Source organism: Longimicrobium sp., assembly GCA_036377595.1.
In the GTDB taxonomy this organism is placed as follows: domain Bacteria; phylum Gemmatimonadota; class Gemmatimonadetes; order Longimicrobiales; family Longimicrobiaceae; genus Longimicrobium.
The window spans coordinates 1-57,047 of record DASUYB010000090.1 but is presented as its reverse complement, the minus strand read 5'-3'; the positions used below and the strand labels follow the sequence as shown (position 1 = coordinate 57,047).

The 57,047-nt window shown below is 71.5% G+C and carries 49 protein-coding genes and 1 riboswitch (1 of these 50 running past the window's edge); of the genes, 26 read left to right on the top strand and 23 right to left on the bottom strand.

The window, feature by feature from the left end; all coding sequences use genetic code 11:
- Positions 1–420, bottom strand: the 5' portion of a protein-coding gene (locus VF092_14250; protein ID HEX6748455.1) for a trypsin-like peptidase domain-containing protein. 1,044 nt of this gene lie to the left of the window's left edge; only the first 420 of its 1,464 coding nucleotides appear in the window; its start codon is at positions 418–420; its stop codon lies off the left edge, out of view.
- A gap of 197 nt (positions 421–617) precedes the next feature.
- Here VF092_14250 and VF092_14245 point away from each other — a divergent pair, with 197 nt between their 5' ends.
- Both VF092_14245 and VF092_14240 read left to right on the top strand, forming a co-directional pair.
- Entirely contained in the window at positions 618–845 is a 228-nt protein-coding gene (locus tag VF092_14245; GenBank protein HEX6748454.1) for a KTSC domain-containing protein, read from the top strand.
- A gap of 261 nt (positions 846–1,106) precedes the next feature.
- Positions 1,107–2,423, top strand: a complete 1,317-nt coding sequence (locus tag VF092_14240; protein ID HEX6748453.1) for an APC family permease — start codon at positions 1,107–1,109, stop codon at positions 2,421–2,423.
- Between the two features lie 148 nt (positions 2,424–2,571).
- On the opposite strand, the gene VF092_14235 is transcribed toward VF092_14240, so the two are convergent.
- From VF092_14235 to ligD, 9 genes are all read right to left on the bottom strand, one after another.
- Entirely contained in the window at positions 2,572–3,084 is a 513-nt protein-coding gene (locus VF092_14235; protein ID HEX6748452.1) for a hypothetical protein, read from the bottom strand.
- A gap of 83 nt (positions 3,085–3,167) precedes the next feature.
- Positions 3,168–3,662 carry a GNAT family N-acetyltransferase gene (locus VF092_14230; protein ID HEX6748451.1) on the bottom strand — a complete coding sequence of 165 codons (495 nt, stop codon included), beginning with the start codon at positions 3,660–3,662 and terminating at the stop codon, positions 3,168–3,170.
- Between the two features lie 107 nt (positions 3,663–3,769).
- Complete coding sequence (locus VF092_14225; GenBank protein ID HEX6748450.1) at positions 3,770–4,168, bottom strand: DUF2784 domain-containing protein; 399 nt, start codon at positions 4,166–4,168, stop codon at positions 3,770–3,772.
- A 49-nt stretch (positions 4,169–4,217) separates the two neighbouring features.
- Entirely contained in the window at positions 4,218–4,451 is a 234-nt protein-coding gene (locus VF092_14220) for a hypothetical protein (protein ID HEX6748449.1), read from the bottom strand.
- 21 nt (positions 4,452–4,472) lie between these two features.
- Positions 4,473–5,084 carry a hypothetical protein gene (locus VF092_14215; GenBank protein ID HEX6748448.1) on the bottom strand — a complete coding sequence of 204 codons (612 nt, stop codon included), beginning with the start codon at positions 5,082–5,084 and terminating at the stop codon, positions 4,473–4,475.
- Positions 5,081–5,683, bottom strand: coding sequence for a DUF1802 family protein (locus tag VF092_14210; GenBank protein HEX6748447.1), 603 nt, complete (start codon positions 5,681–5,683; stop codon positions 5,081–5,083). The genes VF092_14215 and VF092_14210 overlap by 4 nt, the downstream gene beginning before the upstream one ends.
- Positions 5,683–6,819, bottom strand: coding sequence for a glycine cleavage T C-terminal barrel domain-containing protein (locus VF092_14205; GenBank protein ID HEX6748446.1), 1,137 nt, complete (start codon positions 6,817–6,819; stop codon positions 5,683–5,685). Before VF092_14205 ends, VF092_14210 begins: the two co-directional genes overlap by 1 nt.
- 240 nt (positions 6,820–7,059) lie before the next feature.
- Entirely contained in the window at positions 7,060–8,088 is a 1,029-nt protein-coding gene (locus VF092_14200; protein ID HEX6748445.1) for an ATP-dependent DNA ligase, read from the bottom strand.
- A 255-nt stretch (positions 8,089–8,343) separates the two neighbouring features.
- Positions 8,344–9,330 (bottom strand): non-homologous end-joining DNA ligase, encoded by a 987-nt coding sequence (ligD, locus tag VF092_14195; protein ID HEX6748444.1) that lies wholly within the window; start codon positions 9,328–9,330, stop codon positions 8,344–8,346.
- A 452-nt stretch (positions 9,331–9,782) separates the two neighbouring features.
- Between ligD and VF092_14190 the strand changes: the two genes are divergently transcribed.
- The 7 genes from VF092_14190 (at position 9,783) to VF092_14160 (ending at position 18,010) form a co-directional block, all read left to right on the top strand.
- Positions 9,783–10,763, top strand: coding sequence for an NAD(P)H-quinone oxidoreductase (locus tag VF092_14190; GenBank protein HEX6748443.1), 981 nt, complete (start codon positions 9,783–9,785; stop codon positions 10,761–10,763).
- A gap of 135 nt (positions 10,764–10,898) precedes the next feature.
- Positions 10,899–11,053: riboswitch (cyclic di-AMP (ydaO/yuaA leader) on the top strand.
- Positions 11,054–11,207: 154 nt separating this feature from the next.
- Positions 11,208–13,190: an APC family permease gene (locus tag VF092_14185; GenBank protein HEX6748442.1), complete on the top strand. Its 1,983-nt coding sequence runs from the start codon at positions 11,208–11,210 to the stop codon at positions 13,188–13,190.
- A 165-nt stretch (positions 13,191–13,355) separates the two neighbouring features.
- Positions 13,356–14,207, top strand: a complete 852-nt coding sequence (locus VF092_14180) for a formyltransferase family protein (GenBank protein ID HEX6748441.1) — start codon at positions 13,356–13,358, stop codon at positions 14,205–14,207.
- Between the two features lie 166 nt (positions 14,208–14,373).
- Positions 14,374–15,741, top strand: coding sequence for an HD domain-containing protein (locus VF092_14175; GenBank protein ID HEX6748440.1), 1,368 nt, complete (start codon positions 14,374–14,376; stop codon positions 15,739–15,741).
- Positions 15,738–16,268, top strand: a complete 531-nt coding sequence (locus VF092_14170) for a hypothetical protein (GenBank protein ID HEX6748439.1) — start codon at positions 15,738–15,740, stop codon at positions 16,266–16,268. The genes VF092_14175 and VF092_14170 overlap by 4 nt, the downstream gene beginning before the upstream one ends.
- 90 nt (positions 16,269–16,358) lie before the next feature.
- Entirely contained in the window at positions 16,359–16,658 is a 300-nt protein-coding gene (locus tag VF092_14165) for a hypothetical protein (protein HEX6748438.1), read from the top strand.
- Positions 16,659–16,822: 164 nt separating this feature from the next.
- Positions 16,823–18,010: a response regulator gene (locus VF092_14160; GenBank protein ID HEX6748437.1), complete on the top strand. Its 1,188-nt coding sequence runs from the start codon at positions 16,823–16,825 to the stop codon at positions 18,008–18,010.
- Positions 18,011–18,180: 170 nt separating this feature from the next.
- Here VF092_14160 and VF092_14155 read toward each other — a convergent pair whose 3' ends face one another.
- The 4 genes from VF092_14155 to VF092_14140 all read right to left on the bottom strand — a co-directional run bounded on the left by VF092_14155 (position 18,181) and on the right by VF092_14140 (position 24,899).
- Entirely contained in the window at positions 18,181–18,582 is a 402-nt protein-coding gene (locus VF092_14155) for a hypothetical protein (GenBank protein ID HEX6748436.1), read from the bottom strand.
- Positions 18,583–18,852: 270 nt separating this feature from the next.
- Positions 18,853–22,059, bottom strand: coding sequence for an efflux RND transporter permease subunit (locus VF092_14150; protein ID HEX6748435.1), 3,207 nt, complete (start codon positions 22,057–22,059; stop codon positions 18,853–18,855).
- Positions 22,060–22,239: 180 nt separating this feature from the next.
- On the bottom strand, positions 22,240–23,406 hold the full coding sequence (locus VF092_14145) for an efflux RND transporter periplasmic adaptor subunit (GenBank protein HEX6748434.1): 1,167 nt from the start codon (positions 23,404–23,406) through the stop codon (positions 22,240–22,242).
- 29 nt (positions 23,407–23,435) lie between these two features.
- Positions 23,436–24,899 (bottom strand): TolC family protein, encoded by a 1,464-nt coding sequence (locus VF092_14140; GenBank protein HEX6748433.1) that lies wholly within the window; start codon positions 24,897–24,899, stop codon positions 23,436–23,438.
- A 233-nt stretch (positions 24,900–25,132) separates the two neighbouring features.
- Between VF092_14140 and VF092_14135 the strand changes: the two genes are divergently transcribed.
- The 4 genes from VF092_14135 (at position 25,133) to VF092_14120 (ending at position 29,338) form a co-directional block, all read left to right on the top strand.
- The gene (locus VF092_14135; protein HEX6748432.1) at positions 25,133–25,759 is read left to right on the top strand and encodes a TetR/AcrR family transcriptional regulator; all 627 of its coding nucleotides are present in this window, start codon (positions 25,133–25,135) and stop codon (positions 25,757–25,759) included.
- The gene (locus VF092_14130) at positions 25,756–27,330 is read left to right on the top strand and encodes a DHA2 family efflux MFS transporter permease subunit (protein HEX6748431.1); all 1,575 of its coding nucleotides are present in this window, start codon (positions 25,756–25,758) and stop codon (positions 27,328–27,330) included. The genes VF092_14135 and VF092_14130 overlap by 4 nt, the downstream gene beginning before the upstream one ends.
- A gap of 241 nt (positions 27,331–27,571) precedes the next feature.
- Complete coding sequence (locus tag VF092_14125; GenBank protein ID HEX6748430.1) at positions 27,572–28,072, top strand: MarR family transcriptional regulator; 501 nt, start codon at positions 27,572–27,574, stop codon at positions 28,070–28,072.
- Between the two features lie 195 nt (positions 28,073–28,267).
- Entirely contained in the window at positions 28,268–29,338 is a 1,071-nt protein-coding gene (locus VF092_14120; GenBank protein HEX6748429.1) for a VOC family protein, read from the top strand.
- Between the two features lie 129 nt (positions 29,339–29,467).
- Here the strand turns inward: VF092_14120 and VF092_14115 are convergent, their stop codons facing one another.
- From VF092_14115 to VF092_14105, 3 genes are read right to left on the bottom strand one after another with little or no spacing between them, the layout of a single operon-like run.
- Positions 29,468–30,292 (bottom strand): carboxypeptidase-like regulatory domain-containing protein, encoded by an 825-nt coding sequence (locus VF092_14115; protein HEX6748428.1) that lies wholly within the window; start codon positions 30,290–30,292, stop codon positions 29,468–29,470.
- A 10-nt stretch (positions 30,293–30,302) separates the two neighbouring features.
- A complete protein-coding gene (locus VF092_14110) occupies positions 30,303–31,145 on the bottom strand; it encodes a carboxypeptidase-like regulatory domain-containing protein (GenBank protein HEX6748427.1) in 843 nt (280 codons plus the stop codon).
- 10 nt (positions 31,146–31,155) lie between these two features.
- On the bottom strand, positions 31,156–31,998 hold the full coding sequence (locus VF092_14105) for a carboxypeptidase-like regulatory domain-containing protein (protein HEX6748426.1): 843 nt from the start codon (positions 31,996–31,998) through the stop codon (positions 31,156–31,158).
- Positions 31,999–32,409: 411 nt separating this feature from the next.
- On the opposite strand from VF092_14105, the gene VF092_14100 reads away from it, so the two are divergent.
- Positions 32,410–33,306 (top strand): c-type cytochrome, encoded by an 897-nt coding sequence (locus VF092_14100; GenBank protein HEX6748425.1) that lies wholly within the window; start codon positions 32,410–32,412, stop codon positions 33,304–33,306.
- A gap of 104 nt (positions 33,307–33,410) precedes the next feature.
- Here the strand turns inward: VF092_14100 and VF092_14095 are convergent, their stop codons facing one another.
- Entirely contained in the window at positions 33,411–34,460 is a 1,050-nt protein-coding gene (locus VF092_14095; GenBank protein ID HEX6748424.1) for an LLM class flavin-dependent oxidoreductase, read from the bottom strand.
- Positions 34,461–34,462: 2 nt separating this feature from the next.
- On the bottom strand, positions 34,463–35,422 hold the full coding sequence (locus tag VF092_14090; GenBank protein ID HEX6748423.1) for a hypothetical protein: 960 nt from the start codon (positions 35,420–35,422) through the stop codon (positions 34,463–34,465).
- A gap of 368 nt (positions 35,423–35,790) precedes the next feature.
- On the opposite strand from VF092_14090, the gene VF092_14085 reads away from it, so the two are divergent.
- Entirely contained in the window at positions 35,791–36,684 is an 894-nt protein-coding gene (locus tag VF092_14085) for a hypothetical protein (protein ID HEX6748422.1), read from the top strand.
- 256 nt (positions 36,685–36,940) lie between these two features.
- On the opposite strand, the gene VF092_14080 is transcribed toward VF092_14085, so the two are convergent.
- Positions 36,941–38,662 (bottom strand): diguanylate cyclase, encoded by a 1,722-nt coding sequence (locus VF092_14080; GenBank protein ID HEX6748421.1) that lies wholly within the window; start codon positions 38,660–38,662, stop codon positions 36,941–36,943.
- Between the two features lie 384 nt (positions 38,663–39,046).
- On the opposite strand from VF092_14080, the gene VF092_14075 reads away from it, so the two are divergent.
- The 8 genes from VF092_14075 (at position 39,047) to pdeM (ending at position 49,904) form a co-directional block, all read left to right on the top strand.
- Complete coding sequence (locus VF092_14075) at positions 39,047–39,601, top strand: FHA domain-containing protein (GenBank protein ID HEX6748420.1); 555 nt, start codon at positions 39,047–39,049, stop codon at positions 39,599–39,601.
- Complete coding sequence (locus VF092_14070; GenBank protein HEX6748419.1) at positions 39,598–40,347, top strand: PP2C family serine/threonine-protein phosphatase; 750 nt, start codon at positions 39,598–39,600, stop codon at positions 40,345–40,347. Before VF092_14075 ends, VF092_14070 begins: the two co-directional genes overlap by 4 nt.
- Before the next feature lie 344 nt (positions 40,348–40,691).
- Positions 40,692–43,229, top strand: coding sequence for a ligase-associated DNA damage response DEXH box helicase (locus VF092_14065; protein HEX6748418.1), 2,538 nt, complete (start codon positions 40,692–40,694; stop codon positions 43,227–43,229).
- Between the two features lie 647 nt (positions 43,230–43,876).
- On the top strand, positions 43,877–44,551 hold the full coding sequence (locus VF092_14060) for a VWA domain-containing protein (GenBank protein ID HEX6748417.1): 675 nt from the start codon (positions 43,877–43,879) through the stop codon (positions 44,549–44,551).
- On the top strand, positions 44,536–45,321 hold the full coding sequence (locus VF092_14055; protein HEX6748416.1) for a PP2C family serine/threonine-protein phosphatase: 786 nt from the start codon (positions 44,536–44,538) through the stop codon (positions 45,319–45,321). The genes VF092_14060 and VF092_14055 overlap by 16 nt, the downstream gene beginning before the upstream one ends.
- Complete coding sequence (locus VF092_14050; GenBank protein ID HEX6748415.1) at positions 45,314–47,254, top strand: TonB family protein; 1,941 nt, start codon at positions 45,314–45,316, stop codon at positions 47,252–47,254. Before VF092_14055 ends, VF092_14050 begins: the two co-directional genes overlap by 8 nt.
- Entirely contained in the window at positions 47,251–49,236 is a 1,986-nt protein-coding gene (locus VF092_14045; GenBank protein ID HEX6748414.1) for a hypothetical protein, read from the top strand. Before VF092_14050 ends, VF092_14045 begins: the two co-directional genes overlap by 4 nt.
- Positions 49,237–49,247: 11 nt before the next feature.
- Positions 49,248–49,904, top strand: coding sequence for a ligase-associated DNA damage response endonuclease PdeM (pdeM, locus tag VF092_14040; protein ID HEX6748413.1), 657 nt, complete (start codon positions 49,248–49,250; stop codon positions 49,902–49,904).
- 229 nt (positions 49,905–50,133) lie between these two features.
- On the opposite strand, the gene VF092_14035 is transcribed toward pdeM, so the two are convergent.
- A complete protein-coding gene (locus VF092_14035; protein ID HEX6748412.1) occupies positions 50,134–50,550 on the bottom strand; it encodes a hypothetical protein in 417 nt (138 codons plus the stop codon).
- A gap of 329 nt (positions 50,551–50,879) precedes the next feature.
- Here VF092_14035 and VF092_14030 point away from each other — a divergent pair, with 329 nt between their 5' ends.
- Together VF092_14030 and VF092_14025 are read left to right on the top strand one after the other, a co-directional pair.
- On the top strand, positions 50,880–52,604 hold the full coding sequence (locus VF092_14030; protein ID HEX6748411.1) for an alpha/beta fold hydrolase: 1,725 nt from the start codon (positions 50,880–50,882) through the stop codon (positions 52,602–52,604).
- 234 nt (positions 52,605–52,838) lie between these two features.
- Positions 52,839–53,723, top strand: coding sequence for a diacylglycerol kinase family protein (locus tag VF092_14025; GenBank protein HEX6748410.1), 885 nt, complete (start codon positions 52,839–52,841; stop codon positions 53,721–53,723).
- 92 nt (positions 53,724–53,815) lie between these two features.
- On the opposite strand, the gene VF092_14020 is transcribed toward VF092_14025, so the two are convergent.
- Together VF092_14020 and VF092_14015 are read right to left on the bottom strand one after the other, a co-directional pair.
- Positions 53,816–54,022, bottom strand: coding sequence for a hypothetical protein (locus VF092_14020; protein ID HEX6748409.1), 207 nt, complete (start codon positions 54,020–54,022; stop codon positions 53,816–53,818).
- A 198-nt stretch (positions 54,023–54,220) separates the two neighbouring features.
- Complete coding sequence (locus VF092_14015) at positions 54,221–54,712, bottom strand: hypothetical protein (protein HEX6748408.1); 492 nt, start codon at positions 54,710–54,712, stop codon at positions 54,221–54,223.
- Positions 54,713–55,265: 553 nt separating this feature from the next.
- Here VF092_14015 and VF092_14010 point away from each other — a divergent pair.
- Positions 55,266–56,810 carry an aminoacyl--tRNA ligase-related protein gene (locus tag VF092_14010; GenBank protein HEX6748407.1) on the top strand — a complete coding sequence of 515 codons (1,545 nt, stop codon included), beginning with the start codon at positions 55,266–55,268 and terminating at the stop codon, positions 56,808–56,810.
- The last annotated feature ends 237 nt before the right edge of the window (positions 56,811–57,047 follow it).

Genomic DNA, 57,047 nt, shown 5'->3' with positions numbered 1-57,047 from the left:
CAACGTCACCACCACCGCGCTGGCGTTGTGGACCACGTGCTCGTTGGTCACTACCAGCCCGTCGGCGCGGAGGACGAACCCCGAGCCGAGCCCCGCCACCTGCCGCGAGGCCCCGGGCGGGATCAGCATCTCCTCGAACATGGAGCGCGGCACCACGCGCTCGGTGGCCACCACGTTCACGCTGACCACCGCCGGCGCCACCCGCTCCGCCGCGGCCACGATGGCCGTCCGCCGCGACGAGTCGAGCTGCGCCAGCGCCTGGCGCCGGAACGCGGGGTCGGCCGGCGGGAGCCCGCGCCCGGCGGCCTGGTCGGCGGGCTGCGGGCCGGCGCGCTCGGCGGCGGGGGTGTCGCGGCAGCCGGCCAGGAGCGCCAGCGCCAGCGCGGCCGCAGGAAGCCGGGGGAAGGTGATGCGGGTCATCGGAGCGTCTGGAATCGCGCGTCTTCGAGGCCTGTGGGATCGATCCCGAACGATTCCGCCTCGCCCGCTCCCCGCGCAAGCCCGCGCCGCTCCATCCCCTTCCCCATCGCCATTAACCATGTTTACTTGGTGGCACGATTAGTGTACGCCGTAGACGGGACGAAATGCAAGGCGACACGGCGCGCGGGAGGGAGATGATGGAACGGCAGCGGGTGGATTCGAGCAGCGTGCGGAGCGTGGGCTACGACGGCGAGAGCCACACGCTGGAGGTGGAGTTCCGCAACGGCGGCGTGTACGACTACCTGGACGTGCCCGAGACCGAGGCGCGGCGGCTGCGCCAGGCCGATTCGCTGGGCCGCTACCTGAACATGCGCATCAAGCCGCGCTACCGCGTCCGCAAGGTGCGCCCGCCGAGCGCGGAGTGAGGGGCGTCCCGGGTGGGAGCCGGGGCCGATGAATCCGCGGCAACAACCACGCGAAGTCCGCCTGCGCGGACTACCGATGTCGGCGTAGACGACGCGGCGGTGCGCGCGGCCGGCTGAGAGGTAGGGAGATGAAGATGTGCCCCGGGCGGGATGATCCCGTCCGGGGCGCTCGCCTTTCGCGCCCTTCTTGCGGAGATGACGCAGCGGGCCGATCCTGTGCGATCTCCTTGATCTTCTTTCCTGCCCGATCCGGCGGCTCCGATGACCTCGATTGAGACACCCGTGGCCGAGAACCGCCTCCTGCGCGCGGTGGGCGTGCTGGGGCTGGCCGCCAGCATCGTCAACATCACGGTGGGTGGAGGGATCTTCCGGCTGCCGTCGTTCGTGGCGGCGCAGCTCGGCTCGCTCGCGCCCGTCGCTTACCTCGTCTGCGCGGTGGCGATGGGGCTGATCGTGCTCTGCTTCGCCGAGGCGGGGAGCCGCGTGGCGCTGACCGGCGGGCCGTACGCCTACGTGGAGGTCGCGTTCGGGCCGTTCGCGGGCTTCCTCACCGGCGTGCTGCTCTGGGTGGTGGGTACCTTCGCCTTCTCGGCCGTGGCGACGGTGTTCGCCGACACGGTCGGCGCGCTGGTGCCGGCGCTGGCCGGAAAGGGCGGACGCGCGGCGGTGCTGGCCGCCGCGCTGGCGATCGGGGCGGTGGTGAACGTGCGCGGCGTGCGGCAGGGGACGGGGATGAACGTGGCCTTCACCGTCGCCAAGCTCCTGCCGCTCCTCCTGCTCCTCGCCGCCGGCGCGTTCGCGGCGAAGGCGGGGCGCGCTCCGGCGGCGGCGACGGCGGTGGACGTGGGGCAGGTGGCGCGCACGTCGGTGCTGCTGATCTTCGCGTTCGCGGGGATCGAGACGGCGCTGGTGCCGAGCGGCGAGGTGCGCGACGTGGCCCGCACCATCCCGCGCGCCATCGCGCTGGCGATGGTGGCGGTGACGCTGCTCTATCTCGGCCTCCACTTCGTCGCGCAGGGCCTCCTGGGCGACGCGCTGGCGACGTCGGAGACGCCGCTGGCGGACGCGGCCGCCGTGGCGCTGGGGCCGTGGGGGCGCACGGTGATCCTGGTCGGCGCCGCGGTCTCCATGTTCGGCTACGTGGGGGGGATGACGCTGGCGGTGCCGCGCGCGCTGTTCGCCCTGGCGCGCGACGGCTTCCTGCCGCGCCCGCTGGCGGCCGTGCACGCGCGCTGGCAGACGCCGCACGTGGCCATCGCCGTGCAGGCGGCGATCGTGCTGGCGCTGGCCGTCACCAGCGGCTTCGCGAAGCTGGCGATCCTGGCGAACCTGTCGACGCTGCTGCTGTACGCGGGGTGCTGCGTGGCCGCATGGGAGCTGCGGCGGCGGGACGTGCGCGCGGGCGGCATCCCCTTCCGCGTGCCGGCGGCGGGCGTGGTGCCGTTCCTGGCGCTCGCGGCCATCGCCTACATCCTGACCTCCGTCACCGCGCGCGAGTGGCTGGTGGTGGCGGCCGTCCTCGCCGCCGCCGCGATCCTGTACGTCGTGACGATGGCGGCGCGGCGCGCGAGATCCTGAAACAGAAATCTCACGCAGAGGAGCAGAGGCAGCAGAGAACAAACCGCAGTTCCTCTGCTGCCTCTGCTCCTCTGCGTGAGCCCAAAAGAAAACCGCGGCCCCGCCGATGCTGATTGGCGGGGCCGCGGCTTCGTCGGGGCGATGGAGATCAGGCCGGCGCGCCGACGGGGAACGCGCGCGCGTGCCAGGCATCGCGGAAGCGCGTCTCCCAGCGCCCGCCGCGGACGTCGCTCACCGTGCCGACGGTGTTGTCGAAGACGACGGTGTCCTCGCCCACCTCGCCGGCCTGGGCCAGGCGCCGGAACTCGGGGCGCTCGGCGGACCGCACCTCGCCCGCGGTGTCGCGCCAGAAGACGAGGGAGGCGCCGCGGCGCAGGTCCGCGCCGATGGCGCCCTCCGCGTCGGCCAGCGCGTGCTGCAGCGAGTCGATGCTGCAGCCGGACACGCCCGTGGCGCGCTCGTCCGCGGCCACCAGCAGGAAGCGTCCGTCGCGGAAGTCGCGCGCGCCCAGCACCGGCGCGCCGTGGGCGGCCCAGCGCTCCAGGAACGCGTCCACGCGCCCGAGCAGCGCCGCCGCCTCGTCGTCGTTCAGCGGGCGCGGGGCGGCGAACACCCAGAGCCGGGCGTCGTCGGGCATGCGGTCGAAGGTCGTCGCGGGCATCGTCAATCTCTGCTGTGGTTCGTCATCACCATCTCCCTGACCCGGCTGATTACCCCCGCGTCAGCGCCCGGTTCGCGCCACCGTCACGCATCTCCCGAAGCGATCTCCCGCAGCTGCTCGTCAGTCAGCCGATACGTGTACCACTCCGACATCCGCCGCGCGCCCAGCTTGTCGTAGAAGTCGATGGCCAGCTGGTTCCAGTCCAGCACCACCCACTCCATCCGCCCGCAGCCACGCCGCACCGCCTCGCCCGCCAGGTAGCGGAACATCGCGCGGCCGACGCCGTGCCGCCGCGCGTCCGGGAGCACGAACAGGTCCTCGAGATAGAGCGTCGGGAGCGCCAGGAACGACGAGTACGTCTCGCAGGTGATGGCGTACGCCACCGCGCCGCCGTCCACCTCGGCCATGTACACCTGGATGCGATGCGGCTCGGGGCCGAACGCGTCGTTCAGCAGCCGTCCGCGCGCCTCGGGCGTGGGGCGGGCCAGCTTCTCGTAGTCGGCCAGCGCGTCGACCAGCGTCAGCCAGGTGTCGCCGTCCGCCGGCGTGGCGGGGCGGACGGTCACTGCGTGGGGCATGGGGATGATCTGCCGCTCGGGTGGACGATGGAGCGCGGCAACCTAGGCGGCGGATGGATCGGCCGCGAGAGCCATTGGCGGCTGCGATCGCTGCGCCATCGGCGGGATCAGGCGGATGCCGGCGCGGCGCGGCGGCGCTTCCTGCCGAACGCCAGCCAGTAGAAGAGCAGGTTGATGGCGATGACGAAGATGCCGATGCCGATCTGCATCCCGCGCGTGAGGCCGGCGGGGTACATCACGCGGGTGATGTAGTGCTCCACGAAGCCGCCCGTGTATCCCGGCTCGTGCCCCAGGTCGCGGAGATGGTGCTCCAGCGGCGTGAGCGGGCAGATCCACCCGCCGAACTCGATCAGCGCGCCCCAGACGGCGCAGGGGAGATGCACCCACGCCGCGCGCCGCCACCGCAGCACCACCGCGCCGCCCAGCACCACGAACAGCACGAAGCCGAAGTGGATCACCACCACGGCGTCGGCCAGCGTGCGGTAGGCTGCGGGGGAGAGCGTCATCGCCGTCTCCAGACTCGGAAGCCCTCTCCGGCTGCGGAGAGGGCTTCGCTCAGGGTCCCTTCTTCGTGCTCCGGCCGGCTCGCCACTCGCGCCAGCTCGGATGATCGACCTCGACGAACGGTCCCAGCGCGCCCCGCTCCGCCAGGAACGCGCGCTCGTCCGGGTCGCGCGCCGGCCGGGTCATCCCCGTGGGATTGATGCGCTTACGGAGATCCACGAGCGCAGCCCTGTGCCGCGCCCACATCTCGCGAAGCTCGGAAAAGTCGATGTCGTCGATGTCCATCATCCGCTCCATCGTGGTTGCTCAACGATAGTGAGCGTGCCACTTGGCCTCAAGCGTTTGCTCCGTCAGCGGCTCATCCGAATCCATGAGATCTAGAAGGAGGTCATATGCGTGCTCGGAGCCTTCCTTCCGCAGATAGTCACGGAGCGCGGCATCGTCGATCCGGCCCCCGAACCCACGAATCATCTCGATTGCCTCCACTCCGTACGCCCAGTACTTCCAGTGGCGATAGCCGACAATCCGGTCCGCGAGGACATACTCCCTCTGCACGACCCGCAGAGTCATTGGTCCCACGTCGAACGTCTCTGTCGGCTCTGCCATGTGGTTTCCGGGCACCTCGACGAAAAGATCGCCACGCATCCAATGGCGGCCTTGTCGCGTGAGTCCGAGCGCCGTGAAGACGTCGTGAATCGCGTCTCGTGTCTTCCGTTCAACGACGAGGTCGATGTCGGTCGTGGTGTAAGCGTCCGGGATGTAGAACTCGACCGCGCCACCGCCAACCAGCGTCGCTTCCATCCCCGCTTGGCGGAGCGCAGTCTGGAGCACGGCTGCCGCGAAGGTCAAACGCTCGACGTGCGACCGATCGCTATTCCAAGCTTTCTCAAGCGCTCGTCGCAGTTCCTCTATCGTCATCCACCCTCGCTGTGCGGGATGGTCGAAGCCGCGGCGGCGCCCAGCCGCGCCAAGACCACGCGGCGGACGGCGGCGAAGTCATCATCCGATATGGCGGGATGCGATCCTGCTGCGGAAACCGGCTCGTCGAGCTTGACCCACGAGACGCAGCCCTCGTACGCGGCGGTGTTGGCGATGGGGCGCGGCTCGGGGAGCACGTGCGCGCGGATCAGGATCACGTGCAGGTACGGCTTGCCGCGGTACTCGAAGCGCGACTTCAGCGTGTCGGCGGTGAACGGCTGCAGGTCGCCGAGGCGCTGGAGCGTGCCGAGGTCCTCCACGCGCCATGCCTCCTCCACCGCGCACCACACGCGCAGGGGGATGGTGTCGGGCGCGAAGCGCGGCGTCTCGCCCAGGTGGCCGCGGAAGGTGGGCGCCAGCTCGTGCTCGTTCTGGTGCCACCCCGTCGGGAAGATCCAGAAGCCGCGGTGCTCCACCTCGAACCCGCCGCGCTTCTCGTAGATGCCGCCTTTGCGGATGAGCACGGACACGCGGCCCGACGCGAGCGCGTCCTCGATGGCGGCCCACTCCTTCAGCGCCACGTCGCTCCGCGTTTCCATCACCCAGTCCTCTCGAACGGCAGCCTGACCACCGTCGCGGGGGCGCCGTCTGCGGTGCCGAGGCGGACGGCGGCGCCGGGCTCCACCTCGCGGCGCACGTAGCCGAGCGCCACCGCCTGCCCCAGCATCGGCGAGTGCGCGACGCTGGTCAGCCAGCCGACGTCCTTCCCCGTGTCCACGCTCACCAGCCGCGTTCCGGGCGATGGGGCGGGCGCGTCGCCCAGCAGGAGGCCGCGCAGGTGCTTGTTCACGTGGCCGCGGTGGGCGATGCGGACGATCACCTCCTGCCCCGTGTAGCACCCCTTGGAGAAGGAGATGGCGCGCTCCATCAGCCCCGACTCCTCGAACGCCTCGGTGGGGATCACGTCCTCGGTCAGGTCGGCGCCGAAGCGCGGGCGCCCGGCCTCGATGCGCAGCGTCTCGATGGCGCCGAAGCCCACCGGCCGCGCGCCCGCCGCCGCGAGCGCATCCCACAGCGCGCCGGCCGCCTCCGCGGCGACAAAGAGATCGTATCCGTCCTCCAGCCCCACGTACCGCGTCGCCGCGACGGTGACGGGCGCGCCGCCGAACTCCGCCTCCGCGTGCGCGTCTTCCGCCGACGGAGGTTCGATTCCCAGCACCTGCGCCACGATCTCCCGTGCGTGCGGGCCGTAGACGCCCAGTTCGGCGAGATCGTCCGTCACGTCCGCCCACTTCGCGAACATCGGCGGGATCATCCTGCGAAAGTGCTCGCGGACGCCCTCGCGCGCCTCGACCGGCATCTCCACCAGCACCTCGACGCCAGCCGGGAGATCGCGCCGGAAGATCCGCAGCTCGGCGATGGTGCGGCCCTTCGGCGTCAGCATCGCGGCGTAGACGCCCTGGCCGGGTGCGGCCTTCAGCAGGTCGTTGGTGACGAGGCCGTGGATCATCTTCACGGGGTCCTTCCCCCACAGCCGGAAGCGCGCGCGGTCGCCGCGCTCGGCCAAGCCGGCAGCCTCGCGCACCGCGCGGTACTCGCCCGCGGAGTCGCCGTAGTGCCGCGCCACGCGCCGCCCCGCGACCTCCGCCCACGCCGCGCCCGCGGCGTCCTGCCGGTCGCGCACGGGGCTGTCGGTCACCGGTGATGGAACTGCGACGGCTGGAGAGTCGACCATCGGATTGCCTGTTGAGATGAACAGCCGGTTCGACGCTGGTACACCGCGACGAACGGCTGGTTTGTCGATCAAGATAGCATCAAGACCAAGACTGTCATTCCTGAAAGCACCAAAGCCGAGTCTGTCATTCCGAAGGCGCCGCGCGCTCAAACCGCGTACGCACAAATCCTTGCGGCGCCTGAGGAATCTGTGGCCGGCGTCCGAGCCACAGTCAGACTTTCGCGCCGACGCGTCGGCCGATTACAGCAGAGCCGCCGTCGAGCGGCTCTCGCGGATGACCTGCTCCATGCTGCACTGGCGCGGGTCCTTGTCGGGGCGCCAGCGCAGGAAGCGCGTGCCGTGGCGGAAGCGGCCGCCGCTGAAGTGGTCGTACTGCACCTCGGCGACCAGCTTCGGCGCGAGCGGCTCCCACTGCGTGCTGCGCTCGGTGCTCCAGCGGCTGGGTCCGCCCGGCGCATTGCCGGTGAAGCCGGGCGGCTGCCGCAGCTTCTCCAGCTTCGGCGTCAGCTCCGCGCGCTCCTCCACGGGGATGGCGCTGCAGAAGCCGACGTGGTGCAGCAGCCCGTCCGCCGTGTACAGGCCGAGCAGGAGCGAACCCACGATCGGCTTCTTCTGCGCGTAGCGGAAGCCGCCGACCACGCAGTCCGCCGAGCGCAGGTTCTTGATCTTCACCATCGCCGTGCGCTCGCCGGTGGCGTACGGCTCGTCCGCGCGCTTGGCCATCACCCCGTCGAGCCCGCGGATGCTGCCGGTGAGCCACCCCCGCGCGGTGCGGACGTCGGTTGTGGACTTCGACAGGCGTACGGGGCCGCCCGGCTCGAAGAACTGCTCCGCGAGCTCCTCCAGCTTCCGCCGCCGCTCCTCCAGCGGCCGGTCGGTCAGTGGCCCGCCGCGCGGCCCCAGCAGCAGGTCGAACGCGACGAACACGGCCGGGTGGGCCGCCGCCAGCTTCTGCACGCGGCTGGCGGCGGGATGGAGGCGCAGCTGCAGCTCCTCGAACGACAGCGAGTCGCCCACGGGAACGACGATCTCGCCGTCGAGCACGAAGCGGCGGGCGCGCAGCGAGCGCATGGCCTCGACCACGTCGGGAAAGTAGCGCGCGAGCGGCTTGCCGGACTTGGAGCGGAGATCGACCTCGTCGCCGTCGCGGAAGGCCAGGCAGCGGAAGCCGTCCCACTTCGGCTCGTACATCCATCCGTCGCCGGTGGGGATCTCGGCGCCCGCGTCCGCCTCCATCGGCGCGTAGCCCAGCGCGATCGGCAGCTCCATCCAGTCTCCACTCCTGGGTAATTGAATCAGTGTCATCCTGAGGGAGCGCCGCACCGAGCTTGCGTCGACGCATAGGGTTGGCGCTCCCGAAGGATCTACTCGCCCCCGCCTGGAGATCTCCCTTAAAGGCCGGTCCATCCGGGGGTCGGCTGGATCCTTCGGACGCCGCAAGCACTTGCGTCGACGCAGCTTCCGCGCGCGGCGTCCTCAGGATGACATCGTGCGCGGCACCCTCTTCATCTCCCTCGATCCGCGTCAGATCAGCTTCGACAGGTCGAAGCGGCCGCGGTTCAGCAGCAGCGGGCGATACAGGTCACCACGCTCACGGACGCGCGCGGGGACGTTCGTCAGCGTGAAGTCCTCGATCTCCACCCCGTCCTCGATCTCCTCCCACGTCACGGGGGTGGAGACGGTGGCGCCGGGCTTGGCGCGCACGGAGTAGACGGAGGCCAGCGTGCGCCCCCACGCATTCTGGTTGTAGTCGACGAGGACGCGCCCCGCCGGCCGCTTGGCCACGCGGTACTCGGCGGTGACAATGTCCGGATACAGCTGCTCCATCGCCTGGGCGAAGCGCTTGGCGAAGCCCCACACCTGCTTCTGCAGCGGCCCGCGGACGATCGGCACGTAGACGTGGATCCCCTTGGAGCCCGTGGTCTTCGGGTAGCTCTTCATCCCCAGCTTCGACAGCGCGTCGCGCACGTGCAGCGCCACCTGCCGCACCTTCGCGAAGTCGGCGCCGGGGACGGGGTCCAGGTCGAAGTGCACGTAGTCGGGGCGGTTGTAGTCCTCACAGGTGGCGTACCACTGGTTCAGGTCGATGCACCCCAGGTTCACCACCCACAGCAGCGACGCCACGTCGTTGACGATGGGAAAGTCGATGATGCTCTTGGACTTGTGCTCGATGGAGCAGGTCTTCAGCCAGGCCGGCGCGCCCTCCGGCGTGCGCTTCATGAAGAAGAACGGGTCCTTCCAGCCGTTGGGATAGCGCTTCATCACCATCGCGCGGCCGCGCAGGTGGGGGATGAGCCACTCGCTGACGGACAGGTAGTAGCGCAGCAGGTCGCCCTTGGTGATCCCCAGCTCGGGCCAGAACGGCTTGTGGAGATTGGTGAGGCGCACGGTCCTGCCGCCGACCTTCACCTCGCACGCCTTGCCGCGCGCGGGGATGAGCTCCGGCCCCGCGTCCGCCTCGCGCACGTTGGGGGGAGATGGCTTCGCCTTCGCCTTCGATGGTGCGGCCATGGTGCGTCCACGTGAGCTGCGGATTGCGTTCGCCCGTGTGCGGACGCGCAACAAACTTGCCGGACTTTCCCGCTGGCGGCCATCCGCGCATGCCGCGGCGATCCACCCTCACCCGGAGAATCGGCCGTGACGGTACTGCATGTCACGGCCGATTCTCCGACCTCTCCCGACAGCAGGAGAGGTAAACTGCAACAGCAACACACCGCCGACGCACGTATCTTCGCACATCGAGCAGATGCCGCCCCCGCGCTGAGATCTCCCCCTTCTCCCGCAGTTTGGGAGAAGGGGGTCGGGGGGATGAGGGCCCGCGCGAAGCGCCCCCGCTGTTCATCGCACCATCACCGACCGCAGTTTGTGGAGATGACAGGCGAGACCGCGAGCCCCTCGTGGTGCGCTTCTCGCGAAGTCGCCGCGGCTGAAGACGGTTCGGAATCGGAATCCGGGACACGCCCATGAAAGCCATCGTCATCACCCGCCCCGGCGGGCCCGAAGTGCTCGCGCCCGAAGAGCGGCCGGCGCCGGAGCCCGGCCCGGGGGAGATCCGCGTGCGCGTGCACGCCTCGGCGCTCAACCGCGCCGACCTGCTGCAGCGCCGAGGCAGCTATCCCGCGCCCCCCGGCGCTCCCGCCGACATCCCCGGCCTGGAGTACGCCGGCGAGGTCGACGCCGTGGGCGAGGGCTCGGGGCTGTGGGCCGTGGGCAATCGCGTGATGGGGATCGTGGGCGGAGGCGCGCACGCCGAGCACGTGGTGGTGCACGAGCGGCAGGCCATCCGCATCCCCCACCAGCTGTCGTGGGAAGAGGCGGCGGCCGTCCCCGAGGCCTTCCTCACCGGCTACGACGCGCTCTTCCGCCAGCTCGACCTGAAGATGGGCGAGCGGCTGCTGATCCACGCGGTGGGCAGCGGCGTGGGCACCGCCGCGCTGCAGCTGGCCCTGGCCGCCGGCGCGATGACGATCGGCACATCGCGTACGGCCGACAAGCTGAAGCGCGCCGCGGCGCTGGGGCTGGAGGTGGGGATCGACACCACGCGCGAGGACCTGGCCGAGGCGGTGAACCAGGCCACCTACGGCAGCGGCGTGCACGCGGTGCTCGACCTGGTCGGCGGCCCGCTGCTGGAGGCCAGCCTCCGCGTCCTCGCCCTCCAGGGCCGCGTGATCGTCGTCGGCACGACGGGCGGCGGTAAGGCGGAGATCGACCTTGGCCTGCTGCTGCGCCGGCGCGTGCACCTTTTCGGCACGGTGCTGCGCAGCCGCCCGCTGGAGGAGAAGATCGCCCTGGCGCGCGAGTTCTCGTCGTCGGTGCTACCGCTGCTCTCGTCGGGGCGCATCAAGCCGGTGGTGGACTCCGTCTACTCCTTCGCCGACATCCGCAAGGCGCACGAGCGGATGGAATCCAACGCCACCTTCGGCAAGATCGTGCTGACCTGGTGATCCCCATCTCCTCGTAGGTCTCCCCCTTCACCTGCAGTTGGGAGAAGGGGGTCGGGGGGATGAGGGGCGGCCGCCGCTTGACGCGCGCGGCGGACGCGATATCGTTGATGCCGTCCGCGACACCAGCGGACGCCTGACACATCACAGCCGAGCGCGCGGTCCCAGGAGCCGCGCGGCGGGGGACCCATCGAGCGGCCGCGGCCGCTCCGGGGTGAATCCGGCGGATGCCGGACGGAGACTTCCCGCTCCGAACCCGACAGCTAACCTCGCAGGCTGCACAGGAAGGGTGATGGACGAGCCTCCGCCGTCCCGCCGCGCGTTTCCGTGCGCCGCGGGACGCTCCAGAACTCCCGTTCACGCACCCGTCGCCGCACCCGCGGCGCCGGGCTTTTTTTGCTGCCCGCCGCGTCCCCGTGACGAGGCGGGCCTCACGCGCATCCGCAGATGAACACGAAGATCAGGCGCGCGGTCCTCGGACGGCCGCGCGACGTGATGGACCCCAGGACGTACCACACCATCTCCCTCGTCGCCCTGCTCGCGTGGGTCGGCCTCGGCGCGGACGGGCTGTCGTCGTCCGCGTACGGGCCGGACGAGGCGTTCCGCGCGCTGGGCGGGCACGGCTACCTGGCCGTGGCGCTCGCCGCCGCGTCGGCGGTGACGGTGCTCGTCATCTCCGTGGCCTACTCGCAGATCATCCGCCGCTTCCCGTTCGGCGGCGGCGGATACGTGGTCGCGACGGAGCTCCTCGGCCCGCGCTGGGGCGTGGTGTCGGGCGCGGCGCTGCTGGTGGACTACGTGCTCACCATCTCCGTCTCCATCGCCGGCGGCGCGGACCAGGTGTTCAGCGTGCTGCCGCCCTGGATGCACGCGTACAAGCTGGCCGCCACCGCGTTCGTCATCGTCCTGCTCGTCGTGCTCAACCTGCGCGGCGTGAAGGAGTCGGTGACGGTGCTGGCGCCGATCTTCATCGCCTTCCTCGTCTGCCACGCCGTCCTGATCGCCGGGGGACTGGCCACGCACGCCGTCCAGCTCCCGCGCGTCGCGGCCGAGGTCTCCGGCGGCTTCGGCCAGGGGCTGGCGACGCTGGGATTCTTCGGCCTCTTCGCCGTCTTCTTCCGCGCGTACGCCATGGGTGCGGGCACGTACACGGGGATCGAGGCGGTCTCCAACGGGCTGCAGATCATGCGCGAGCCCAAGGTGAAGACGGCCACGCGCACGATGACGCTGATGGCCGTCTCCCTGGCCGTGACGGCGGGCGGCATCCTGCTCCTCTACCTGCTCTTCCACGTCGCCCCGGTGCCGGGGAAGACGCTGAACGCGGTGCTGCTGGAGCGCTTCGCGGGGGGATGGAGGATCGGTGGATTCGACGCGGGCGGCGCCTTCGTGGTGCTGACGCTGGCGACGGAGGCGGCGCTGCTCTTCGTCGCCGCACAGGCGGGGTTCCTGGACGGGCCGCGGGTGATGGGGAACATGGCCATCGACAGCTGGATGCCGCACCGCTTCGCCGCGCTGTCGGACCGGCTGACCGCGCAGGACGGCGTGCTGCTGATGGGCGGCGCCGCGCTGGCGACGCTGGTCTACACCAGGGGCGACATCACCACGCTGGTGACCATGTACTCCATCAACGTGTTCGTCACCTTCTCCCTCTCCCAGCTGGGAATGGTGCGCTACTGGCTGCGGAATCGGGATGTGGGACGGAGACGCGGCCTGGCGATCCACGGCGTGGCGCTGGCGATGTGCGCGGGGATCCTGGCCGGCGTGGTCTACGAGAAGCTGGAGCTGGGGGGATGGGTGACGCTGGTGGTGACCGGCGCCGTGGTCGCGGGATGCATGCTCGTCCGCCGCCACTACGACCGCGTGCGCGCCTCCTTCCGCCGCCTGGACGAGGTGATGCGCGACATCCCCGCGTCGCACGATGGCCCGCCCCCGCCGCTGGACCCGAAACAGCAGACGGCGGTGCTGCTGGTGGGCGGCTACGGCGGGCTGGGAATCCACGCGCTGCTGACGGTGCAGCGGCTCTTCCCCGGCGTGTTCCGCAACTTCCTGTTCGTCTCCGTCGGTGTCATCGACTCCGCGGCGATGAAGGGGGTGGAGGAGGTGGAGCGCGTCCGCGGGCGCACCGAGGCCGCGCTGCGCGAGTACGTGCGGCTGGCGCGCGGCCTGGGACTGGCGGCGGACTACCGGATGGAGATGGGGACCGAGGCGGTGGCCGGCGCGGAGCGGCTGTGCGGGGAGATCCACCGCGAGTTCCCGCGCGCGATCTTCTTCCTGGGCAAGCTGATCTTCCAGCGCGAGGGATGGTTCTTCCGCGTGCTGCACAACAACACCGCCGAGCAGATCCAGCGCCGCCTGCAGTTCGAGGGGATGAACACCATGCTCCTCCCCGTCCGCGCCCTCAACGCGCCGGGGGACCGGGCGGCGGCGTGAGCGAACGCGATGCGATCCGGCGCTTCGCCGTCCCGTGCGGATGGGCCGACCGGCGGCTCGCCGCGGTGTCCCGGCTCCATCCGCCGCGGTAGATTTGACCGGCCCGAGCCGTGGGCGGCGCCGGGGTCGCCCGCGCCCTTCGTCACGACCGTACCCACGCATCCGTTGCTCCCTCATTCCAACCCGCAGGCGCGGAAGGCCCGCCGCGTCGTCGTCCTGTCGCGCGGCGGGAGCTTCCTCGCCGAAGTCATGAACGAGTTGCGCGCGCGCAGGCCGCTCCCGGAGCTGACGCTGCTGCTCTCGCGCGAGCGCACGGCGAAGCGCCGGCAGCCGCTCCCGTGGCCGCAGCGGCTGCGGGAGCTCCTCCTGGCGCTCCCCCGCGCGGCCAGGCAGCACCTCCTCCACCGCCGCACGGCGCGCGAGGCGGGCGGCGGCACCAGGGTGGTGATCACGGGGTGGCTGAACGGCGCGTGGATGAGGCGCGACCTGCGCCGGCTGGCGCCCGACGTGGTGGTGCTGGCGGGATGCGGCCTGCTGGCGCCGGAGGTGCTGGAGATCCCGCGCGAAGGCGTGGTGAACGTGCACCCGGGGCTGCTCCCGTGGATCCGGGGGAACGACCTGCTTGCCAACTCGCTGCTGCGCGGCGTTCCCCTGGGCGCCACCACGTTCCGCGTCGACGCGGGGATCGACACCGGGGGCATCCTCGAGCGCCGCCTCGTTCCCGTCCGCGGCGGCGAGTCGCGCAACGACCTGCGCCTGAGGATGGACCGGCTGTGGGTGGAGATGACGGCCGAGCTGGTGGCCGCCGCGGCGGCGGGGCCGCTCCCCCCCGCGCGGCCGCAGCGCGGGCGGTTCCCCCTCTGCCGCGTGGTCGCCGACCGCGCGCAGCACGCCGCCGTCGACGCCGCCGTGCACAACGGGACGGCGCGGGCGCTGTTCGAGCGCTGGAAGTCAGCCGACGGCGTAACCCTTCTTCCCGAAGCCGATGCCGAGCTCGTCCCGCACGCCGGCGGCTGACCCGTCCGCCGCCGGAGCCACCCGCGCGCTGCTTGCGCAGTAGACGATCAACGCATCGGGGCGGAAGTGCGCAACGGCGCAAACCGTGCGCACGGTGGCCTCTTTCTCACGCACCCTGTCCACCTTCTTGCCCGGCCCGCGGCGCGGCGCCACCTTCCGGGCCACAATGCCACACGCCGCCCATCCCGCCCACGAGTTCGAGGTCGTCCGCGACCCGCTCTGGAACACCATCCGTCTGGACCCCACGGCGGTCGCGCTGATCGACACGCCCGAGTTCCAGCGGCTGCGGCACATCCGGCAGCTCGGCCTGGCCTACCTCGTGTACCCGGGCGCCACACACACGCGCTTCGACCACGCGCTGGGCGTGTACCACCTCGCCCGCCGCGCGCTCGGCCTCCTGGGCGAGCGGGGCGAGCTGGAGGGCGTCGACCAGACGGAGTGCGCGCTCGTTCCCTACGCCGCGCTGCTGCACGACGTGGGGCACTACCCGTTCAGCCACGCGCTCGAGGAGCTCGACGGCGAGTGGGTGCCGGGCGACCACGAATCGCACACGGCGCGCTTCCTGGCCGCGCCGCGCACCGCCGCCGCGCTGGAGGAGGTGGCCCCGGGGGCGGCGGCGCGGATCGAGGCGCTGGTGCGCGGCGCGTCTGCGTCGCCGCTGCAGGGGCTGGTGTCGGGGAGCCTGGACCTGGACAAGATCGAGTACCTGCGCCGCGACGCGCGCTTCTGTGGCGTTCCCTACGGCGACGTGGACGTGGACCGGCTGCTGCACGCGCTGGCGCTGCTCGACGACCCGCGGACCGGGCGGCGGGAGATCGGGATCCACGAGAAGGGGCTGTCGGCGCTGGAGTCCATGCTCTTCTCCAAGTACCAGATGTTCCGCAACGTCTACTGGCACCACGCGGTGCGCGCGGCCACGGCGGTGTACAAGCGGCTGGTGCAGGAGGCGGTGGACGGCGGGCTGCTGACGCAGGACGAGCTGGTGGGCCAGACCGACGAGCGGCTGCTGGTGACGCTGGAGCTGCGCGCGTGCGCCGGCGCCGGCCCGCACGCGCGGCGGATCGCGCGGCGGTGGCTCCCGGCGCTGCGCGAGCGGCGGCTCCCCAAGCGCGCGCTGGAGCTGCCGGGCGAGGCGCTGCGCGGCCTTCCCGCCGAGGAGTGGCTCTACACCGAGCCGCGGCTGCGCTACGATCTGGAGCTGCGCCTGGCCCGCGAGCTGGAGCTGGAGGACGGCGGCGCGTTCGTCGACTATCCCGAGAAGCCGCGGATGCTGGGGCTGGACCTGCTGCTGATGCGCCGCGACGGCACCGTCCACCGGCTCACGGACGAGGGGCGCGCGGGGCTGATCGGCCTGCCGCAGCTCTCCGACGAGCTGTACTACACGGCCCGCGCCTTCCGCCTGTTCACCGTCGATCGCCGGCCCGTCGACGAGCGGCGGATGATCGATCTCCTCTCGTTCACAGCGGAGGAGCTGCGCGCGCGGCTGGAGGATGCGGCGCCGCTGCTGCCCCAGAGTTTGCGCGATGTGCCATGACGTCTCCGGTTCCCCTCACGCCTCCGACTGACAATCTCTACAAGTTCATGGCGATCGCCGGGCTGGCGATCGTTGCGGCCTCGTTTGGCTTTGGTGTTGCCGCAACTCACGATTTTCGCACTGCGCAATGGCAATTGGACGATGATGAGGCGAACCTCGCGTTCGAGGTTCAGCGGGCCTCGCTGGCCATTGGCGGAGGGGTCGTGCTCGATAGGACACGCCATGCGGTCCTGGCGCCGCCAGAGATCACCAGGCGTATCAATGCAGATTCAGCGTTGCGCGAACGATTCGAGGCTCTCGTCCGTCAAGCCGCCGAGGTTCGTCGCAAGTCCGAGCGTGTCGAACAACTGTACCGCGAGTTCGGCAGGGTTCTCCACCTGGCGGAAGTCGCCAATCTCTGCGGCTGCGGCTTCACGTTGCTCGGCTTTGCGTTGTGGTACTTCAAATTCCAGAGATACCAGGACGAGCTCCTGAGGTTGCAGGTCGCGGGCGCGAAGGCGGCGCAGAAAGGGGCAGACGGGACTTGAACTGTTCTCACACCGCTTTCGCCTGGTTCTGCTTCTGCACGAACATCAGCTGGTGGCTCTGCGCAACCATTTGATCCGAGAGCCCCCGCCATGGCCGTTCCCGCCATCCTCCACGCCGAGCACAACGTTGTCCGCGCGCTGCGGCGGGCAGGCGCCGTCACCCCTGCGTCCGCGCGGCCGCTGCTCGATCTCCGGCCGCTGGACCGGCGCGCCCTGGTCCGCCTGGTCTCCGCCGGCTGCGTGGGCGAGGCCGCGCCGGGGCGCTACTGGCTGGACGAGGAGCGCTACGGCGCCCATCGCGGCCGCCGCAGGGTGCGGGCACTGGCGATGATGGCGGCGGTGCTGGCGATCTTCGTCGCCCTGCTCCTGCTGGGGGTGATCCGGACGTAACGGCGCCGCCGCCCGCGCGGTGACGAACCCGCCTCCGAGCCCCCGAGCGGGGAGCGGTCCTTCCCGGCGGCGGCGCGCGGGCTTACCTTGCCTCGTCCACCCCCCATCCCGAACCGACGCACCGCACGCGACGTGTCCCCCCGGACGCAGAACGCACCCGCGCAGTGAGCGACGACTTCCCCGTTCCCTCGGTCCGCCTGGACGAGCCGCGCGGCGAGCACATCCTGATCGCCGAGGACGACCCGGCCGCCGCCCGCATCCTCCGCCAGATCCTGCAGCAGATCGGCTACCGCGTCACCGTCGCCGAGGACGGCGCGCAGGCGCTGCGCATCCTGGAGGGCGAGGAGGGGCCGCCCGACCTGCTGCTGCTGGACTGGATGCTTCCCGGCGTGTCGGGGCTGGAGATCTGCCACCTGGCCCGCGAGCGCTGGGACCCGCTGCGCCTGCCGATCCTGATGGTGACGGCCAAGACGGACCCCGAGAGCGTGTACGCGGCGTTCGACGCGGGGGCCAGCGACTACGTGGCCAAGCCCTTCCGCGGCGCCGAGCTGCGCGCGCGCATCGCCGCGCACCTGCGCACCAAGCGGGTGATGGAGGAGCAGCGGCGGCTGGAGGAGCACCTCCGCGACCGCGACCGGCTGTCGACGCTGGGACTGCTGACCAGCGGCGTGGCCCACGACCTGAACAACCCGCTGGCGGTGATCAGCGCGCACGCGCAGATCCTGCTGCGCCGCGCGGACGACGACGGCGCGGCGGGCCAGCTGCGCGAGATCCTGGACGCGGTGGAGCGCTGCCGCCGCATCGCCGCCGACCTGCTGGGGTTCGCGCGGCGGCACCCGGTGGAGCGCGAGCCGGTGGACGTGGGCGAGGTGGTGCGCGCCACCCTGGGGCTGCGCAAGCGCGACGTGGAGCTGCAGGGGGTGCGCACGTCGGTGTCGATTCCCGACACGCTGCCGCGGGTGATCGCGGACCGGCACCAGCTCCAGCAGGTGTTCCTCAACATCGTGGTCAACGCCGAGCACGCGCTGCGCGACGGGCGGGGGAGCCGCCTGGACGTGGCGGTGGAGGTGGACGACCCGCGCGAGGCCGTGACGGTGCGCTTCACCAACGACGGCCCGCCCATCCCGGCCGACGCGCTGCCGCACATCTTCGACCCGTTCTTCACCACCAAGACGCGCGACGAGGGCACGGGGCTGGGGCTGGCCATCGGCCGGCGCATCGTGCAGGAGCACGGCGGCGAGATCACCGCCGAGAGCGGCGCCGACGGCACCACCTTCACCGTCTGCCTCCCCGTCGAGGCGCTCACGACGGGCGCGCTGCCGGTGGAGACGGCGGACCGCCAGATTTCGTAGCACTGCGCGCGGACGCTGCGTCCACTAGAAGTCCGCGAAGGCGGACTGCGTGCCGTTGTAGCCGCGAGTTCACTCGCATACTCCCCTCGAGATCGCACGCAGACGCAAGCAGCCCCGCCCGGGCATCCTCACGGGCGGGGCTGCGTCGTCGTCCGTGCGGTGCGCCGCGGCTACATCGCGGCGTTGATGCGGGTGACGATCTGCTGGGCGTAGTCCTTGTCCCACTGCGCCATGTTCTTGCGGGCGCTGGCCGTCACGCGCGAGGTGCCGTTGCTCTCGGCCTTCACCTGCACGTGCACTTCCATGTTGTCGGTGCCGGTGCCGGTCCACTCGTGCTCGTCGCCGTCCACCTCGTGGTTGGTGACGGTGATCCCCATCGACGACAGCACGCCGGGCACGCGCGCCGCCACGGTCGACGCCGACGCGTTCACCATGCTTCCCGCGCCCTGCGACGTCAGGTAGATGCCGCCGCCGGCGCCGGCCGCCACCGCCGCCGCCATGCACCCGCCGGCCGACGCCAGTCCCAGCGCCAGCACGGCCATCTGCCCCGCCTTGATCCACGTCCTGAGCATCGTGCCACCTCCCTGAGAGATCCCCCGCCTCGGGGCCGTCCACCGGGTCCGGAGCGGCCCGCCCTCCCCGTGATGGGTCCGGAGCGGGCGAAACCCGTCGCAACCCCGATGCCACGGCGTCGGGATCTCCAATGTTCGCAATGACTTGATACAGAAAAAGAAAATGGCTCACACGGAGGGAACGGAGGTAACGGAGGAACTCGATGCAAGGGAGCCGCGGAAGGACGTTTGTCCCTCCGCGGCTCCGCGTCTCCGCGTGAGAAATCCGGATCAGTCCGCCGCGACGGGGGAGAGGTCGCGCTCCTCGATCTCCACCGTCCGGTCCTCGTCGGCCAGCGCGGGGACGGACACGCGCGGGCGGCGGCGCAGGCGCGCCACGAAGTCGTCGAACAGCGTGTAGACGACGGGGACCACGAACAGCGTCAGCGCCGTCGACGTCACCAGGCCGCCGATCACCGCGTGCGCCATGGGCGCGCGCTGCTCGGCGCCCTCGCCCAGGGCCAGCGCCAGCGGGATCATCCCGAAGATCATGGCCATGGTGGTCATGATGATCGGACGGATGCGGGTCCGCGCGGCGGCCAGGATCGCCTGCTCGCGCGGGATCCCCCGCTCGCGGTCCTGGTTGATGAAGTCCACCAGCAGGATGCCGTTCTTCACCACCAGCCCCATCAGCATGATGATGCCGATCATCGACATCACGTTCAGGTTCCCCCTCGTCGCCCACAGGCCGAGACCGACGCCGATGAAGGAGAGCGGGAGCGCCAGCATGATGGCCAGCGGCTGCAGGAACGACCCGAAGAGCGACGCCAGGATCAGGTAGATGAAGACGATGGCGAGGAGCAGCGCCTCGCCCACGTAGCCCTTGGTCTCGTTCAGGTTCTGCACGTCGCCGGTGAAGACCGCGTGGTAGCCGGGGGGAAGGCCGAGCGACTCGATCTTCGCCTTCACCGCGGCGGCCACGTCGCCCAGCGAGTAGCCGGGGAGCACGCCGGCGGATACGGAGACCATCCGCTCCAGCGAGCGCCGCTCGATCTGCTGCGGCCCCACGCCGCTGGTGACCTCGGCGATCTGCGAGAGCGGCACCAGCGCCGCCTGCCCCGTCGCCGGGTTCACCGCGCCGGGGATGGCCAGGTCGCGCACGTTGGCCGCGGAGGTGCGCATCGAGTCGGGGTAGACCACCACCACGTCGTGCGCGTAGCCCTGCGGGTCTTCCCACGTCCCCGCGCGCTGCCCGCTGAACAGCGGCTGGACGACGGACGACACGGACTCGATCCCCAGCCCCGCCGCGGCCGCCTGCTCGCGGTTGACGGTGACGTTCAGCTGCGGCAGGTCGCCCTCGTCGCTGCTCTGCGGCTCGGCGGCGCCGGGGACGGAGCGGATGGCCTCGAGCACCTGGTTGGCCGCGAGCTTCAGCTGCCGCTCCTCGGGACCCTGCACGTTCACGATGATCGGCTGCCGCGAGCCCTGCTGGAAGATGCTGGGCGACCCGCTGACCGACGCGCGCACGCCGGGAAGCTGCCGCAGCTTGCCGCGCAGCTCGGTCTGGATGTCCTGCTGGCTGCGCGCGCGCTCCTCGCGGGGCTTCAGGCGGACGTAGATCTGCCCGTTGTTCGGCGTCCCCCGGAACCCCCCGCCGACGGAGAGGTAGGTGAACTCCACCTCCGGCAGGCGGCGGAGGAACTGCGCCACGTCCTGCCCCTTGCCCACGGTATACTCCAGCGACGAGCCGGGCGGGGTGCGGAAGCCCACGTTGAACTCGCCGCCGTCGAAGTCCGGCATCCAGGTGAAGCCCAGCCGCCCCAGGATCAGCCAGGCGAGGACGATCGACGCCCCCGCGCCGCCCATCACCTTCCAGCGGTGGTGCAGGCCCCACTTCAGCCAGTGCGGATAGCGGTCCGCCAGCGCCTCGAAGCGGTCGTTGAACCAGAAGGCGAAGCGCCGGATCGGCCCCACCTTCCGCCGTCCCCCGGCGCCCTTGCCGTGCGCCGCGCCGTGCTCCACCTCGGGGTCCGGCCACACGCTGGAGAGCATCGGGTCCAGCGTGAAGGAGACGAAGAGGGACACCAGCACGGCGAAGGCGACGGTCACGCCGAACTGCATGAAGATCTTCCCGATCATCCCCCCCATGAACGCCACGGGGATGAACACCGCGATCACCGCCAGCGAGGTCGAGGTCACCGCCAGGCCGATCTCGCTCGTGCCCTCGCGCGCGGCGCGGTGGTGGTCCTTCCCCATCTCGATGTGGCGCACGATGTTCTCGCGCACCACGATGGCGTCGTCGATCAGCAGCCCGATGGCCAGCGACAGCGCCAGCAGCGTCATCGTGTTCATGGAGAAGTCGAACATCCACATCACGAAGAACGCCGAGATGATCGACACCGGCAGCGTGAGGCCGGTGATCACCGTGGAGCGCCAGCTGTTCAGGAACAGGTAGATGATGGCGATGGTGAGGACGGCGCCCAGCAGGATGGTGAGCTGCACGTCCGACAGCGACTCGCGGATGCGCTTCGAATCGTCGCGGATGATGGTCAGCTGCACGTCGGCCGGGAGCTGGCGGCGCAGGTCGTCCACCGCCGCGCGCACGCCGTCGGCCACCTCCACCGTGTTCGACCCGCTCACCTTGAGGATGTCGAGCGAGACGGCGCGCGTGTCGTTCATCAGCGCCGCGCTGCGCACGTCCGCCGTGGCGTCGCGCACGTCGGCCACCTCGCCCAGGAGGACGGGAACGCCGTCGCGCACCACCACGGGGATGGAGGCGAACTGGCGCGGATCCTCGATGCGCCCCATCACCCGCACCAGCCGCTCGTCGGCCGCGCGGGTGACGCGGCCGGCGGGCACCTCCTGGTTCTCGCGCTGCAGCGCCGCCGCCACCTGCGCGGGCGAGATGCCGTAGGCGCGCATGGCGTCGGGCTTCAGCTCCACGCGGATCTGGCGCGACGCGCCGCCGACGACGTTCACGCCACCGACGCCGGCCACGGCTTCGATGCGGGTGGAGATGGTCTGGTCGGCCAGGTCGGTCAGGTCGCGGATCGGCCGGTCGGGGCTCTGGATGGCCACCGACATGATGGGCCGGTCGTTGGGGTCGAAGTGCCGGATGACCGGCTCCTCGATGTCGCGCGGGAGCTGGCGGCGGATGCCGGCCACCTTGGCCTGCACGTCCTGCTGCGCGTCGGCCACGTCGACGCCGAGCTTCAGGCGCAGGCGGACGATGGAGATCCCCTCCAGGTTGGTGGAGGTCAGCTCGTCGATCCCCTGCACGGTGTTCAGCGCCTCCTCGATGGGGCGGCTGACGTCGCGCTCCATGCTCTCGGCGCTGGCGCCGGGCCACGAGGTCTGCGCGATCACCACCGGGTAGGTGACGTCGGGGTACTCGTCGATGGCCAGCCGCTGGTAGCTGACCACGCCGAGCACCACCAGCGCCACCATCATCATGGTGGCGAACACGGGGCGCCGGATGGATACGTCGGACAGGAACATCGCCGTCTACCTGAAGAAGTCTTTCAGCTTCGATCCCAAGGGTCCTGAGTCCTGAGTCCTGAGTCCTAAGTCCTAAGTCCTAAGTGCTGAGTCCTGAGTGCTGAGTGGCGGGATGACAGCCGGGTGCGCACCGAACCCACTCAGGACTTAGGACTTGGGACTTAGGACTTTCCATCTCTCCTACCGCCCGCCGCGGGCGCCACCTTGTGCGCCGCCTTCCGCGCCGCCCCGCCGGCCACCGGGGCCGGCCATCCGCACCTGCATCCCCTTCCCCAGCATCCCCACGTTGCCGACGACGATGCGGTCGCCGGGCGCCAGGCCGTCCACCTGCACCACGCCCTGCACGTCGTCGGTCAGGCCGGGCGTCACCTCCACCACGTCGATCTTCTCGTCCTTCACGCGGTAGACAAAGGGCTTCGCGCCCTCCTTCCCCTCGTGCAGCGCCACGGCGGGCACCACCAGCGCGTGGTCGACCACGCGCGAGACGATCCGCCCCGTGGCGAAGGTCCCCGCGCGGAGCGTGCCGCCCGGGTTGGGCACCTGCACGTACACCGTCACCGAGCGCGAGGCGGGATCGACGGAAGGAGCGACGCGGGCGACGCGCCCCTCGATCCGCCGGCCGCCCGCGGTGAAGTGCACCATCTGCCCGGGCTGCACGCCGGCCGCCGCGCGCTCGGGGACGGCGGCCGCCAGCTCCAGCACGTCGCCGCGCACCACGGTGAAGAGCGAGGCGCCGCGGGCCACGTGCTCGCCCGGCGCCACGGTGCGCTTTTCCACCACGCCGTTCACGGGGGAGACGACGCGCGTGTCCTCCACGCCCCGCGCCGTGGTGCGGAGCCTCGCCTGGGCCGCGGCCACGCGGGCGCGCGCGGACGCCACCTCCTGCTCGCCCACGCGCACGTCGCGCTCGGGGACGGCGCCCTGGCGGTAGAGGTCGCGCGTCTGGTCCAGGTTCCACTGCGCGGTGGAGAGCGCGGTGCGCGCCGAGGCCAGGTCGGCCTGCGCGCTGGCGTTCTCGCCCGTCTGCTCGCTGCTGCGGAAGCGCGCCAGCACCTGCCCCGCGGACACGGGCTGCCCCTCGCGCACGTACACGCCATCGATGTCGCCCTCCAGCCCGGCGCGCACCTCCGCGCGCTCCAGCGGGTCCAGCGTTCCCGTCACCGGCACGGCGTCCTCGAGGGAGACGAGCCGGGGCGTGGAGACGTCCGCCGGCGCCAGGGTCACGCTCGGGCCGCCGCCGCCGGGGCCGCCCGGTCCGCCGGCGGCGGGCGCGTCCGCGCCGGTGTTGCGCGAGCAGGCCGCCAGCACCGCGGCGGTCAGGACGGCGGAAAAGAGATATCGAGTCACGGTCGGTCCGGATCCGGAAATCATCGGGGTCAGCGAAGGGTCGTGCCGGTGGGAAGGGGAACGGGGCGCCCCAGCGCCCGCGCCAGCCCCGCCGTGGCCAGGTACAGCTCGTAGGTGGCGCGCGCCTCGTTCGTCCTGGCCGTGGCCAGCGCCAGCTGCGCGTCGGAGACGTCGATCTGCGTCGACAGCCCGCGCTGGAAGCGCAGCGTGGCCAGCCGGAACGCCTCCTCGGCCTCGGTGGCGTTCTGCCGCGTGGCGTCGAACTGCGCGCGGGCGCGGGCCAGCTCGGTGCGCGCCTCGGCCAGCTCCACCGTGGCCGCCTCGCGCGCCTGCGCGGCCTGCGCGCGGGCGACGTCGGCGTTCGCGCGGGCCAGCGCCACGTTGGAGCGCGCGCGCAGCCCGTCGAACACAGGGAAGGAGAGCTGCAGCCCCATCGACCGGTCGGTGAACCAGCCGCCGTTCTGCCGCGTGCACACGCGCCCCACCTCGGACCCCGCCGGGCAGTCGATGGTGTCCAGCCCGCCGCCGCGCGTGGGGATGCTCCAGCTGGTGGGGAACGCCTGCCAGCCGCTCTGCACGAAGAACGACAGCGTCGGCAGATAGTCCGCCCGCGCGATGGTGACGCCCGCGCGCGAGGCCTGCGCCCGCATCTCCGCCGCGCGCACGGAGGGGATCGACGCGATGGAGGCCGAGTCGTTCACCGTCTCCGCCGCGGCCTGCTGCGCCAGCGCGGACACCGCCTCCGCCTCCACGGGGGAGACGAGCTTGAGCGGCTGCCCGGCGGGGATGTTGGCCAGGCGCTTGAGCTCCAGCAGCGCCAGCTCGCGGTCGCCGGCGGCCTGGATGGCGGCCGGCTCCAGGTTCGAGCGCTCCACCCGGGCGCGGAGCACGTCGTAGCGGCTGGAGCGGCCGGCGCGCTCCATCTGCTCCACCTGCCGCAGCCGCTCCCCGGCCAGGCGCACGTTGGTCTGCTGGATCTCCACCAGCCGGTCGGCCAGCAGCGCGTCGAGGTAGGCGCGCAGCACCTGCAGCGTCACGTCCTGCCGGGCCTGCTCCACGTCCGCCGTGGCCGCGCCGCGCAGCCGGCTGGCGCTGCGCAGGCCGGCCGAGACGCGGCCGCCCTGGAAGAGCGGGACGCCCAGGTTCAGGTTGAGGTTGTAGGTGTTGGGCTGGTTGAAGATCTGCCCCACCGCCTGCGCGCGCGCGTTCTCGTACACGTGCGTGAACGCGCCGTTCAGGCGCAGCGTGGGCAGCCCCGTGGCGCGCGCCTGCCCCACCTGCGCGGCCGCGGCGTCGCGCCGGGCCTCGCTCACGCGCACCTCGTCGCCCTGCTGCAGCGCGCGGCCCAGCGCGTCCTCGATCGACACCGCCAGCGTGTCGCCCCGCGCGGGCGGTGCGGCGGGCTGCTGCGCCGTCGACGGTGAGGCCAGCAGCGCGAGCGCCAGCAGGGGGAGGGTGGATCGGACCGCGGAAGAGACTGCGAAGGCTTGCATGCCCTTAGGATAGCGCTGGGGATGGACCGTGATGGTGGAGAACGTCTGACCCGCTTCCCCCGGCGACGGGTTGCACCTTCGGGGGAAACGGGTGTATTCTACCCGCCGGTCGAATACGCAAGGACGCTTCGACGGACTGTATACAGACGACAAACAAGAAAGTTTGCACGTTAAGCCGGGTGCGTCAAGTAATTGACTCACCAGTCGATAAATCGGTTGAAGAGGGTCGGGAAATGACGATGATGCAGGCGGAGCCGCGCTGGCGCCGCAGGCCCGAGGACCGGCCGCGCGAGATCCTGCAGGCCGCGCTGGAGGTGTTCGCCGAGCAGGGACTGGCCGGCGCGCGCATCGACGAGATCGCGGCGCGCGCGGGCGTGGGGAAGGGCACGCTTTACCACTACTTCTCCGGCAAGGACGAGCTCTTCCGCGAGCTGGTGCGCCACCGCGTGCGCGAGGCCACGGTCGGCATCCTCCCGCCCGACCGCGAGGGGACGGCCACCGAGCTGCTGCGCGAGTTCATGCGCGGCTACTGGGCGCGCCTGCGCGGCCCCGGATTCCACGCGCTCTACCGGCTGATCATGGGCGAGCTGCACCAGTTCCCCGAGCTCACCCGCTTCTACGCCGACGAGATCGCGGGGACCACGGTGGAGTTCGTGGCCCGCATCGTGGAGCGCGGGATCGCGTCCGGCGAGCTGCGCGCCGTCGACCCGCGCGCGGCGGGGCGGATGCTGGTGGCCCTTTTCACCCAGAACGCGCTCTGGTCGGGCCGGCCGGAGCTCTTCCCGCACGCCGCGTCGCGCAGCGACAGCGCGGTGCTGGCGGAGATCGAGGAGATGTTCTTCGCGGCGGTGCGGCCGTGAGTGCACGCCAGGCACAGACGGAGCACGATCCCTACGCGCACCGCTACCTGATCGCCGCGGCGGTGTCGGTGGCGTCGATGCTCCAGGTGATCGACACGTCGATCGTCAACGTGGCCATCCCCAACATGATGGGCTCGCTGGGGGCCACGATCGACGAGATCTCGCTCGTCTCCACCGGCTACATCGTCGCCTCGGTGATCGTCATCCCCCTCACCGGGTGGCTGGCGGACTTCTTCGGGCGGCGGCGCTACTTCGCGGGCTCCATCCTGCTCTTCACCGCGGCGTCGTTGTTCTGCGGCACCGCGCGCTCGCTCGACGCGCTGATCTTCTGGCGCATCGTGCAGGGGATCGGCGGCGGCGCGCTCCTTTCGACGTCGCAGGCGATCCTCTACGAGGCGTTCCCCAAGGAGGAGGTGGGGAAGGGACTGGCGCTGTGGGGATTGGGGGTGATGGTCGGCCCAACCCTCGGCCCGACGCTGGGGGGATGGCTCACGGACAACTACTCGTGGCCGTGGATCTTCTTCATCAACGTCCCGCTCGGTATCGTCGCGGCGTTGATGGTGATGGCCTACGTGCGCGACACCTCGGGGGCCACGGCGCGCGGGCGGGCCATCGACCTTCCCGGGATCGCGCTGCTGACGGTGAGCGTGGGCGCGCTGCAGTGGATGCTGGAGCGCGGCGAGCGCTACGACTGGTTCGACTCGCGGCTGGTGGTGATGCTGGCGGCCGTCGCCCTGGTCGGCGGCGTGCTGCTGGTCTGGCGCGAGCTGACCACGGACCATCCGGTGATCGACTTCCGGCTGCTGAAGCAGGGGCAGTTCACGGTGGGCACGCTGATGGGGATCATTCTGGGCGCGGGGCTGATGGGCTCCGTCTTCGTCCTCCCCATCTTCCTGCAGAGCAACCTGCGGATGACCGCGTGGCAGACCGGCGTGGTGCTCCTCCCCGGCGCGCTGGCCACGGCGGTGGCGATGACCCTGGTGGGGCGGCTGTCGTCGCAGATGGACAACCGGATCCTGGTCGTCTTCGGCACCGCGCTGTTCGGCTGGGCGATGTGGGACCTGTCGCATCTCACCACGCAGAGCGGGCCGCACGACTTCTTCTGGCCGCTGATCCTGCGCGGCTTCGGGCTGGGGATGATGTTCATCCCGCTGACCAACCTGACCATGGCGGAGGTCGGCCAGGACGACATGGCGCAGGCCAGCGGGCTGTACAACTTCTTCCGCCAGCTGGGCGGCTCGTTCAGCATCGCGGTGATGGCGTCGGCGCTGACGCGCTTCACGCAGGAGAAGTACGCCATGCTGGTGCCGCACGTATCGATGTACGACGCCACCACGCGCCAGCGGCTGTCCGGCATGGCCAGCGCGATGGTAGCGCGCGGGATGGACGCGATGACCGCCCAGAAGCAGGCCATCGCCATCCTGATGCGCACGGTGCAGGCACAGGCCAGCGTCCTCGCCTTCGAGAAGATCTACCTGCTGAGCGGGGCCATCCTCGTCGGCGCGCTGCCGCTGCTCCTGCTGTTCAGGACGGGACGGCCGGGGCACAAGGTGGAGATCGCGGGGGAGTAGTCGTCGCTGGACCCTCACCCGAAAATCCGGAAGGGCCGACACATAACCCCCGTGTCGGCCCTTCCAGATTTTCGACCTCTCCCGACAGCAGGAGAGGTGAACTGCAACTCAGCGCGGGCGTTGGTTCTCCCCTCCCCTGCGCAGCGGGGGGAGGGGCTGGGGGGAGGGGGCCGCCTGCGGCTGCGCGAGCCTCGTCCATTCGAGATGGCCCCCTTGACGACCCTGTTATCTTAGCACTGAGATGAATACGCGAGACGACGCGGCCGCCGCGGGCGGCGAGGTGCGGGACGAGGAGACGGCGCTGGCGCTGCGGCTGTGGATCGCGCTGGCGCGGGCGCACAACGCGGTCGCCAGCCAGGCGGCGGCCGACGTCGCCCGGCACGGGCTGACCACCGCCGAGTTCGGCGTGCTGGAGGCGCTGTATCACAAGGGACCCATGCTGCTGAACGAGGTGCAGCGCCGCATCCTCGTCTCCAGCGGCGGCATCACCTATCTCGTCGACCGGCTGGAGAAGCGCGGCCTGGTCGAGCGCCGCGACTGCCCCGGCGACCGCCGCGCGCGCCTGGCCGCGCTCACCCCCGAGGGCGAGGCGCTGCTGGCCGGCATCTTCCCGCACCACGCCGAGACGATCCGCGACGCGCTCCGCGGCCTGGGCGCGGACGAGAAGCGCGACGCCATCCGCCTGCTCCGAGCGGTCCTCGACGGCGCCGCGGCGCCCGAGGCACCCACGGGAGAGCCGTAGCCGCCGAGTCGCGAGCGAAGCGAGCCCAGGTCCCTCCCCCGCGCTGTTCGGGGGAGGGACAGGCGCGAAGCGCCAGGGAGAGGGCCGCGGGCGCGGCGCAGATGGAGTAACCGTCTCGCATCGAACCCGATGGCGATGCGGACGAGCCACGAAGTTGTATCTCAGCACTGAGGATTTCAGGAGGAGGAGGGGACGATGGAACCGCTGACCACGAACGGGCTGCACCACGTGACCATGGTGTCGGCCAACGCGCAGCGCACGCTGGACTTCTATCGCAACGTGCTGGGGCTGGGGCTGGTGAAGCGCACGGTCAACTTCGACGATCCCGGCTCGTACCACCTGTACTTCGGCGACCCCGTCGGCAGCCCGGGGACGCTGCTGACCTTCTTCGAGTGGCCGCACGCGCCGCGCGGCCGCTGGGGGATCGGCGGGGTGCACCACGTGGCGATGGGCGTGGCAACGGAGGACGGGCTGCTGAAGTGGAAGCGGCGGCTGACCGACGCCGGCGTGCCGGTGAGCGGGCCGTACGACCGGCGCTGGTTCCACAGCATCTACTTCAGCGATCCCGACGGGCAGATCCTGGAGATCGCGACGAAGGGGCCCGGCTACACGCTCGACGAGCCGGCGGACGCGCTGGGGCAGACGGTGATCATCCCCGGCGAGGGCAACCTGCGCGGGCACCGCGACGAGGCGGCCATCCAGGCGCGCACCTGGCCCGAGCCGGTGGCGGAGATCACGCCCGACATGGCGCTGGACGGGATGCACCACATCAGCGCCATCACCCGCGGCGTGGAGGAGGCCGACGACTTCCTGCAGTCCGCGCTGGGCCTGCGGCTGGTGAAGAAGACGGTGAACCAGGACGCGCCCGGCATTCCGCACTGGTTCTGGGCCAGCTACGACGGGCAGACGGTGGCGCCGCACAGCGCGTTCACGCTCTTCGGCTTCCCCGAGAACGGGAAGTGGGCGCGCGGCGGGGTGGGCCAGACGCACCACGTGGCCTTCCGCGCGAAGAGCGACGAGCAGCACGCGGAGTGGCGCGACCACCTGCTGAGCCTGGGAGTGATGGTGTCGCCGGTGATGGACCGCGACTACTTCCGCAGCATCTACTTCCGGATGCCGGACGGGCTGCTGCTGGAGATCGCCACTGACGGTCCCGGCTTCATGGTCGACGAGCCGCGCGAGACGCTGGGCACGGAGCTGCGCGTCCCCGCCTGGCTGGCGGGGCAGCGGGAGGAGATCGAGGCGGGGCTGGTGAGGTTGAAGTAAAGGAAGAAGTCCTGGGTCCTAAGTCCTAAGTCCTGAGTGAACTGAAATGGCTCACGCAGAGTTAGCAGGGTCAGCAGTGAAACTGCAGTTCAACTGCTGACCCTGCTAACCCTGCGTGAGCCATTCTTTTCAGGGATTCGGCGACGGCGGTGGAGGCGGGGGATTCGGCGCGGCGGGGACGGTGCCGCGGGCGTCCTCGCGCAGCCAGATCAGGATCACCCCGCATCCCGCGCCCAGGCCGGCGTACTGGATCGGCGGGAGCTGGGGATACACCTCCACCCCCTCGATCTCGTCGACGTGCACCCACAGGTCCGGCGACGGATCCCCGGGTGACACCGTCTCGACCTCGAACGGTACGCCGTTGATGTAATACCTGGGCGGGCAGTCGCGCGTACCGCCGCCCGACACCGCGGTGCGGAAGCGGAGCCTGCGGTGGCCGCCGCGCGTGTACTGCCAGCGCATCCCCGTGCGGTCCAGCAGCAGGTCGCTGAACTGCTGCGGGTTGCGCCGCGCGATGTACTCGCGCGTGAAGAACTTACCGCTGCTGTGGCTCCGCACGCGGTCGTAGAACGCCTGCAGCATGGGCGAGCGCGCGGGCGTCGCCTCCGCGGTCGCCGTCACCGGGTCCAGCCGCACCGCCTCGGGCGCGAGCGCCACGTCGACGGCGCGCGTCTCCCCCGCGGCGACCTCGACGCGGTCGGAGAAGCCGCGCCGGCCGATCGCCGTCACCTCCACGCGGTGGGTGCCGGCGCGCACCGCGATCCGCGCGGCGCCCTGCGCGTCGGTGACCGCGGCGTTGCGGCCGTCGATCTTCACCCGCGCGCCCTGCAGCGGCGCCCTCGTCTCCGCCGCCGTCACCTTCACCGCCAGCGCCGTCTCCTGCGCCGCCGCGCGCGGGCCGATCGCCATCAGTGCGGCCGCGAGCAGGGGGATGGAAGCGCGCGTGATCGTCATCTCCCGCTCCTCAAGGCTGCGGCGATGGCGGGGCGGGACTGGCCGGGCCGGCGTCCTCGCGCAGCCAGATCAGGATCACCCCGCACGAGGCACCCAGCCCGCCGTACTGGATGGGCGGGTTGCCGGAATACACCTCCACCCCCTCCACCTCGTCGATGTGGACGAACAGGTCCGGCGACGGGTCGTTCTCCGACGCGTGGTCCACGTCGAGCGGGGTGCCGTTCAGGTAGTACTTGGGCGGGCAGTCGCGCGGCGTGAAGCCCGCGGTCGTTACCGGCGAGTTGGTCGTCAGGCGGTCGCCGCTGCCGGAGAAGCCGCGGCGGAAGCGGAGCCGGCGGTGAGCGCCGCGGGTCTGGTTCCACTTCAGCCCCGTGCCGTCCATGATCAGGTCGGTCACGCGCTGCGGCTTGCGCCGCTCGATGTACGCGCGGGTGTAGAGGCGCCCGTTGGTGTGGTTGGCCACGCGGTCGTAGAACGCCTGCAGCATCGGCGAGCGCGCGGTCGCGGTCGCCGTCACCGGATCGAGCGGCACCGCCTCGGGCGCGAGTGCGACATCGATCGCACGCGTCTCTCCCGCCGCGAGCTCCACGCGGTCGGAGAAGCCGCGCCGTCCGATCGCCGTCACCTCGACGCGGTGGCTGCCGACGCGCACCGCCACGTGCGCGGCGCCCTGCGCGTCGGTGACCGCGGCGTTGCGGCCGTCGACCTTCACCTGCACGCCCTGCAGCGGCGCCCGCGTCTCCGCCATCGTCACCCTCACCGCCAGCGCCGTCTCCTGCGCCGCCGCGCGCGTGGCCGCGAGGGCGGTCAGCGAGACCGCGAGCAGGGGGATGGAAAGCCGGGTGATCGTCATCTTCCGCTCCTCATGGCTGAGGCGATGGGGCGGGCGGCGGCGTCCGGGCGTCGCCGCGCAGCCAGATCAGGATGACGCCGCACGACGCGCCCAGGCCGCCGTACTGGATGGGCGGGAGATCGGGGTAGACTTCCACGCCCTCCACCTCGTCCATGTGCACCCACAGGTCCGGCGAGGGGTCGCGCGGCGCCACCTGCTCCATCTCGAACGGGAAGCCGTTCACGTACCACTTGGGCGGGCAGTCGTTGGGCACCTGGCCGGACTCGGTGCGCGCGCCGCCGATGCGGCTGGCGGTGTTCGCGCGGCGGAAGCGGAGCCGGCGATGGCCGCCGGTGCTGTACTCCCACTTCAGCCCGGTGCCGTCCAGCAGCAGGTCCGTCAGCTGCTGCGGCCTGCGCTGCTCGATGTACTCGCGGGTGTAGAAGCGGCCGTTGCTGTGGTTGGCCGCGCGGTCGTAGAACGCCTGCACCGCCGCCGAGCGCGCCGGCGTGGGCGTGGTGGTGGCCGTCACCGGCGCCAGGGGCACGGCGGAGGGAACGAGCTGCACCTCCACGTCCTGGCTCTCCCCCGCGGCCAGGCTGGCGGTGAAGGTCTGGGGATGCCGGCCGATCGCCGTCACCTCCACCTGGTGCGACACGGGCGAGATCGCCACCCGCGCCTGCCCCTGCGCGTCGGTGGCGGCAACGGCGCGGCCGTCCACCCTCACCTGCGCGCCCTGCAGCGGCGCCTCCGATTCCGACGCGGTTACCCGCAGCACCAGCACCGCCTCCTGCGCCGACGCGCGCGAGGCGGCGGCGAGCAGCAGCGCGGCGGCCATCCCGGCAACGTGCATCCGGCGGAGCGCGGGTCTCATGGCGGCGTCGGGAGGGCTGGGGGAAGGGAGACGGGAAGAGAGGAGATGATCCCGATGATAACGTGGAGAACGCCGCCCGACGAGGGTTTCTGACGGCTGCGGGCCGCACGTCGCCACGGGGATGCTGCGGCGGTGCCGCGGCGGCGCCAAACGCGCGCAACTGGTGGCGGCGCTTGGGGATCGGCCGCCGATCTCCTTGACGCGGCGCCGCAGTCCGTTTACGCTGGTACCCGCCGCGCCGGCTCCCCGCCGCGGGAGCGATTCCGGCGCGGCGCATCCGCCGCCGTCCGGCGCGCGGCAATCCCGGTCCATCCCCATCCATCCCGCCCCGGCGCACCCCCCGGACCGCGCCGGCCGTGATGTTCCCCATCTCCCCCACATCTCCCGGAGATTCCCTTCATGCGCAAGTGGATGAAACGTACGGGCATCGGCATCGGCTCGCTGGCCCTGGTGATCGTGCTGGCCGTGCTGGTGGTGTTCGCCGCCAGCGAGGTGCGCTTCCGCAAGGCGTACAACGAGATCGCGGTCTCGCCCCTCCGCGCGGACGCCTCGCCGGCGGCGCTGGAACGCGGGCGCCACCTGGTGGAGGCCATCTCCAAGTGCGCGGAATGCCACGGCCAGGGGCTGGGCGGCCAGCTGATGTTCGACGCGGGGCCGCTGGGGCAGGTGTACGCCAGCAACCTCACGCGCGGGCGCGGCGGGGTGATGAACCGCTATAGCGACGGCCAGCTCGAGCGCGCCATCCGCCACGGCGTGGACGATCGCGGCCGCGCGCTGGCCGTCATGCCCAGCAGCGACTTCTGGCTGATGAGCGACGCGGACGTGCAGGCGGTGATCGCCTACATGCGCACGCTGCCGCCGGTGGACCGCGAGGTGCCGCAGACCAACATCCGCGCGCTGGGGCGGGCGCTGTACCTGGCCGGGCAGCTTCCGCTCTTCCCGGCCGAGCTGATGAGCCACACCGCCGCGCGTCCGGCCCCCGTCGCACCGGGCGTGACCTTGGAGTACGGCAAGTACCTGGCGACCATCGGCGGGTGCACGGGGTGCCACGGCGCCGACCTGGCCGGCGCCGCGCAAGGCCACGGCCCCGACGAGCCGCCGCCGGCGAACCTGACGCCCGCGGGCGAGCTGCGCACCTGGACGGAGCAGGACTTCTTCAACGCGCTGCGCACCGGCAAGCGCCCCAACGGCAGCGCCATCCGCGCGCCGATGCCCTGGGCCTCGTCGGGCCGCATGACCGACGACGAGATCCGCGCCGTGTGGATGTTCATCAAGTCCATGCCCGCCAAGGCGACTCCGACGGAGTGATCCAGAAACAGAAAAATCTCACGCAGAGGAGCAGAGGCAGCAGAGAACTCATCGCGGTTCTCTGCTGCCTCTGCTTCTCTGCGTGAGAATCCAGCGGTCTCCGCCTACGCCGCCGCCTTCGCCTCCCGCCGGCCGTTGACGAGCGGGATCACCTCCTCGGCGAAGCGCTCCATCTCCTCCAGCTGGGGGGAGAACTGGAGGAGGACCAGGTCCAGCCCCGCCGCCTCCAGCGCGATCAGCCGCTCCGCCACCTGCTCCGGCGTTCCGACCAGCCCCGTGCGCAGCCCGCGGTTGGAGACGGAGTAGTCTTCCAGGCTCACCCGCTGCTCCAGCTGCGTGTTGGCCAGCCAGTCCTGATAGCTGTGGTACGCCGCGCCGCTGGAGACGTCGGTGATGCGCGCCAGCTCGCGCCGCGCCTCGTCCTCGGTGGCGCGGACGATGGCGTAGCCGGCGGCGCCGTACACCATCGGCGGCAGCCCCAGCGCCTCGCGGCGGCGGCGCATGTCCGCCACCTTCGGCGCGATGTTCTCCGGCGGGTCGCCGTGCATCAGGTAGCCGTCGCAGCGCTCCGAGATCAGCGCCTTGGCCGCCGGGCTCTCCCCGCCCGCGTAGATCGTGGGCCGCGGGCGGGAGACCGGCTTCGGCTCCAGGATCCCATCGTCCACCTTGTAGTAGTCTCCCCCGAAGCTGAAGCGCGGCCGGCTCCACGCCGCGTCCAGCACCTCCAGCCACTCGGCCGTGCGCGCGTAGCGGTCGTCGTGCACGTCGAACTGCACGCCGTACTTCGCGGCCTCCGTCGCCCACCAGCTCGAAACGACGTTCAGCGACAGCCGTCCGCCGCTGATGCGGTCGATGTTGGCCGCCTGCTTGGCGAAGATCACCGGCGGATGGAAGGTCGGCCGCACCGCCACCATGATCTCCAGCCGCCTGGTCACCGCCGCCAGCGCCGCCGCGGTGGACCACGCCTCGAGCGTCGGCGCGTCGGCGCCCTTGATGTCGTTCAGGAACAGCTCGGCGATCAGCGTCAGGTCGAACCCGATCTCCTCGCTCCGCCGGGCCAGGTGGCTGACGTACTCCCAGCTGGCCTCCATCCCCTCGTCCTCGACGTTGCGCAGCCACCCGCCGAACACTGGCATCCAGTAGCCGAAGCGCATGGTCACCTCGCCTCCGCCTCGAGGTAGTCGGCCAGCCGCGCGAACGGGTCGAACCCGACCACCCGCGGCGCGTCGGCCACGAAGTTCGACAGCGCGTTCACGTCGTAGAAGTAGTGCTTGCCGTCGCGCGCGTCGACGAAGTACTCCACGCCGCCGACCTCGATCCCCGCCTCGGCCATGATCGTCTCCACCTGCCGGACGATCTCGTCGGGCGGGGTGTAGCCCTCCACCCGCAGCCGGTTCTTCGGCGCGTCGATGGCGCAGGCCGCGCGCGCGAGCTCGGCACCGTCCACGCGCTGGCAGACGTCGGCCGGGCAGAGGTCGAAGGTGTCGCCGGGGGTGTAGATGCGGATGCCGTAGAGGAACTTTCCGCCCAGCACCTCCACCCGCACGATGCGTCCCTCCTCGGCGGGGACGAACTCCTGCACCAGGCCCACGGAGTCGATGCCCAGGTCGAGCGAGCCGTCTTCCGACGCGCGCCGCAGCGTCTCGGGCGAGTCGAAGCGGCGCACCCCCGCACCGCTCCCGCCGATGTTCGGCTTGACGGCGATGGGGTAGCGCAGCCCCTCGGCCGCGGCGTACGCCTGCGAGGGGTGGTTGATCACCCGCGTCTTCGGATGCGGGAGGCCGAGGCGGCGCAGGAGGTTGATCTGCACGGCCTTGCTGGTCTCCACCCGGTAGGCGCGGCGGCCGTTGACCACGCGCACCTCCTGCTGCTCCAGGTGGTCAAGCCAGCTCTGGGTGTAGAAGATGGCGTTCCCCGCGCCGCGCAGGTACGCCGACGGGCTCATGCGGTTGAACACGAGCGAGTACGGCGGCGCCGCGTCGGGGTCGTACCGGTGCTCGCCCGCGGCGATGCGGACGAACGGCGTGCCGCGCCGCTCCAACTCGGTGAAGAGCGGGCGGAACCAGTCGGGGTGCTCGTGGAAGAGCGCGATCGGGTGCTCCTGCGTAGCCGGCATTGGAAATCTCCCTGCGTGCTTCGTAGAAAACAGAAAGGCCGCGGCTCCGTGTGAGGGAGCCGCGGCCGGATCGCCGTCGTGGGGGCTCGGGGGTTCTACCCCCGCCGGATCATGCCGGTTTGCCAGCCCCGCGCGCACGCGCCGTCGCCGCCCCCTCCGCGTGGAGGAGACACCAGCGACAACGCATGGCCATGGGGCAGCGAGAGTTCGGCATGGCCGGGAGGATAACCGGTCCTGCCCCAAGTGGTCAAGACCGTCTCGATCGCCGACCAGCAACGGAGATCGACGCCTTTGGGCGGTTGACAAAGTTCACAATAAAGTTATGTTCACGTCGTTCATCACATCACACTCTTGCTCCGAGTGGGCCCATGACGATCGCAATCTCCCTTGTGGTCGGTGACGGAGTCGTGCTCGGCACCGACAGCGCAACATCGATCGTGCTTCCCGGTGAACGCTACCACAACATCTACGGCAACGCCGAGAAGACGATCAACCTCGTGAAGGGACTTCCCCTGGGCCTGATGACATTCGGCCTTGGAAGTCTGGGACCGCTGTCGGTCGCGAGCGTGGCGAGAATACTTCGAGAGGATCTCAGCGGCCTGTCGACCAGCCCTGTCGTTCCGTCACTCGACCCGAGTCGGTACACGGTGGAGGAAGTTGCCGGGAGAGTGAAGGAGTTCTTCTATGACGAGGTCTATCGATCGCTCTATCCGTCTGATCTGCCCGCGGACCGACCATTCGAAGAAGAGCCGGATCCGCACGAGCCAGTTCCAGAGTATCCCGCATTGGGATTCGTCATTGCCGGGTTCTCCGCAGGCTCGTACTATCCGGAGGTCTGGACGGTCTTAATCGGCCCCGACGGACAGTGTACCGAGCCCGAGCTCAGGGTGCCTGCGACGACGGCGGGAGTGATCGACTTCTGGGGACAACCCGAGGCCCTGAACCGGCTCGTATACGGCTGGTCGCGAGAAACACAGGATCGTCTCATCGAAGCTGGCTTGGCACCCGAAGTCGCGAATTCGATCCTGGTGTCGGAGACGAAGCTTGCCCATCCGGGCATGCCGATCCAAGATGCGATCGACCTCGTTAGCTATCTTGCCGACGTTACGGCAGGGTACATGCGATTCAGACCGGGGATCCCGACCGTCTCGGCGCCGATCGATATCGCGGTCATCACCCGGTTCCAAGGCTTCAAGTGGGTCCGTCGCAAGAACTACTATCCGTCGCACCTGAACCCGGCTGAAGCGATCCTGCGGCAGTAGCCGCATCTACTGAATGGAGCCCCATATGCAGAAGAACTCCACTGTCGCCCAACGGGTGCTTGCTCCGAAGCGGCCGGCCACGCCCCCGCCGCCGAAGCTCTCGCCGGCCGAGATCAAGAAGGTGGAGCGGTGGGTTCGGAAGAACGTCCCTGTGAGCTCACGCGGCGATTTCAGGAAGTGAATTAACAGTGCTCAGATAAGGAGAAGCCCCGCACGCCGATGGCGCGCGGGGCTTCTTCGCTGCGAACGAATCTATCTACCGGTCCTGCGTGGTCGACTCGGCCTCGGCGGCGGCGCCGGCGGGGAGCTGCACGCCGACCAGGCGGTCGCGGCCCTGATTCTTGGCGCTGTACAGGGCGCGGTCGGCGGCGTCGATCAGCGCGTCGGGGTCCACCAGCTCGCTGCCGACCGCCACGCCCAGGCTGGCCGTCACCTTCACCGTGCGCCCGCCGCCGGCCGGCACCGACATCTCGCGCAGGTGGCCGCGGAAGCGCTCGGAGAACGCCAGCGCGCCGTCCAGCCCGCTGTCGTACAGCAGCACCGCGAACTCCTCGCCGCCCATGCGCGCGGCCAGGTCGATGTTGCGCGCCGTCGAGCGCAGCAGCCGGCCCACGCGGGCGAGCACCTCGTCGCCCGTGCGGTGTCCGTAGGCGTCGTTCACCTGCTTGAAGAAGTCCAGGTCGATCAGCACCAGCGCGATCGATCCCCCCGAGCGGCGGATGCGGTCGGTCTCGCGGCGCAGCGCGTCCTGCAGCACGTGCCGGCGCGACAGCTCGGTGAGCGGATCGACCAGCGCGGTGACCTCGGTGAGCGCCCACTTCCCCGCCGTGGCGATCCCCACCGACAGCACGAACACCATGAACCCGATCCAGAACGACGACGGCACCCCGCCCGGCAGGTGTGCGACGGGAACGTAGTCGTACTCGCTGGCCAGGTCGTACACGAACGTCGCGGCGAACGCGGCGGTGCCGAACACCAGCAGCCGCGCGTGCGGACGGTGCGGGCTGGCGGCGCGGAAGGCGCGCAGAACGATGGCCAGCATCCCCACCGCCAGCCCCACGTCGATCGAGCGGTTGAGATGCGCCAGCGTCCCCAGCGGCAGGATGGCCGCCGCCGCCGCCATCGCCAGGAAGGCGGCGGAGACGAGCTGCTCGCGCCGGCGGATGCGCAGGTCGAACAGCGCGTAGACGAGGGCGACGAAGAACGGTCCGCCCGCGAGCAGGGCGACCAGGCCCACGCGGTACGGGTTGGCGTGCTCGACGACGGCGCGGCTGATCGTGCCGCTGAAGGTGGCGCCGTAGATGGAGATGGCCAGCGAGACCGCGGCGAACCACAGGTTTTCGCGCGCGGCGCGGCGGCGCACCCAGAAGGCCAGGTGGTAGATGCCGATGGCCAGGAAGAACGCCACCAGCGTGCCGATCACCATGTCGCGCGGCGAGCGCTTGTCGGCCAGCACGTCGAAGCGGCCCAGCTTCACCGCGCCCATCAGCCCGCCGTACGCGTACGAGTTGTAGACGCGCACCGCCACCAGGTGCGGCCCGGTCGGGTTCTTCTCCAGCAGCGCCGCGGGAACCAGGAAGAGCGAGGGATCCACCGCCTCGCGGAAGTCGGGCGGAAGCTTGCCGCGCGCGCCGATCTTCACGCCGTCGAAGTACACCTCGTAGGCGTCGCCCACGGTGTTGAACAGCAGCCCCACCGGCTCGTCGCGCAGCTCCGCGGGAATCGACACCCGCAGGCGGTACCAGCCGAACCCGTCGTACTCGGGGAAGACGTTCTCCCAGGTGCCGGGAACGGCGATGGAGGTCCACGCGCGGTCGTCGAACGCGGGGCTGGCCCACTGCGGTTGGTCGCCGCGCGCCACCTTCCAGCCGTTGGACAGCTGCAGAGGCACGGCCCCGCCGCGGCCCTGCGCGGGCGCGGAAGCGGGGGATACGGCGAACGCGAGCGGGACGAGCAGGAAGAGGAGGCGCCGGATCACGGAGGTAGTGAGCCGAAGGGAGGGGGCGATCGAAGGCCGCGCAAGAATATCCAAATCGTACACGATCGTCAAGGAATTGTACGTTGGGCTCCAATATGATCGGATGAGGAGAGAACCACGAAACCGTCAAATGACGGGCATCGGCGCGCGCATGCGGGGACCCTCACCCCCCGGCCCCCTCTCCCGACAGCAGGAGAGGGGGAGACCTCAGCGCGGGGAGACGCTGCGGCTCCACGTTTGACGGCCCAGCAGGGTAGATGACTGTCACCCGGCACTGGGCACTGGGCACTTGTCTTGCCCCTTCGCGGCGCCCGCGATACGTTCCCGCCCTTCCGCAAAGCGTTGCAGCGAACGTCGTTTCCACGCCAGGAGCTCCGCACGGCCATGTCCACCAACCTCCCGCAGGCCGGTCCGCTCGCCACCTTCGGCATTGCCGCGGGTCCGCGCTACGGCGAGCAGATCCCCGTGCCCGCGCCGGTGGTGACGGTGGGGCGCGGCGCCGGCGCGGACGTGGTGATCGACGACGACTCGGTGAGCGACCGCCACGCGCAGCTGGAGTTCGACCTGGGCGCCTGGCGGCTGACCGACCTGGGCTCCACCAACGGGACGGCGATCGAAGGGGTGAAGCTGGCGCCCAACGTTCCCACGCCGCTGCCGTACGGGTCGACCGTGCGCTTCGGCGGGGTGAAGCTGCAGTTCCGCGAGGTGGCGTCGGCGGACCTGGAGGCGGCGCGCGCGGCGTACGTGCCGCCCGCGAAGGAGGTGGCGCTCAAGGACGAGCGGCGCGGCTTCCGCTTCCCGCTCTGGCTGGCCGTGCTGATCGTGATCCTGCTGGCGCTGCTGGCCTACGCGATCGTGCAGATGAGCGCGCCGGCGCCCGTGCCCCGGCAGCTGCCGCCGCCCACCGACGCACCGGCCGCGCAGGCGGGGCGGCCGTGAAGGTGAGCTGGGAGGCGGCCGGCGCCACCGACGTGGGGCGCGTGCGGCCGCACAACGAGGACTCGTTCCTGATCGACGCGCCGCGCGGCGTCTTCCTCGTGGCCGACGGGATGGGCGGCCACGCCGCGGGCGAGATCGCCAGCGCGCTGGCGGCCGAGTCCGTCGGGTCGGCGCTGCGGCAGGGGGTGGACGGCGGGCTGCGCACCGACCTGCTGGAGGCGGCCATGCGCGAGAGCTTCCACGCCGCGCACCGCGCCATCCTCAACTACTCCTTCACCAAGCCCGAGACGAAGGGGATGGGCACCACCATGACCGCGCTGGTGGTGTGCGACGACGGCAGCTTCCGCCTGGGCCACATCGGCGACAGCCGCGCCTACGTGCTGCGCGACGGCGAGCTGACGCAGGTGACGCGCGACCACACCTGGGTGCAGCGCGAGGTCGACGCGGGGCGGATGACCGAGCGTGGCGCCCGGCGGCACCACCTGTCGCACGTGCTGACGCGCGCGCTGGGCGCCGACTCGCTCGACGAGCCGGACGTCTACGCGGGGACCCTCCTTCCCGGCGACATCGCGCTGCTGGCCAGCGACGGGCTGACCGGCATGCTCACCGACCGCATGCTGCGCCGCGTGCTCGTCCGCCCGGACGAGCTGCACGAGCTGGTGGCGGCGCTCATCATCGGCGCCAACGAGCGCGGCGGCCGCGACAACATCACCGCCGTCCTCGTCCGCGTCCTCGACGCGGACTGAATCCGTCTCCAGCATCTCCAAAAGACGCGGTAGGGAGATTTTCAGCTGACGGGATGCCTGCGTGCACGCCGGCATCCCGCCCCCCCATCCCGCGCTTCGCGCGACCCTCCCCCCAAAAGCGACTGGGGGGAGGGTGATTTTTTACGAGCCGTAAGTAGTTACCACGCTTAGGTCTCCCCCCTTCTCCCGTTATCGGGAGAAGGGGGGCCGGGGGGGATGAGGGTCCGCGCGAAGCGCCCCCGCCCTCGCCGCGCCGCGGCCCGATCGTTGCCACCGCGACAGAGTGGACGCGCGTGGGAATCCACGTCCGCCGTCGATCCCATCACCCCGGAGGCACCTCGCCCGTGGCCCGCAGCGCCGCCGCACGCCGAACGGCATCTCCCGATCCCGACCCCCTGGCGCCGGCGCTGGCGTGGTTCGCGGGGCGCGGGTGGGAGCCGTTCGCGTTTCAGCGCGAGGTGTGGGAATCGTATCTGGCGGGCGAGAGCGGGCTCGTCCACGCGGCCACGGGGACGGGGAAGACGTACGCCGCCTGGCTCGGCCCGCTCCTCGAGTGGCTGCGCGAGAACGCCGCCGGGCCCACGCTCCGCGGCGCGCCGCCGCTGCGCGTGCTGTGGATCACCCCGCTGCGCGCGCTGGCCGCCGACACCGAGGAGGCGCTGCGGCTGCCGCTGAAGGAGCTCGGCATCCCCTGGACGCTGGAGCCGCGCACCGGCGACACCCCCGCCGCCGTCCGCGCCCGCCAGCGCGACCGCCTGCCGACCGCGCTGATCACGACACCGGAGAGCCTGTCGCTGCTCCTCTCGCGCGAGGACGCGGCGGCGCTCTTCGCCGACCTGCGCGCGGTGGTCGTGGACGAGTGGCACGAGCTGATGGGCACCAAGCGCGGCGTGCAGACCGAGCTGTGCCTCGCCCGGCTCCGGCACTGGCGGCCGGAGCTGCGCACCTGGGGGCTGTCGGCCACCATCGGCAACCTGCAGGAGGCGCTGGAGACGCTCCTCGGCGCCGGGCCGCGCGCCGGCGCCTCGCGCATCGTCCGCGGGCTGGTGCCGAAGACGGTGATCGTCGATTCCCTCATCCCCCCCGAGATCGAGCGCTTTCCCTGGGCCGGCCACCTGGGGACGCAGATGCTGCCGCAGCTGCTCGACGTCCTCGACGCGGCCGAGAGCGCCATCGTCTTCACCAACACGCGCTCGCAGACGGAGATCTGGTTCCAGGCCATCCTCGCCGCGCGCCCCGAATGGGCCGGCGAGATCGCGCTCCATCACGGCTCGCTGGACCGCAAGACGCGCGATTTCGTGGAGAGCGGGCTCCGTTCGGGCCGCCTCCGCTGCGTGGTGGCCACCTCGTCGCTGGACCTGGGTGTAGACTTCTCACCCGTGGACCGAGTGCTCCAGGTGGGGAGCCCCAAGGGCGTCGCGCGGCTGCTGCAGCGCGCGGGGCGGAGCGGCCACCGCCCGGGCGTCGCCAGCCGTGTGACCTGCATCCCCACGCACGCGCTGGAATTGATCGAGGTGGCCGCCGCGCGCGATGGCGTCGAGGCGGCCGCGGTGGAGAGCCGCCTCCCCGTCGAGCGGCCGCTGGACCTGCTGGCGCAGCACGTGGTCACCGTCGCGGTGGGCGGCGGCTTCCGGCGCGACGAGCTGCGCGACGAGGTGCGCACCACCCGCGCCTACGCCGGGCTGATGGACGACGAGTGGGCGTGGGTGATCGACTTCGTCACCCGCGGCGGCGACGCGCTGCGCGCCTACCCCGAGTTCCAGCGCGTGGTCGAGCGCGACGGCCTCTACACGGTCGAGAGCCGTCAGGTCGCCAAACGGCACAGGATGGCGATCGGGACGATCGTGAGCGACGCGGCGATCGCCGTGCAGTACCTGAACGGGCCGCGGCTGGGGACGGTGGAGGAGGGCTTCATCGCCCGCCTGAAGCCGGGCGACCGCTTCGTCTTCTCCGGCAAGCCGCTGGAGTTCGTCCGCGTGCGCGACATGAAGGCGTGGGTGCGCCGCGCGCCGGCGAAGGGCGCCTACATCCCGCGCTGGATGGGGAGCCGGATGCCGCTGTCGACGGAGCTGGCGGCGGCGCTCAGGCGGCGGCTGGAGGAGGCGTCGAACGGCATCCTCCGCGGGCCGGAGATGCAGGCGGTGCGCGCGATCCTGGAGGTGCAGGCGCGCTGGTCACGCATCCCCGCGGCCGACGAGCTGCTGATCGAGCGGGTGAAGACGCGCGAGGGGCACCACCTTTTCTTCTTCCCCTTCGAGGGGCGGCTGGTGCACGAGGGGCTGGCGGCGCTGCTCGCGTACCGCATTTCGCGCCTGAAGCCCATCTCCTTCACCATGGCGGCGAACGACTACGGGATCGAGCTGCTGTCGCCCGATCCCGCGCCGCTGGAGGATGCGCTCGCGGCGGGACTTCTCCGGCCGGAAAACCTGTTCGACGACGTCCCCGCGTCGCTGAACGCCACGGAGATGGCGCGCCGCCAGTTCCGCGAGATCGCGCGCGTGGCAGGCCTGGTGTTCCAGGGCTTCCCCGGCGCGAACAAGAGCACGCGGCAGATCCAGGCCAGCAGCGGGCTGTTCTTCGACGTGTTCACCCGCTACGACCCGGGGAACCTGCTGGTAAGCCAGGCGCATCGTGAGGTGCTGGAGCGGCAGCTGGAAAGCAGCCGCCTGGGCCGCACGCTGGAGCGGCTGTCGGAGAGCCGCGTGGTGATCACCGAGCCGCCGCGCACGCCGCCGCTGGCCTTCCCGCTCCTGGTCGACCGCACGCGCGAGGCCGTTACCAGCGAGTCGCTGGCCGACCGCGTGCAGCGCATGCAGGTGGCGCTCGAGCGCTATGCCGACCAGGGCGAGGCGAAGCGGCCGAAGAAGCCGAAGATGAAGTAGAAAGCCCATCCATCGATCGCCCGCCGTTCACATCCCCGTTCGAACGTTCAGAATCACGCCTCACCGAACGTTCATCTCCCAGCGGTTGTCTCTCGAGATAGCGCGGCGAAAGATCGTCGGAACTCGGCGCGGTCTGGTCTCGTATTGTCTGCGAGAGAGCCGGGACGGGCGGTTGAAACCGCGGCAACAACGGCCCGAAGTCCGCCTTCGCGGACTCCCGAGGCGGCATTCGTGCGAGGGGTCGGCGTTGATGCAGGACGCGGCTCGCGGCGTGCAAACCGGGCGAGCAGGATGTGGGTCAGGAGCGCAGATGCTGGAGTGCAACCCTCTCCCGGTACGGGAGAGGGTGGCGAGCCCCAGCGAGCCGGGAGAGGGCGCGATGCCGCGGCCGCACGTAGACCAGTCTACCGGGCTAATCGGCGATTGGATCGGCACCCGCGCCCCTCGCCCGGAACCTGCACGATTGGCGGCATCGGCCCGTCCGCACGGGACCGCGCGGGATCGGAAGGCGAGGATGCGCGGTTCCCGCGGAGGTCGCGGAAACGCTTGTGTTTTCAACGGATTCGGGCGAAATTCGACGGCCCGGCACGTGCCGCCCCGCCGGGTCCACCGCGCCCCACCACCGGGACATGGAGGTCCCTCCCACTATGTCGCTGCTCGCGAAGCTGGAAGACGCCGTCGAGTTCGCCGAGAACCCCGAGCCGCGCTGCCCGTGCGTGCTCCTGCTCGATACCTCCGGCTCCATGCAGGGCGCCCCGCTCGACGCCATGCTCGCGGGCCTCGAGGCCTTCCGCTTCGACCTGGCCGTGGACCCGCTGGCCGCGCGCCGCGTGGAGATCGCCGTCGTCGCCTTCGACAACCGCATCCGCGTGGTGCAGGACTTCGTCAGCCCCGACCGCTTCGACATCCCCTTCCTGAACGCCGAGGGGATGACGCACATCGGCGCGGCCATCGAGAAGGGCCTCGACATGGTGGAGGAGCGCAAGGCCCGCTACCGCGCCTACGACGTGGCCTACTACCGCCCGTGGATCTTCCTGGTCACCGACGGCGAGCCGCAGGGCGAGGCGCCCGACGCCGTGGCGCGCGCCACGCGCCGCCTGCAGGAGGCGGAGACGAAGAAGCAGGTGGCCTTCTTCGCCGTGGGCGTGGAGAACGCCAACATGGAGGCGCTGGCGAAGATCGCCGTGCGCCAGCCGCTGCGGCTGAAGGGACTGGACTTCAGGGAGATGTTCGTCTGGCTGTCGCGCAGCATGCAGTCCGTGGCCCACTCGCGGCCCGACGAGACGGTGAAGCTGGCGCCCACCGGGTGGGCCGAACTGTGACGCCCGTGGCCGCGCCGGCCGCCGCCTGGCGGGTGCTGGGCGCCAGCGTGCGCGGCACCAGCCACGCGCGCAACGAGCTTCCCTGCCAGGACGCGCACGCCTGGCGCCGCCTTCCCGGCGGCGCCGTGGCCCTCGCCGTCGCCGACGGCGCGGGGTCGGCGGCGCACGCGGAGGCCGGCGCGCGCGCGGCGGCAAAGGCGGCGGTGGACTCGCTCGTCTCCTCCGCCCCCGCGGTGGTGGACGGGAACTGGACCGCGGCGCTGGACCACGCGATGGGCGCCGCCCTCGTGGCCGTGCAGGACGAGGCGAAGGCGCGCGCGGTGGAGATGCGGGAGCTGAACACCACGCTGATCGCCGCGGTGGTGACGGCGGATTCCGTCACCGCCGCGCAGGTGGGCGACGGCGCGGTGATCGTCTCCGCCGCAGGCGGGGAGATGCGCGCCATCACCGCGCCGACCTCGGGCGAGTTCGCGAACGAGACCGTCTTCCTGACCACCCCCGGGGCGGTGGACGCGGCGCAGCGGTCGGCGTGGCGGGGATCTGCCCGTCATCTCGCCATCTTCACCGACGGGCTGCAGGGGCTGGCGCTGAAGCACCCCGAGCGGACGCCGCACGAGCCCTTCTTCGCCCCGCTCTTCGCCTTCGCGGCCGAGGCGCGCGACCCGCGCGACGCCGAGGACCAGCTTTCCGCCTTTCTGGCCGGGCCGCGGGTGACCGCGCGCTCGGACGACGACCTGACCCTGGTGCTGGTGACGCGCGACCATGGCTGACCCCGCCCCCGTCCTCGAGCTGCCGCCCGGGCTGGCCGCGCGCGTGCTGCGCCGCCGCTCGTCGGGCGAGTTGATCGTGTTCGACACCACGCGCGAGATCGGCGCGGGGGGCGAGGCGCGCGTGCTGGAGGTGCCGGGGGATTGGGCCCTCGTCGCCAAGCTGTACCGCGAGCCGACCATGGCGCGCGCGCGCAAGCTGGGGCTGATGCTTTCCGATCCCCCCGTGCTGGACGCGGGGGCGGCGGTGGCCTGGCCGGTGGATCTGCTCACTGGGCCCAGCGGCGGACGCTTCGCGGGCTTCCTGATGCCGCGCGCCGAGGGGCCGCGCCTGTTCGAGTTCTACAACCCCGTCTCGCGGCGCCGCACCGCGCCGCTGTTCGACTACGCGCTGCTGCACCGCGCCGGGGTGAACCTGGCCGCCGCCTTCCATGGCCTGCACGCGCACGGCTACGTGGTGGGCGACGTGAACGAGTCCAACATCCTGGTCAACCCGACGACCGCCGCGGTCACGCTGGTGGACGCGGACTCGTTCCAGGTGCGCGACGGCGGGGGCCGCTCCATCCACCGCTCCGGCGTAGGGAAGGCGGAGTTCACCCCGCCCGAGCTGCAGGGGGCGCACTTCAGCGAGGTGGACCGCGGCGAGGAGCACGACCGCTTCGGGCTGGCCGCCCTCCTCTTCCTCCTGCTGATGGAGGGAACGCACCCCTTCGCCTGCCGCTTGGGCGACGGCGCCGAGGTGCCGCCGGTGGAGGAGCGCATCTCGCGGGGGATGTTCCCCTACGCGGGGGGCGACGAGGGCGTGCGCCCGCCGCGCTTGGCGCCGCCCTTCTTCGCGCTGGACCCGGCGCTGCAGGCGATGTTCGCGCGCGCGTTCGTCGCCGGCCACGGCGACCCGTCCGCCCGCCCCGCGCCCGCCGAGTGGCGCGAGGCGCTGGCCGAGGCCGAGGCGCGGCTGGCCGTGTGCGCCGCCAATCCGCGGCACCGCCACGCGCCGGAGCTGGAGTTCTGCCCCTGGTGCCACCGCACGCGGCTGCTGCAGGGGCGCGATCCGTTCCCCGCCACGGTGGAACTGGCGCGGGTGCACGACACCGCGCCGGTCCCCCGCCGCGCGCAGTTCGCCTCCGCGCCGCCCTTCGCGCCGCAGGCGGCGGCCCCGGCCCCCTTCCAGCCGTCCCCGCCGCCGCAGCCCTCCGCCGCCGGCCAGTGGGTGCGCACCCGCTCCGCCGCGGCGGTGGCCGCCATGCCGGCGTGGATGCAGCCCGCGTTCGGCCCGGCCGCGCTGGGGAGCCCGCTGGTGTGGATGCCGCCCGCCGCGCTCACCTGCCTCTTCGGCGCCAGCGGCGGAGGGCGCATGCTGGGGCTGATCGTCTTCTTCCTGGCCCTGCGCCGGGTCTTCAGCGGCGGGCTCAACCTCCAGCGCCTGCGCCTGGGCACGGTGGCCTGGGCGGTGATCCTGCTCGTCGTCTGGTCGTTCGTGGCGGCGATGACGCGCGGCGGGCCGTCGTACGCCGACGGCTCGCGTCCCACCTTCGCCGACCGCTTCGACATCCCCGACGCCCCGGACGCGCCCGACGCCTGGGGGCCGCCGAGCGCGGTGATGCCCGAGCCCACGGTGCAGCTGGCATATCCCGACGCGTCGGTGACGGTGTCGCCGGAGCTGGTCAACGCGCGCGAGATCGCGGGTCTCGCGGCCACGTACTATCCCCCCGAGCTGCGCAACCTGCGGCTGATCGCCAACGTGGACGTGCGCATCCTGGTGGAGCGCGACGGCACGCCGAACTCGACGGGGCTGTACGTGGTGCGGTCCACCGACCCGCGCTTCGATGAAGCCGCGCTGCGCGCCGCGGCCGCGATGCGCTTCAACCCCGCGCAGCAGGCGGACGGCAACACGGTTCCCACGTGGGTCCAGGCCACCCTCTACTTCGTGCCGTGACCGACACCGCCGCGCCGTCCATCCCCCTCTACCGCCGCCGCTCCACGCTGGAGATGCTGGCGCTGGACCCCGAGCGCGAGATCGGCGCCGGGGGCGAGGCCGTCGTCTACCACGTGCCGGGGGATGCGGGGCTCGTCGCCAAGATCTACCACGACCCGACGATCGAGCGGGCGCGCAAGTTGGCGCTGATGCTGGCCCGTCCCCCCGCCATGCCGGAGGGGACGTCGATCGCCTGGCCGCTGGACGTGCTGCTGCACGAGCGCGGCTTCGCGGGGTTCGTGATGCCCTTCGCCGAGGGGCCGCGGGTCTTCGAGTTCTACAACCCGGTCACCCGCCGCGCGCACGCGCCGGGCTTCCACTTCGGGCTGCTGCACCGCGCCGGGCGGAACCTGGCCGCGGCGTTCGACGCGCTGCACGCCGCCGGCTACGTGGTGGGCGACGTGAACGAGAGCAACCTCCTCGTCGCTCCGGCGGACGCGCGGGTGACGCTGGTGGATGCCGACTCGCTTCAGGTGCGCGACACGGGCGGTGGCATCTACCGCTCCAAGGTGGGGAAGGCGGAGTTCACCCCGCCCGAGTTGCAGGGGGTGAGCTTCGGCACGGTGGACCGCGCCCCCGAGCACGACCGCTTCGGCCTGGCCGTCCTCCTCTTCCTCCTGCTGATGGAGGGGACGCACCCGTTCGCCGTGCGGCTGGGCGAGGCGGACGCGGCGCCGGTGGAGGAGCGCATCCGCCGCGGCCTCTTCCCCCACGCGTCGGGCGAGGACGAGGTGCACCCGCCGCGGCTTTCCCCGCCCTTCGACGCGCTCGACGCCGAGGTGCGGGAGATGTTCGTCCGTGCCTTCGTTGCCGGATACGCGGACCCGGCGGCGCGGCCGACGGCGGCGGAGTGGCGCGACGCCTTGGAGGCCGCGGAGGGACGTCTCCTCGAATGCGGCGCCAATCCCCTGCACCGCTTCGCGCCGCACCTGGGCGCGTGCCCGTGGTGCGAGCGCGCGCGGCTGCTGGGCGGGCGCGACCCGTTCCCCGTCGGCGCGCCGGTCTCTGTGCCCGCGCCGCGTCCACGCCGGCCGCGCCGGGGCGTGCCCGCAGCGGCGCCGTTCGCCGCGGCGGGGGCCGCTCCCGCCGCGCCCAAGGTGTCGCCGTACGGCGTGCACAAGCCGCTGAAGTGGATGGTGGCGCAGCAGGGCCCGGGGCCGCTGCGGAGCCCGCTGACGTACGTGCTCCCGGCCCTCGTGCTCATGTTCATGGGCGCCGGGTTCCTGCAGCTGCTGGGGATCCTGGGCCTGATCATGTGCACGGGCGTGGTGCTGACCCGGAAGGCGGGACCCGTGCGCTTCTCCGCCATCGTCGCGGGCGCCGTCCTGGCGCTGTTCGCCTTTATCGCGGTGGCCGGCAGCTCGGGCGCGGACGAGAGCGACGATCCCATCTACGATTCGCGGTTCGATCCCGCGCAGGCGGCGCCGGACGCCGGCGAGAACGCCGGCGCGGGCGATGCTGCCCCGGCGGACCCGCCTCCGGCGCCGAACGATCCGCCCGTCACGACCGGGATCGCCGACTTCCTTCTCGACGACGCCATCTCCTACCCCGTCTCGGGCGCGGCCGGCGCGGCCGTGCCGCCGGAGCCGAACGACTTCATGACCGACGTGGTGCCGTTGGACGACTATGCGCTCGAGCTGCCGTCGGTGCAGAAGCGCCCCGTCCTGACCAATCGGCCGCTGGTGGCCGAGGCGCTGGCTGCGCTGGCATATGCCGAACACGCGGCTGACGGGGCGGGCGCCGCCCAACCGGACACGGTGGCGTTCTGGCTGCGGATCGACGAGCACGGGCACGTGACCACGTCGCAGGTGATCTGGTCCACGCACCGCGCGGCACGCCAGGCGGCGTCGGCCGCGGTGGCGTACCTGCGCTACACGCCGGCCGAGCAGAACGGGCGGCCGGTGAGCGTGTGGGTGGCGCAGCGGCTGGTGATCATCCCCTGAGCGGACCGGCGGTGGGGGACGTGGAGACGGAGGTAGCCGGCGAGCGCGTGCTCCTCCTTCACGAGCGCGCGCTCTTCCGACCGCGCACCGGCGAGCTGCTGGTGGCCGATCCGCACTGGGGGAAGGCGGCGGCGTTCCGCGCGGCGGGCGTTCCCGTTCCCGGCGGGACCACGGCGGAGGGGCTGGAGCGACTCTCGCGCGCGCTGGAGCGCACGGGCGCCGCGCGGCTGACCATCCTGGGCGACCTCTTCCACGCCCGCACCTCGCGCCAGCCGGCGACGCTCGAGACGGTGCGCGCGTGGCGCGAACGGCACGCCTCGCTCCCGGTGACGCTGATCCGCGGCAACCACGACCGCCACGCCGGCGACCCCCCCGGCGAGCTGCGCATCGACTGCTGCGACCAGCCCTGCGCGGACCCGCCCTTCCTCCTCTCGCACCACCCGTTCGAGTCGCCCGCGGGGTACGTGCTCGCGGGGCATCTCCATCCCTCCGTCAAGCTGCGCGGGGTGGGACGGCAGCGGGAGCGGCTCCCCTGCTTCCACTTCGGCGCGCGTGTGGGCGTGCTTCCCGCCTTCGGCGCGTTCACCGGCACCGCCGACGTGGAAGTGGCCCCCGGCGACCGCATCTACGTGGTCGCCGGAGACCGGGTGATCGCCGTCGCGGGATGATCCGGCGCGGGTAGCTGACGATCTATTTGGCCTCACGCGGAGACGCGGAGAACAGCGGAGAACTCACCGCCGCGATGAGTTTCTCCACCGTTCTCCGCGCCTCCGCGTGAGACTACTCCGATGCGTCCCCCAAAGCAGAGAGCGAGGCCGGCCGAGGGTGGCCAGCCTCGCTCATCGGCGAGGGAAGATCTGCATTGTCGTGGCGGGCGAGGGGCCCGGGTTCGGGTGATCAGCTCTGCTTGCGCGTCCCGTATTCCGCGCGCAGCTCGTCCACCCAGCGCGGGCGCGCGCGGCCGCCGGCCTCGTAGCCGCGCTCCAGCGAGTCCAGCACGCCGTCCACCGCGGTGCGGCGCGCCTCGGACGTCAGGTCGTGCGTCAGCACCACCAGCGCGGCCGACGCCTCCTGGTACGTCACCTCGGCGAACGGGAGCGCGGCGTACTGCAGGTACCACTTGCGCAGGCGGCGCAGCGTGGGCGAGTAAGGAGCGGTGCCCATCAGGAACTTCTTCAGCCCGGTGGGGCTCATCCCGATCTCCCGCGCCACTCCGCGGAGCGAGGTGTTCTCCACACGCGCCGCGGCCATCTCGCGGAGATGCGCCACGGTGGCCTCTCTGGAGTGGGGAACGGGGTTGTTCGGCTCGACCATCGTCTCGATCCTCCATCGGGCAAAAGCGGGTAGTGGTACTTCGGTTTATCTTCGGATAATCTAAACCCGAACATTTCCCGAATCAATACCCCAGGAGAGACCGTAAACGTGTGCTCGGTGTGTACTTGGCCAATGCGCCCGCAAACGCCTGCGGTGTCCGGCTAACCTCAAGCGCGAGGTGCGTTTACCTTTCCGCCGTGGCTGCAGACGAGCGGCTCGCGAAACACCTGGGTCTTGCAACCCGTGCTCTGCTCGCACTGTCGAACGGCAGATGGACGGCGTTCGCGCGCGCGGACGCCCGCTCTCGAATCCCTCCAGGAGAGCTCACGATGACCCGTTCGTTCCTCTTCTCCGTCGTGCTGGGGATCCTCGCCGCCGCACCCGCGGTCGCGCAGCCGAGGCTTCACGTGGAGCCGTGCACGCTGCCGGGCGTGGGCGCGGCGCGCTGCGGCACGCTGGAGGTGTGGGAGAACCGCGAGGCGCGGAGTGGGAGGACGATCCCGATCCGCTTCGCGGTCATCCCCGCGACGGGGACGGCCACGCGCGACCCGGTGGTGCCGATCCCGGGCGGGCCGGGGAGCGGCACGGTGGAGCAGGCGGCGGGGATGGCGGGGGAGCTGGCGGAGCTGCGCGACGCGCGCGACATCCTGCTGGTGGACCTGCGCGGGGCGGGCGGGAGCAACCTGCTGGACTGCGAGATGTACGGCCCGCGCCTGGCCGACTACCTGGGCGCGTTCTACCCGGCCGAGCGTGTCCGCCGCTGCGCCGAGCGCTGGCGGGGGCGCGCGGACCTGTCGCGCTACAACAACGACGCGTCGGCCGACGACCTGGACGAGGTGCGCGCGGCGCTGGGCTACGAGCGGCTGAACCTGTACGGCACCTCGGCGGGGACGCGCACCGCGCTGGTGTACATGCGGCGGCACCCGGACCGGGTGCGCAGCGCGGTGCTCCACGGCGTCGTTCCCACCGACGCCGCCATGCCGCTGCACACCGCGCCCGACGCGCAGCGGGCGATGGACGGCGTGCTGGGCGAGTGCGCGCGCGAGCCCGCCTGCAACGCCGCGTTCCCCGCGCTGGGCGACGACCTGCGCGTGGTGGTGGTGGCGCGTCTGGAGCGGGGGCCGGTGGAGGTGACGGTGACCGATCCGGCCACCGGCGAGCCGGTGCGGATGCCGCTCTCGCGCGACCTGTTCGCCGAAGGGGTGCGGTACATGACGTACTCCGGGAGCTCCGCCTCGCTGGTGCCCGCCGTGCTGCACCAGGCCGCGCGCGGTGACCTGGGCCCGGCGGCCGAGCAGGCGCTGTTCAGCCGGCGCGAGATCGTGAACTCGGGGAGCCACGGGGTCTACCTCTCCTTCACCTGCGCCGAGGACGTGCCGTTCGTCGACGCGGCCGAGGCGGCGCGGATGGCGGCGGGGACCTTCCTGGGCGGCTACCGCGTGCGCGACCAGAAGGCGGCGTGCGCGGCGTGGCCCGTTCCACCCGTGGCGCGCGAGTTCCTGCAGCCGGTGCGCTCCGACGCACCGGTACTGGTGCTGACGGGCGAATGGGATCCCGCCACCCCGCCGTCCGCGGGCGAGGAGGCGCTGCGGACGCTGCCGAACGGGCGGCACGTCGTCGTCCCCAGCGGAGCGCACGCCCTCGACGGGCTGGTGGGCACCGGCGGCTGCATCACCCCGCTGATCGTGCGCTTCATCCGCACCGCCGACGCGAAAGGGCTGGACGATTCGTGCGTCCGCGCCATCCATCGCCCGCCCTTCCCCACGCGCCCGCTCCCGGCGACGCCGATCGCGGCCGAACCGGCGGAGCTGGCGCGGCTGGCGGGGACGTACCGCGCGGAGGGCGGCTTCCAGGTGGAGACGCGCGTGGATGGCGGGCGGCTGCACCTGCGCGTGCCGCAGCGCGACTTCGCGCTGATCCCGGTCGGCCCCGGGCTGTTCCGGCTGCTTGGCGTTCCCTTCGTCTACGCGCGGTTCGTCCGTGCGGGCGATGCGGTGACCTCGCTGGAGCTGATCGAGGGCGGCGGCCCGCCGACGACGCTGGCGCGGCAGTAGGTCCTCACGGGATTCGGTCGATGCACTCACGCCGAACCCACCGCCGACGTCATCCTGAGGCCGGTCAGACTGTAATCAGCGTCTACGCAAGAGCTTGCAGGCCGAAGGATCTATAACCGCGTCCGCACGCGATTCAGTCGGGCGACCGGGGCTCGCGGACGCCGGCTCCGCGCGCCACCTTGTCGCGCGTCCCGCCGATCTCCATCTCCCGCCTCCCCATCCCCATCTCCCTGCATGCAGCGCTTTTACGCGATCGTGAACCCCGTGGCCGGGCGCGGCGCCGCCCGCCGTGCGTGGGCCGCCGTGCGCGCGGTGCTGGCGGACGCGGGCGCGGAAGTGGAGATGGCGGAGACGCGCGCGCACGGGCACGCCGCGGAGCTGGCCGAGGCGGCGGGGCGCGCGGGGTGGCCGGCCATCCTCGCGTTCGGCGGCGACGGCACCGTGCACGAGGCGGCGAACGGTCTCCTGCGCGCCGAAGCCGACGCGGCGCTGGGGATCGTGCCGGTAGGAAGCGGGAACGACTTCGCGCTGCTGGCGGGGATCGGGCGCGATCCGGCGGAGGCGGCGCGGCGCATCGTCTCCGGCGCGGAGCGGCGGGTGGACGTGGGGCGGGTGAACGGCCGGTGGTTCACCAACGGGGTGGGGATCGGGATCGACGCGCGCGTGGCGGTGGAGGCGAACCGCAGCCGCCGCGGCCGCGGCATTGGCATCTACCTGTGGGCGCTCGCGCGGGTGCTGCGCTCCTTCCGCCCGCCGGCCATCCGCGTGGAGATCGACGGGCGCGAGGTGATCGACCGCCCGCTGACACTGGTGACGGTGGGAAACGGCGGGCGGCACGGCGGCGGGTTCTGGATCTGCCCCGACGCGCGCATCGACGACGGCGCGCTGGACGTGTGCGTGTGCGACGGGGTGAGCCGGCCGCGCCTTCTCGCGCTGCTGCCGAGGGTGCTGCGCGGCACGCACGTGGGCGCCAGTTGCGTGCACATGCGCCGCGCGCGCCGCGTCCTCATCACCAGCGACGCGCCGCTTCCCGTGCACGCGGACGGCGAGATCCTGGACGAAGCGGCCCGCGAGCTGGAGATCGAGATCTTTCCCGGGCGGCTGCGGCTGCTCGGATAGGAAAGAAGGGAAAGTCTCACGGAGAGACGCGGAGGCGCGGAGACTCAGTGCAGCAACAGTGAGTTCTCCGCGCCTCCGCGTGAGGAATTACATCAGACGGCGCAGAAGCACTCGCCGCCCATGCACTGCCCGCTGGCGAACGGCCCGAACCTGGCCTCGCACGAGGCGTTGCACCCTTGTGGGTGGCACGCGCGCGACGCCGGGGCCGGCGCCGCGGTCGATGCGAACGCCCGCGCTCCTCCGAACCCGAGCGCGCCGGCCAGCACCGCCGCGAAGATGCCGCGATGGATGCGCTTCATGGGAATCCCTCCCACGTGGTGGGTGAACGCCGACGCTCCCGCCTGCGGTCGCCGGCGGGAGCTTCCCCCGCTCGAGGGGGGAGAAACCCGCCGCAACCTGCAGGCCAGCACGCGTTGCAGATCGATGGTTTTCAGCCCAAATAGTCCAGGGACGCGATGCGGACCGATGCAGGGCTGCGCGGGGGGAGTCGCTGGGGATCAGGGATAGACGAGAACGACCTGCATGCGGCGGAGATTCGCGCCGGGGAAGCGGCGCTGGGCTGCGGCCAGGACGCGCAGCGCCTGCTCGCGCGTGGCGCCGGCGTAGACGCCGAGGAACGCCGTGTTCGCCGCCACGTTGGTGTAGGTGATGTTGCTCTCGGCGTCGTCGCTGTCCTGCTCGAAGTCGCACTCGAAGCGCTGCGAGAACACCTTGCGGCCGGGGAACAGCGCCTGCGCGGCTCTTCGCTCGCGCTCGCGGATGGAGCACTTCGGCGCGCTGCGCAGGATCACCGCGTAGAACGCGTCGGAGCGGAACTCGTCGCGCGCCATGCTGTCGCGCGGCAGGACGAAGGGGAGCTCGTGCGGCTTGAAGTCGCCGCAGGGGTGCGCGGGGTCGGGGCAGAGGGTTCCCGGGCGCCGCTGGGCGTGCGCCGTGCCGGCCAGCGCCGGGACGAGCGCGAGCAGGAGGATGGAGGCGAGCTTCCTCATCGGACGATCTCCAGGCGCAGGATGTCTCCGTGCGAGTCGCATATCCGGACCAGGAGGCCGGGACGGATCGGCCCTCCCTTCTCCGCGGTGCGATGAAAGTAAGGAGAAATCTGCGTTGGAGAATAGCTTCGAGCGCCCGTCGGGTGGGGAGGGGGGCGAATGAATTCGCAGCAACAACCACACGAAGTCCGCCTTCGCGGACTACAGGCATCCGCGCGGACGAGATGGCGGTCCGCGTGGCCAGCCTCATTGCGGCCGCGGCCACGCTCGCATCCCGCGCCGATGCCGGCCTGGCTACCTCTCCCGGTACGGGAGAGGTGGCGAGCCTAAGCGAGCCGGAGAGGGCGCGATCCCGCGGACGCGCACCAAAGCTGCTCCTCGCGCCTTGGGCACTGGGCACTGGGCACTCGGCACTTCCCCGCCCACTCCGCTCATCTTCCCTTGCCCCAACCCGCCGCGCGGTGATATGCTTGCAATACGTCCTTCCACCCGCGGAGGGCGTTTTGTGTCTTCGGCATTCATCGGAAATCAGAGAACGGAAGCGGGGGATCCCGTGGCAGAGCAGACGAAGGGCGCCACCATGGCGCGCACCGCCATCACCCCCACGCGCGACGAGGACTACGCGCAGTGGTACCAGGCCGTGGTCCGCGACGCGGACGTGGCCGAGATGAGCCACGTGCGCGGGTGCATGGTCATCAAGCCGTGGGGCTACGGCGTGTGGGAGCAGCTCCAGCGCACGCTGGACCGCGCCATCAAGGACGCCGGCGCGGTGAACGCCTACTTCCCGCTCTTCATCCCCCTGAGCTACCTCGAGCGCGAGGCCGCGCACGTGGAGGGCTTCGCCAAGGAGATGGCGGTGGTCACCCACCACCGCCTCGAGGCGCGCGAGGGGAAGCTGGTGCCCACCGGCGAGCTGGCCGAGCCGCTGATCGTCCGCCCCACGAGCGAGACCATCATCGGCGAGAGCATGGCCGACTGGGTGCAGAGCTACCGCGACCTGCCGCTGCTTCTGAACCAGTGGGCCAACGTGGTCCGCTGGGAGCTGCGGCCGCGCGTCCTCCTGCGCACGACGGAATTCCTCTGGCAGGAGGGGCACACCGCGCACGCCAGCCACGACGACGCCATGGAGTACACCCTGCGCATCCTGCACGAGGTGTACGCGAAGGTGGTGGAGGAAGATCTCGCCGTCCCCGTCATCCCCGGCGAGAAGACGCCCGGCGAGCGCTTCCCCGGCGCGGTGAACACCTACTGCATCGAGGCCATGATGCAGGACGGCCGCGCGCTGCAGGCGGGAACCAGCCACTACCTCGGCCAGAACTTCGCCACGGCGTTCAGCATCTCCTTCCAGAACGCCGAGGGCGCGCAGGAGTACGCCTTCACCACCTCGTGGGGCGTGTCGACGCGGCTGATCGGCGCGCTGGTGATGACGCACGCCGACGACAACGGCCTGCGCGTGCCGCCCCGCGTGGCCCCGCACCAGGTGGTGATCGTGCCGATGATGCGGAAGGACGCGGGCGAGGAGGTCCTGGCCTACGCCCGCCGCGTCGCTGACGAGATCCGGGGGCAGACCTTCGCCGGCGGGCGGGCGATCGAGGTGCTGGTGGACGACTCGCTGTACGAGGCGCGCGACAAGAAGTGGAAGTGGGTCAAGCGCGGCGTGCCGCTCCTCCTCGAGCTCGGCCCCAAGGACATGGGGAACGACGGCGTCAGCTACCTCCGCCGCGACCACGGCCCCACGGAGTACGTCCGCACCGGGCGGGGGGACTTCGTGGCCGGCGTGGGGGCGCTGCTGGACGAGATCCAGCGCGGCTACCTGGAGCAGGCGCGCGCCTTCCAGGTGGCCCGCACCCGGCGCGACATCACCACCTTCGGCGAGTTCGAGGCCTACTTCGCCGAGGGCGGCGACGAGACGCCGGCGTCGGAGCAGCCGGGCTTCGCCATCGCCAAGTGGTGCGGCGACGAGGCGTGCGAGGAGAAGGCGCGCGGGCTGGGTGTCACCATCCGCTGCCTGCCCTTCGACCAGAGCGGCACCGAGGGCGCCTGCGTGATCTGCGGCCGCCCCGCCACCACCGACGCGGTGTTCGCCCGGGCGTACTGATACCAACTCCGGGGATTCAGTTGATGCATTCAGCCGAAACCCGGATTGACGTCATCCTGAGGCCGGCCAGACCGTAATCAGCGTCTGCGCAACAGCTTGCAGGCCGAAGGATCTATAGGTAGCGACTCTACTCGTCAGTGATGAATTCTCCGAGTCAGGAATTCCTCCCAGGTCCAGACGTGGCCGCTCAGCCCGATGGCCATTGCGGGGGTTCGCTTGCGGTAGCGGTGCCCCTTC

What these genes read in the sequence shown, in the direction of transcription:
- VF092_14245 (HEX6748454.1), top strand. Translation starts at nt 618, where the DNA reads ATGGAACGGCAGCGGGTGGATTCGAGCAGCGTGCGGAGCGTGGGCTAC.
- VF092_14240 (HEX6748453.1), top strand. Translation starts at nt 1,107, where the DNA reads ATGACCTCGATTGAGACACCCGTGGCCGAGAACCGCCTCCTGCGCGCG.
- VF092_14235 (HEX6748452.1), bottom strand. Translation starts at nt 3,084, where the DNA reads ATGCCCGCGACGACCTTCGACCGCATGCCCGACGACGCCCGGCTCTGG.
- VF092_14230 (HEX6748451.1), bottom strand. Translation starts at nt 3,662, where the DNA reads ATGCCCCACGCAGTGACCGTCCGCCCCGCCACGCCGGCGGACGGCGAC.
- VF092_14225 (HEX6748450.1), bottom strand. Translation starts at nt 4,168, where the DNA reads ATGACGCTCTCCCCCGCAGCCTACCGCACGCTGGCCGACGCCGTGGTG.
- VF092_14220 (HEX6748449.1), bottom strand. Translation starts at nt 4,451, where the DNA reads ATGGACATCGACGACATCGACTTTTCCGAGCTTCGCGAGATGTGGGCG.
- VF092_14215 (HEX6748448.1), bottom strand. Translation starts at nt 5,084, where the DNA reads ATGACGATAGAGGAACTGCGACGAGCGCTTGAGAAAGCTTGGAATAGC.
- VF092_14210 (HEX6748447.1), bottom strand. Translation starts at nt 5,683, where the DNA reads ATGGAAACGCGGAGCGACGTGGCGCTGAAGGAGTGGGCCGCCATCGAG.
- VF092_14205 (HEX6748446.1), bottom strand. Translation starts at nt 6,819, where the DNA reads ATGGTCGACTCTCCAGCCGTCGCAGTTCCATCACCGGTGACCGACAGC.
- VF092_14200 (HEX6748445.1), bottom strand. Translation starts at nt 8,088, where the DNA reads ATGGAGCTGCCGATCGCGCTGGGCTACGCGCCGATGGAGGCGGACGCG.
- ligD (HEX6748444.1), bottom strand. Translation starts at nt 9,330, where the DNA reads ATGGCCGCACCATCGAAGGCGAAGGCGAAGCCATCTCCCCCCAACGTG.
- VF092_14190 (HEX6748443.1), top strand. Translation starts at nt 9,783, where the DNA reads ATGAAAGCCATCGTCATCACCCGCCCCGGCGGGCCCGAAGTGCTCGCG.
- VF092_14185 (HEX6748442.1), top strand. Translation starts at nt 11,208, where the DNA reads ATGAACACGAAGATCAGGCGCGCGGTCCTCGGACGGCCGCGCGACGTG.
- VF092_14175 (HEX6748440.1), top strand. Translation starts at nt 14,374, where the DNA reads ATGCCACACGCCGCCCATCCCGCCCACGAGTTCGAGGTCGTCCGCGAC.
- VF092_14170 (HEX6748439.1), top strand. Translation starts at nt 15,738, where the DNA reads ATGACGTCTCCGGTTCCCCTCACGCCTCCGACTGACAATCTCTACAAG.
- VF092_14165 (HEX6748438.1), top strand. Translation starts at nt 16,359, where the DNA reads ATGGCCGTTCCCGCCATCCTCCACGCCGAGCACAACGTTGTCCGCGCG.
- VF092_14155 (HEX6748436.1), bottom strand. Translation starts at nt 18,582, where the DNA reads ATGCTCAGGACGTGGATCAAGGCGGGGCAGATGGCCGTGCTGGCGCTG.
- VF092_14150 (HEX6748435.1), bottom strand. Translation starts at nt 22,059, where the DNA reads ATGTTCCTGTCCGACGTATCCATCCGGCGCCCCGTGTTCGCCACCATG.
- VF092_14140 (HEX6748433.1), bottom strand. Translation starts at nt 24,899, where the DNA reads ATGCAAGCCTTCGCAGTCTCTTCCGCGGTCCGATCCACCCTCCCCCTG.
- VF092_14135 (HEX6748432.1), top strand. Translation starts at nt 25,133, where the DNA reads ATGACGATGATGCAGGCGGAGCCGCGCTGGCGCCGCAGGCCCGAGGAC.
- VF092_14125 (HEX6748430.1), top strand. Translation starts at nt 27,572, where the DNA reads ATGAATACGCGAGACGACGCGGCCGCCGCGGGCGGCGAGGTGCGGGAC.
- VF092_14120 (HEX6748429.1), top strand. Translation starts at nt 28,268, where the DNA reads ATGGAACCGCTGACCACGAACGGGCTGCACCACGTGACCATGGTGTCG.
- VF092_14115 (HEX6748428.1), bottom strand. Translation starts at nt 30,292, where the DNA reads ATGACGATCACGCGCGCTTCCATCCCCCTGCTCGCGGCCGCACTGATG.
- VF092_14110 (HEX6748427.1), bottom strand. Translation starts at nt 31,145, where the DNA reads ATGACGATCACCCGGCTTTCCATCCCCCTGCTCGCGGTCTCGCTGACC.
- VF092_14105 (HEX6748426.1), bottom strand. Translation starts at nt 31,998, where the DNA reads ATGAGACCCGCGCTCCGCCGGATGCACGTTGCCGGGATGGCCGCCGCG.
- VF092_14100 (HEX6748425.1), top strand. Translation starts at nt 32,410, where the DNA reads ATGAAACGTACGGGCATCGGCATCGGCTCGCTGGCCCTGGTGATCGTG.
- VF092_14095 (HEX6748424.1), bottom strand. Translation starts at nt 34,460, where the DNA reads ATGCGCTTCGGCTACTGGATGCCAGTGTTCGGCGGGTGGCTGCGCAAC.
- VF092_14090 (HEX6748423.1), bottom strand. Translation starts at nt 35,422, where the DNA reads ATGCCGGCTACGCAGGAGCACCCGATCGCGCTCTTCCACGAGCACCCC.
- VF092_14085 (HEX6748422.1), top strand. Translation starts at nt 35,791, where the DNA reads ATGACGATCGCAATCTCCCTTGTGGTCGGTGACGGAGTCGTGCTCGGC.
- VF092_14075 (HEX6748420.1), top strand. Translation starts at nt 39,047, where the DNA reads ATGTCCACCAACCTCCCGCAGGCCGGTCCGCTCGCCACCTTCGGCATT.
- VF092_14060 (HEX6748417.1), top strand. Translation starts at nt 43,877, where the DNA reads ATGTCGCTGCTCGCGAAGCTGGAAGACGCCGTCGAGTTCGCCGAGAAC.
- VF092_14050 (HEX6748415.1), top strand. Translation starts at nt 45,314, where the DNA reads ATGGCTGACCCCGCCCCCGTCCTCGAGCTGCCGCCCGGGCTGGCCGCG.
- VF092_14035 (HEX6748412.1), bottom strand. Translation starts at nt 50,550, where the DNA reads ATGGTCGAGCCGAACAACCCCGTTCCCCACTCCAGAGAGGCCACCGTG.
- VF092_14030 (HEX6748411.1), top strand. Translation starts at nt 50,880, where the DNA reads ATGACCCGTTCGTTCCTCTTCTCCGTCGTGCTGGGGATCCTCGCCGCC.
- VF092_14025 (HEX6748410.1), top strand. Translation starts at nt 52,839, where the DNA reads ATGCAGCGCTTTTACGCGATCGTGAACCCCGTGGCCGGGCGCGGCGCC.
- VF092_14020 (HEX6748409.1), bottom strand. Translation starts at nt 54,022, where the DNA reads ATGAAGCGCATCCATCGCGGCATCTTCGCGGCGGTGCTGGCCGGCGCG.
- VF092_14015 (HEX6748408.1), bottom strand. Translation starts at nt 54,712, where the DNA reads ATGAGGAAGCTCGCCTCCATCCTCCTGCTCGCGCTCGTCCCGGCGCTG.